Raw genomic sequence first — 43,159 nt, 5'->3', positions numbered from 1 at the left:
GCGGATCAAGGTCACCTCCCATTTGGCAACCTTGAATCACTTCGAAGCCGATATGGGAATCCTTAAACGTCAACAGACCCTAGGAAATAATCTCGAACCGGGTCACATCCACCAAGCCGCGATCGGTGATCTTGAGCGCGGGAATCACCGGCAGCGCCAGAAAGGCCAGTTGCAGGAACGGCTCTTCCAGCACCACGCCAAGGCTGCGCGCCGCCGCACGCAGGTCCATCAGGCTGTCGCGCACCACCTCGAACGGCTCCAGGCTCATCAGGCCCGCCACCGGAAGCGGCAGTTCCGCCAGTATCCTGCCGCCCGAAGCGACGACAAAACCGCCCTCGATCTCGGCCAGCCGGTTGGCCGCCAGCGCCATGTCGTCATAGCCGATCCCGACGCAGACGATGTTGTGATGGTCATGGCAGACCGTGGCCGAAATCGCCCCCGCCTGCATCCCGAAGCCGCGCACGAACCCGGTGGCGATATTCCCGTTGATCCCGTGGCGTTCGATCACCGCGATGCGCGCCAGATCGCGCGCGGGATCGGGCGGCTTGTCGCCATCCACCACTTCGATGGTCTCGTGCAGGTGATCTGTCAGGATCTGGCCGGGCCGGATGCCGATCACATCGGTCTCGGTCTTGTTGGCCCTTGCGCGGAAATCCTGCGCCGCGACCGTGGGCGCCTTGACCGATGCGCGCCCTACCGGCGCGATTGAACCCCGCGCCGAAAAAGCTGCATCGTCAACGACTTGCCCGCCACAGATCACGTGCTTGGCGTGGCACCCTTCCAGGCTGTCCACCGCAACGATATCGGCTCGCAGTCCCGGCGCGATCAGCCCGCGATCCTTCAACCCGAACGCCTCGGCTGCGGACAGGCTGGCGGCGCGATAGGCGGCCAGCGGTGGCGTGCCAAACCGGATCAGTTCGCGGATCATGTAATCCAGATGGCCATGCTCGGCGATATCCAGCGGATTGCGGTCATCGGTGCACAGGCACATGTAGGGCGCGGTGCGTTCCGTCAGCAGCGGTTGCAGCGCGTGCAGATCCTTGGAAACCGAGCCTTCGCGGATCAGCACCCGCATCCCCTTTTGCAGTTTTTCCTTTGCTTCACGGGCGCTTGTCGCCTCGTGCTCGGTCCGTATGCCCGCCGCGACATAGGCGTTCAGGTCGCGGCCAGACAGCAGCGGGCAATGCCCGTCGACATGCCCGCCCGCAAACAGCGCCAGCTTGGCCATCACATCAGGATCGCGCGACAACACACCGGGATAATTCATGAATTCCGCCAGACCCAGCCCCGAGGCGTGCCCCATCAACCCCGCCAGATCATCCGCCCCCAGCCGCGCACCCGCCGTTTCCATATGGCTGGACGGCACGCAGGAGGACAGTTGCACCTTGATATCCATCAGCGTCAGCGCGCTGGCGCGCTGGAAATAGCGGATGCCTTCGGCCCCGATGACATTGGCAATCTCGTGCGGATCGCAGATCGCCGTGGTCACCCCGCGCGGCAGCACACAGCGGTCGAATTCAAGTGGTGTCACCAGCGAGGATTCGATGTGCAAATGCGTGTCTATGAAACCCGGAACAAGAATTAACCCCGTTACATCAAGCGTTTCGCGGCCTTCGTAAAAGTCGCAAGTGCCCACGACGGTGTCGCCGCAGATAGCAACGTCGCCCTCCAGCAACTCGCCGGTGACCAGATCCAGTACGCGCCCGCCGCGCAACACCAGATCGGCAGGTTGCTCGGCGCGTGCCTGCGCGATGCGTCGTTCCAGATCGGCCATTTGCGCCCCCCTCTTTTTACTCAGACTAACGCTGCCATGCGCAAAAGAAAAAGGGGGTGCACCGCGTGCGCCCGAAGTTTCGTCGATCAGGCGGACTTGTTAACCGCTCGTCGCCACCTGTTGGGTGCACCCGAGCCGATCCTGGCTTGCGATATCGTGGGGATGGATCAACTGAAACCGCAGGTCAAATCAAACGGCGACGTATGCGGTAGCTCAACGCGTCGATCACCCCGACGGTAATCAGAATGAGAATGATGATGAACGCCACCTGCGGCCATGCGTTGATCAGGATTCGGTCCATCAGATAAAAGCCGATGCCGCCTGCCCCCACCACGCCCAGAATGGTGGCGGACCGGACGTTGGATTCGAAGAAATACAGCGTATTGGACAGAAACACCGGCAAGACCTGCGGCAGGATCGAAAAGCGCATCACCTGCAACCGTCCGGCGCCGGTCGCACGCACGCCCCGGCTTTGATCCGCATCGGCATTCTCGATCGCTTCGGCGTACAGCTTTGCCAGAACGCCGGTGTCGTTGACCGCAATCGCAAGAATGCCGGCAAAGGGTCCAAGACCGATGACCGAGACAAAGACGATCGCCCAGATCAGGCTGTCGAGGCCGCGCACCACGTCAAAGCTGCGCCGGGTGAAAAACCGCAGCGGACCAAGCGGCATGGTGTTCTTGGCCCCCAGAAACCCCAGCGGAACCGCCACGATCGATGCCACAAGCGTGCCGATAAAGGCCATCGCAACGGTTTCGGCAACCGCCTTTACGTAGGTCCAGGCCAGCCCGCCGCTGGTGGGCGGCATCATCATCGCCGCCACGCCCCCAAGCCGGGCAAGCCCGCGCGCAAGCCGCTCGAGGCTGAAGCCCAGCACCGACAGGCCCCAAAAGAACACCACGACCAGAACGGCACCTGCCGCGATACGCGCGTACCAGCGCCAGTCGCGGTCCACGAACGCGTCGGGACAGGCGGCGCGGGCGGCGGCGATCCGGGTCATGCCGCCGCTCGCAGGCTGGCGGCCCCGATCAGACGGTGGCGCAGGGTTTCCGACACCATGTCGATCAGCGCGACCGAAACGATCAGCATTATGGCGATTGCCGAGATGTCGGTGTAGGCAAAGCTCTTGATCGCGGTGTAGAGTTCCTGCCCGATGCCGCCCGCGCCGACGAATCCCAGCACCGACGCCGCACGGACGTTGATCTCGAATCGCAGCAGGCCATAGGACAGGAATGCCGGAGCCACCTGCGGCAGCGCGCCATAGCGCATCACCTGCGGCCATGTGGCCCCGGTGGCGCGGATGCCCCGGATCGGGTCGGGATCGGCGTTTTCCGCCACCTCGGAAAACAGTTTTCCCAGCGCGCCCATCGTGTGAAGCGCAATCGCCAGCACCCCCGCCAGCGGCCCGATCCCGAAGGAAAAGACGAACAGGACAGCGAATACCAGTTCCGGCACGGTGCGGGCAAATTCGAAAACGCGACGCATCACCCAGCAGGCCCATGGGGCCGGGGCCAGCGGTCTCGCGGCCACAAAGGCGCCAAGCACGGCCAACACCATACCGAACAAGGTGGCATAGATTGCGATCAGAAAGGTCACGCCCAGCTCGCGCAGCCAGCGACCCCCGCGCCGGTACCAATTGGCCAGATCGTCGACCAAAGTCTCCCATGCGAGATCGGGCACCATCCGGCCAAAGTAGTTGCCCAGCCGGTCAGAGCGGTCCCACAGCCGGGCGAGATCGACCTCGCCCAGGTTTGCCGAGATCAACGTGGCGACCACCATGGCAACAACGATCAGCCCCGTCTGGCCCAGACGCGCGCGACGGTGCGCGGCATAAGCCGCCTGCACTTGGTCGGCACCGATCACGCCGCGTCCTCGATCGCATCGGGATCGGCAGTGCCATAGATGCGCTCCAGCACCTGCGGGGTCAGCCCCTCGGTCGGGCCGTCATAGACCACGCGCCCGGCCGACATCGCCACCGAGCGTGGGCAATAAGCGCGCGCGAGCGCGACGGAATGAAGGTTTATCAGAACCGTGATGCCATGATCGCGGTTTATTCTGGCCAGCGCATCCATCACCGCCTCAGAGTTGCGCGGATCAAGGCTGGCAACAGGCTCATCGGCCAGCACGATGTACGGGTCCTGGACCATGGCGCGGGCAATCGCCACACGCTGCTGCTGCCCGCCGGACAATTCGTCCGCGCGTTTGAGCGCCTGCGCACCCATGTCGAGCGCAACCAGCGCCTCGATCGCTGCGGCCCGATCCTCGTCGGTGAAAAGGCCCAGCAACGATGGCAGCAGAGGACGCAGTGCCAGCCGCCCTGTCATCACGTTGGTCAGAACCGGCAGACGCGCCACCAGGTTGAAGCGTTGAAAGACCATCGCACAGCGCCGCCGCCAATCGCGTAGATCGCGCCCGCGCAGGGCCAGAACATCGCGCCCCTTGCAGGTCATCGTGCCGCCGTCGGGGTCGATCAACCTGTTGATCACTGTCAGAAGCGTGGATTTTCCCGCCCCTGACCGGCCGATCACCGCAATCATCTCGCCTTGCGCGATGTCCAGCGTCACACCATCCAGAGCGCGCGCTTCGCCGTATATCTTGGTTATCCCCTCCAGCCGCAGGAACGGGCCGGAGGGAACAGGATCGGGCAGGCTCACTTGGTTTCCATGCGGATCTTGATGAACGGGATGTAATCCTCATGCACGGCAACCGCAAAACCGCCAAACGCGTTTTCTGCGACCTTCTCGAAGGACGCCTTGTCGGCCCAGTGCATGTTGATGATGCATTCGCGCATCTTCTTCTTCATCGGCTCCGGCAGGCTTTTGGTGGCCACGAAGGGCGCATTCGGCACATTCGCCGATTCGTAGATGAACCGAAGGTCCGCCACGTCCAGCGTGCCATTGCCCGCCGCGCGCGTGTGATTGCCAGCCTCGGGCGAATAGTACCAGTTGGTCGTCGCGTCGATCGTGCCCTGAATGACCGAAACCAGACCATTGTCGTGGCTGCCGGTCTGGACCAGATTGCCAAAGAACACCGGCTCGTTGTTCGCATCGACCATGCCGTTTTCGCGGAAATACTGCATCGGCAGCACGTAGCCAGAGGTCGAGGTGGGCGAGGACCAGCCCAGCGTCTTGCCTTCGAGATCTTCCATGGTCTGATACGGGCTGTCGGCCTTGACCGCGATCACCCATTTATACCCCAGATCGCCGTTAACCGACACGTCCATGGCAATCGGCTCGACGTCGCCGCCGGAAATGTCCCAGCCCGTTGCATAACCCGCAGGACCGGACCAGCTGAGCTGCACATCGCCATTGGCCTGTGCCTCGATGATGGCAGAGTAGTCGGATGCAACGCGCACCTCCACCTCTTCGATGCCCATGCAGCCTTGCAGATAGGTGCCGAAATGCGACCAGCGCTCGGCTGCGGACTGGGCGTTCTCGCCGGTGCCGACGCCGAACACGATCGAGGGATGCGCCGCGCGCCAATCCTCTTCCATATAATCCTGGGCGAATGCCCCGATGGGAGAAAGAACCAGAGCGGTGCTGAGTAGAAATCGATACATGGGAAGACCTTTTCAATGTGACTGGTCGAGGTGCTAAACCGATTCGACAACAGAACCGTGACGACGCCGGAACGATTCGCGCAGCGCCGGATCCGCGATCATCCCGAGATCAGTGACAAAGCCTGTTCGTGCAGCGCAGGATCGCCCGCAGCCAGCACCTGTGGCCCGCTGTCCAGCCGCAGCGGGCGGCCCTGCCAATCGCTGACCCGGCCGCCTGCGCCTTCGATGATCGGCGCGAACGGGGCCCAGTCATGAACGGCCAGCGCAGTGTCCAGCGACACGTCGATCCGCCCCGAGGCCAGCAATCCGTAGGCCATGCAGGACGCGCCCCAGATCCGCCACGCCGTCGCCGCGCGCAAAGCATCCAGCGCAGGACGTTCGCGGACATCAAAGAAATCCGGGTTGCTGCACGACAGGATCGCCTGCGTCATGCCGGGGCATGTGCGTGTGCGGCAGGCAGTCGTGGTCCCACCGTGGTGCAATACCGTCTGCTGCCCGCGCGCTCCGACCCAGCGTTGCCCGGTCACATGCATGTCGATCAGCCCCATCACCGGCACGCCTCCCTGCGCCAAGGCAATCAGCGTCCCATGCATCGGCACCCCGGCCACGAAAGCCGCCGTTCCATCGATCGGGTCAAGCACCCAGACGTGATCCGCGCCAGGGGCCACATCCCGGCCCTCTTCACCAAGGATGCCATGTGCGGGAAACCGATCGGCGATCATCGCGCGCATCCTCGTCTCGATGGCACGGTCGGTGGCGGTCACGAAACTGCTGTCCGGTTTGGTTTCGGCCTCGGGCATGGGGGCCTGCATCATCATTGCGCGTGCGGTGTCGGCAAGATGCATTGCGAATTCAATCATCACCACGACTTTCCTGTCGGCACATAAGGTCGTGGGCGGATGGGTGCATCCGGCTTGTATCCTTGTCATGACAGGCCAGAGGCAAAGACCGGTGGCAGCCAGGTTTCTGCCATAGATGGTTGCGCGATGCCAAACAGGGCAAGCCCTTCCACGCATTGTGCGGCGGTTTCTGCCACCCGTATGTTGACCAGGATTGGCACTGGATCATTGGCGAGCACTCTCACCCCAGTCCAAAGCGCGAAACTCCTGATTGCAACTTGCGATCAAAGTGGGTGATGACCCTGGCAAGTCTCTGCGCGCAATAGACAAACCCAGTCTTCACATTCCAACACCAGAGCGATTTTCTCGACGTATTGCGAACATCGCCCGCGGGTTTCCTTGCCGATCCGACATCAGTTGTTCCGCTCCTTGGTCTCCTTCCTCCACGCACATCACAACGGGCACCGACGCCTTGCGCCCGATCCGCGCGCGATGTTTTTGGGCGCGTTGCGGTCAAACCTTGTGCAAAACAACGCGGCCACCAGAATTCCCCCTGCGCTGTCACACAACCGTTTCACTACCGTCACTAAACTTTTGGCTACCGCCCGTAGGAGGGCGGCGGATCAAGGGGGATGCTGCATGCTCGACGTTCAGTCGCTGACCAAACGCTTCGGAGACAAAAAGGCCGTGGATAGCGCCAGCTTTTCGGTGGAAAAGCCCGCGATGATCGGCATCATCGGCCGGTCGGGGGCAGGCAAGTCCACGCTGCTGCGCATGATGAACCGGCTCAGCGACGCGTCCGAAGGGTCGATCACCTTCGACGGGCAGGACGTGACCCATCTGCGCGGCAAGGACCGCCGGGCGTGGCAGTCGCGCTGCGCGATGATCTTTCAGCAGTTCAATCTGGTGCCGCGCATGGATGTGGTATCCAACGTGCTGCATGGCACGCTGAACCGCCGCAGCACGCTGGCGACGATGTTCAACCTGTATCCGGCCAGCGACATCCATCAGGCCATCAACATCCTTGACCGTCTTGGCATCGCCGAGCAGGCCCCCAAACGGGCCGAGGCCCTGTCGGGTGGTCAGCAGCAGCGCGTGGCAATCGCCCGCGCGCTGATGCAGGACCCCGACATCATCCTGGCGGATGAGCCCATCGCCAGCCTTGACCCGATGAATGCCCAGATCGTCATGGACGCCCTGCGCCGCATTCACGAGGAAGACGGGCGCATGGTGATCTGCAACCTGCACACGCTGGATACCGCGCGGCGGTATTGCGACCGGGTGATCGGCATGCGCGACGGGCGCATTGTGTTCGACGGCTCGCCCGAGCAGCTGACCACCGGCGTGGCGCGCGACATCTACGGCGCGGGGGCCGACTTCTCCGAGGCCGCGACCTCGACCGCCATCGAAACACTGGACAGGCAGTCAAACGCACAGCGCGTGCCCGCCTGAGTCAGTTTCCCCGCATCCTGCGGGGCGCACGACCCCTCATCACCAATGGAGAGACCGATGAAAACCATCCTCGCAGCAGTTCTGGCAACCACCGCACTGGTGGGCGCAGCCCAGGCACAGGAAATCACCGAATTCCGCATCGGCATTCTGGGCGGCGAAAACGCTCAGGACCGCATGACCAGCAACGAATGCTTCCGCGCCAAGACCGAGGAACTGCTGGGCGTGCCCACCAAGGTCTTTACCCCCGCCGACTATGACGGCGTGATCCAGGGCCTGCTGGGCGGCAGCATCGACATGGCGTGGCTGGGCGCATCGGCCTATGCCAAGGCCTATCTGACCGACCCCGAAGCGGTCGAGCCCGTGCTGGTCAAGGTCAACACCGATGGTTCCTACGGTTACCACTCGATCGGTTTTGCCCGCAAGGACAGCGGCATCGCCTCGCTGGAAGACATGCAGGGCAAGGTGTTCGCCTTTGGTGACCCGAACTCGACCTCGGGCTACCTGATCCCCTCCATCGAGATCCCGGCCGAAGTCGGTGGCACCATGGAATCGGGCGACTATTTTGGCGAGGTCAAGTTCGTCGGCGGCCACGAGCAGACCATCGTCGCCGTCAACAACGGTGACGTGGATGCAGGCGTGACCTGGGCCGACGGTATCGGCGAATGGGAAGACGGCTACAACTCGGGCGCGCTGCGCAAGGCCTCCGATGCTGGTCTGGTCGACATGAACCAACTGGTGGAAATCTGGCGCTCCAAGCCGATCCCCGAAGGCCCCATCGTTCTGCGCAAGGCCCTGCCCGAGCGTGTCAAGCTGGACATGGTCGCGCTGACCGCCTCGCTCAAGACCCAGGACCCCGATTGCGCCTACAACTTCATGGCCGGCGAGGCGCTGGGCGTCATGCCGATCAACCATGATGCGTATATCTCGATCATCGAAGCGCGCAAATCCAAGATGTAATCCTGCGCACCCGCGCAGCCGACCGGCCCCAGCGTCTGGGGCCGGTCCCGTTTTATGAAGCCGCCCACAAGAAAGCGACACCATGACCGACAGCACGCTGGGAGAGTCATTGGGGGTGCAGCGCACCGCCGAAATTCAGGATGCCTACTTGGCCATGGCGCGCACCAAGCGCATGTATGGCGGCATCATGCTGGTGATCTTTGTCGCGCTGATGGCCTCGGGGTTCATTCTGGCGGATGACCGAAATGCCGGCGGGTTCTGGGATGGCATCCTGAACGTATTCGACTTCCCCGGCGAGGTGCTGAAGGAAGCGGGTGAAAAGATCACCCTGCTGCCTGCCCTGATGGTCAAGTTCTTTCCCTCGCTGATCGAGACGATCAACATCGCCGCCGCCTCGACCCTGATCGGCGGGCTGATGGCGATTGTCCTGTCGCTGCTCTCGACCCGCGGGCTGGCGCGGTTTCCCGCGCTGATCGGCGTGTTTCGCCGGATGATGGACATCCTGCGCGCCATCCCTGAAATCGTCATCGCTCTTGTGCTGATCTTCATCCTTGGTGGCGGCCCGGTGCCCGCGATGATCGCCATCGCCCTGCACACCGCCGGTGCCCTGGGCAAACTGTTTTCCGAGGTGAACGAGAACGCCAGCCTGAAACCGCTGGAAGGGCTGGAAAGCACCGGCGCAAGCTGGACCCAGCGGATGATCCTGGGCGTGGTGCCGCAGGTGGCCCCCAACTGGCTGAGCTATGCGCTGATGCGGTTCGAGATCAACATCCGTGCCTCGGCCATCCTTGGCTTCGTCGGCTCGGGCGGGATCGGCTATGACCTGAAGAACGCCTTCAGCTGGGGTCAGGGCCGGTATGACGAGGTCGCGGCGATCTTTATCCTGCTGTTCCTGACCATCGTGTTCTTCGACCAGCTTTCCAGCCATTACCGCAACAAACTTGTCGGAAAGGCCTGACGCCATGACCGCGACCGCCGATACCATTCCCGCCGCCGACATGAAGCAGACCGCCACCGCGCTGATCGCGCGCAAGCGTCTGATCGCCTTTGCAGCACCTGCCGTGATCCTGGCCTATTTCGTCTACCTGTTCTTTGCCTTCGACATCCTTGGGCTGGTTGACCGCGCGCGGATGGACAATGCGCGCATCCTTGTCGCCGACAGCTACAGCTACAAGACCCACATCACCCACGACAACCGCAACGGCGGGTTGAACTTTGCCATCGAGGGCGAGGCCAAGGGCACCTATCCCGAAGGCATGAGGCCCGAGTTCGTCGAACCCATCGGCGAGGATGCGGTGCGCGTCACGTTGAAAAAGGGCGAAATGGCCGAGATCGACGGCCCGACCCTGCGCTATAGCCTGCCCGACTATGGCACGGTGACCGTCACCGTCGAAGGCCGCGACATCATTCTGGACACACCCGACGGCCAGGTGCCCGACTGGATCAGCGCCAGCAGCGCGCGCGTGGACATCACCGGCGAGGGCGGTCGCGCCGTCGTCACCCGTGCCCGGACCGAGGTGTTTCATTACTCCTTCGGGTGGGAGCTGTTCTGGTTCACCCTCGACAGCCCGTTCTATGGCAAGAGCTTTGGCGAACTGGCCGGGCTGGCCCTGTCCGGCGATCGGGTGATGCCCGACAAAAGCAACCTTGCCGCCATCGTGTCCGATGTCTGGAACAACCAGATGTGGCGGCACAAGGATGTTCTGTGGGCGATCTTTGAAACCATCCTGATGGCGTTTCTTGGCACCATGGGCGCGGCGATGATCGCCCTGCCGCTGGCCTTTCTGGCCGCGCAGAATTTTACCCGCTTCATGAGCGTGCGTTTCGCCGTGCGCCGGTTCTTCGACTTCGTGCGCGGGGTTGATGGCCTGATCTGGACCATCATCCTGAGCCGCGCCTTCGGCCCCGGCCCGCTGACCGGCGCGCTGGCGATCCTGATCACCGACACCGGCAGTTTCGGCAAGATGTTCAGCGAGGCGCTGGAAAACGTCGATGACAAGCAGATCGAGGGCGTCAGTTGCACTGGCGCGAAACCGATGCAGCGTTACCGTTTTGGCGTGATCCCGCAGGTGACGCCGGTGTTCCTGAGCCAGATCCTGTATTACCTCGAATCCAACACCCGCAGCGCCACGGTGATCGGGGCGATCACTGGCGGCGGCATCGGGTTGCTGCTGACCCAGGCGATCATCACCCAGAAGGACTGGGAAGAGGTGACCTATTACATCATGCTGGTGATCCTGATGGTCATCGCGATGGACTGGTTCTCGGGCTGGCTGCGGGGCAAGCTGATCGGACGCGGGCAGGCCCATTGATGGCCCGCCTGTCGGCCAATGCGCCCTTCGTGCATCCCGAGTGCGAGATCACCGACACAAGCTTTGGGGCCTATGTCGAGATCGGCCGGGGCAGCCGCGTCACCCATTCGGTGATCGGTGATTACAGCTACTGCGACCGCTATGCCGATATCGCCAATGCCGATGTGGGCAAGTTTGCCAATATCGCGGCCTTCACCCGGATCGGGGCGACCGATCACCCGCTGCACACGGCATCCTGCCACCACTTTCTTTATCGTTCTGACGACTATTGGGACGATGCTGACCGCGATCAGGCGTTTTTCGATCACCGCCGCAGCCGCCGTGCGGTGATCGGTCACGACACATGGATCGGCGCGGGCGCCATGGTGAAACCCGAGGTCACTCTGGGCCATGGCGCGGTGGTTGCGGCGGGGGCCGTGGTGACCCGCGATGTGCCCCCCTATACCATCGTGGCGGGCACGCCTGCGAAACCTTTGCGCGACCGACAGCCGCGCGAGGTGGCCGATCGCCTGATCGCGCTGGCCTGGTGGGATTGGGATCACACCCGCCTGCGCGCCGCCCTGCCCGATTTCCGCGCGCTGACCGCGCTGGAGTTCCTTGAAAAGTACGGCGGCTAGCCCTCGACCGTCAGCGTCACCCGGTCGCCGGCAAAACAGGTGCGGCCATATTCCACCGGCACGCCCCCTGCATCGACGTTGACGCCGGTGGTGCGCAGAAGCGGATCGCCCTCGCGCAGATGCAGGTGCAGCGCCTGCGTGGCATCCGCGCGCACCGCCGTCATCCGCGTGCCGGTCCGGGTGAAATCGGCCACGCCCACACGGGCCAGCGCGGCAGAGACCCCGGTTTCTTCGGTCAGCGCCACGTCGATGCCCGGCAGCCGGGTGATGGGAAAGACGCTCTCATATACCGCGATCGGCTGACCATCGGCCAGCGACAGCCCGTGACAGGCGCAGACCGGATCGCCGGGGGCGAGCTGCAGCGCCTGCGCCTCTCCCGCTGTGGCGGCGCGGGTTTCGATATGCAGGATGCGCTTTGCCGGCCGGCGCCCGGCGGCCTTGAGGTTCTCGTGAAACCGCACGCGGCTGCCGATGGGATAGTCGGTGGGCGTCGCTGCCACAAACGCCCCCGCCCCGCGCCGGGTGCGCACCAGACCTTCGTCGACCAGCGCGGCCAGCGCGTGGCGGACCGTGTGGCGGTTGACGCCGAAGCGTTCGGCCAGCGCCGCCTCGGTCGGCAGCTTGTCGCCCGGGGCATAGCGCCCTTCCGACATGTCACTGCGCAGCGCGTCGGCGATGGCCTGCCACAAAGGGGTCTTTTGGGCGCTCTTGATGGGGCTGTTACGCAAAGTTCACAATTCTCCTCTGGTCGGCTGGGGTGGCTTCTGCGATAATGTGTATAGTTGTATAGTATATCGCGGATTTGTCGAGATGAAAGATACCCCGGACACCAGCGAACGCAAAGCCTGGATGGGCCTGCTGGCCCGCGCCCCTGATCGGCGTGCGGCCACGCTGCTGGATGCTGCCCTGCCGCGCCCCGACTTCGACTGGCTGCGCGCGCCGGAACTGGGCAGCGTGATGGTGCGCGGTCGCATGGGCGCGACGGGCGGGCCGTTCAATCTGGGCGAAATGACGGTGACGCGCTGCGCCCTGCGTCTGACGGATGGCACGGTGGGCCATGCCTATGTGCAGGGCCGTCGCAAACCGGATGCCGAAGCCGCAGCGCTGATCGACGCGCTGATGCAGACCGACGCGGCGGATCATATCCGTGCGCAGGTGCTGGAGCCGCTGGAAGCCGAGGAACAGGCCCGCCGCACCGCCCGTGCGCAAAAGGCCGCCGCCACCAAGGTGGATTTCTTCACCATGGTCCGTGGAGAGGATTGAGAATGCAGACCGATACCCTGTCAGGCGGTTTCGCCGCCCCGGCCACCGATGCCGCCCACGCCTTTCGCGCGGTGATGGAGGCGATGGCCCGCCCCGGCAGCCGCCAGACCATCACCGGCGCGCAGCCGCCCGCGCCGATCTCGCCCGCCGCAGGTGCCGTGCTGCTGACGCTGTGCGATACCGATACGCCGCTGTATCTGGCCGGGGATGCCGATTGCGACGCCCTGCGCGGCTGGATCGCCTTTCACACCGGCGCGCCGCTGGTCGGGCCGGAGGACTGCACCTTTGCGTTGGGGACGTGGGACGCGCTGCTGCCGCTGTCGGCCTATCCGTTAGGCACGTCGGAATATCCCGACCGTTCCGCCACGCTGATCGTGGATCACCCGCAGTGGACGGGTCCCGATGCCACCCTGCGCGGGCCCGGCATCCGCGATACCGCCCAATTGCCCCTGCCCGACCTGTCCGCGTTTCAGACCAATGCCGCACAGTTCCCGCTGGGTCTGGATTTCATATTTACCTGCGGCGACCAGATCGCCGCCCTGCCACGCAGCACAAGGGTGTCCTGATGTATGTCGCAGTCAAAGGCGGCGAACGCGCCATTGAAAACGCCCATGCCTGGCTGGCCGAGGAACGCCGGGGCGACCGGGACGTGCCCGAACTGTCGGTGGCGCAGATCCGCGAGCAGATGGCGCTGGCAGTCAACCGGGTGATGGCCGAAGGCTCGCTGTACGATCCCGATCTGGCCGCGCTTGCGATCAAGCAGGCGCGCGGCGACCTGATCGAGGCGGTGTTCCTGATCCGCGCCTATCGCACCACCCTGCCCCGGTTCGGCGCGTCACGCCCGGTGGACACCGCCACGATGGCCTGCGACCGGCGCATCAGCGCCACCTTCAAGGACCTGCCGGGCGGGCAGATCCTTGGGCCGACCTTCGATTACACGCACCGTCTGCTGGATTTCAAACTGGCCGCCGATGGCGAGGCACCGGAGGCTCCCGCACGCGATGCCGACCCGGCCCCGGTGCCCCATGTCACCGGGTTTCTGAATCGCGAGGGCCTGATCGAAGAGGCCGCGCCCGATGACACACCCCCGCCCGACCTGACACGCGAGCCGCTGGAGATGCCCAGCCCACGCGCCTTGCGCCTGCAGGCGCTGACCCGCGCGGACGAGGGGTTCACCCTTGGCCTCGCCTATTCCACCCAGCGCGGCTACGCGCGCAACCACGCCTTTGTGGGCGAGCTGCGCATCGGTGCGGTGGCGGTTGAAATGGACATCCCCGAGCTGGGATTTGCCATCGAGATCGGCGAGATCACCCTGACCGAATGCGAAACCGTGAACCAGTTCACAGGCAGCAAGACCAAGCCGCCGCAGTTCACCCGTGGTTACGGGCTGGTCTTTGGCCAGACCGAGCGCAAGGCGATTTCCATGGCGCTGGTGGACCGCGCGATGCGCTGGGAAGAACTGGGCGAGGATGACGAGGGCGCGCCCGCGCAGGACGCGGAATTCGTGCTGTATCACGCCGACAACATCCAGGCGACCGGGTTTCTGGAACACATAAAACTGCCCCATTACGTGGACTTCCAGTCTGAACTTGAACTGGTGCGCAAACTGCGACGCACGGTTGAGACTGCACAGGAGGCGGCGGAATGACCGATTACAACTTCGCCTATCTGGACGAACAGACCAAGCGGATGATCCGCCGCGCAATCCTGAAAGGTCTGGCGATCCCCGGCTACCAGGTGCCCTTTGCCAGCCGCGAAATGCCCATGCCCTATGGCTGGGGCACCGGCGGGGTGCAGGTTTCGGCGGCGGTGCTGACACCGGCAGATGTGTTCAAGGTGATCGATCAGGGGGCGGATGACACCACGAATGCCGTGTCGATCCGGGCATTTTTCCAGCGCACGGCAGGGATTGCGACCACAACGTCAACCAGTGACGCAACCGTGATCCAGACCCGCCACCGCATCCCCGAGGCGGCACTGAGCGAGGGGCAGATCCTTGTCTATCAGGTGCCGATCCCCGAACCGCTGCGGTTTCTGGAGCCGCGCGAAAGCGAGACGCGCAAGATGCACAGCCTTGAAGAATACGGGCTGATGCATGTGAAGCTCTACGAGGACATCAGCCGCCACGGCCACATCGCGACATCATACGCCTATCCGGTCAAGGTCGAGGGGCGGTATGTCATGGACCCGTCGCCGATCCCCAGGTTCGATAATCCCAAACTCTCGGACTGCCCGGCGATCCAGCTGTTCGGTGCAGGGCGCGAGCAGCGGATCTATGCGCTGCCACCTTACAGCAGGGTGGTCAGCCTGGATTTCGAGGATCACCCGTTCGAGGCCTCCAAGGCCGATCACCCCTGTGGTCTGTGCGGTGCTGTCGACAGCTATCTCGACGAGGTGATCGTGGATGATGCGGGCGGGCGGATGTTCGTCTGTTCCGACACCGATTACTGCGAGGGTCGGCAGGCGTCGGGCCATCACGGCGCGCTTTGGGCGGCGGACGACGCCTCCCCACCCCAACCCTCTCCCACAAGGAGGGAGGGAGCCGTGCCGGCCGATGGGTCACCTGCCCGCCCGCAGACGGAGGACGTCCAATGACCGACACGCCCCTTTTGTCCGTGCGCGGACTGACCAGGCATTATGGCGCACATATCGGGTGTGCCGATGTATCGTTCGACCTGTTCCCCGGCGAGGTCATGGGCATCGTCGGAGAAAGCGGATCGGGCAAGTCCACGCTGCTGGGCTGCATGGCGGGGCATCTGCGCCCCGATGCCGGTCAGGTGATCTTTGACACCCGCACGGACGGCCCGCGCGACACGGTGACGATGAGCGAACCCGCCCGCCGCATGCTGGGCCGCACCGACTGGGCCTTCGTGCATCAGCACGCCCGCGACGGGCTGCGCATGGGGGTCAGCGCGGGTGGCAATGTGGGCGAGCGGCTGATGGCCGTAGGCGCGCGGCACTATGGCGACATCCGCGCCAGCGCCACCGACTGGCTAGGCCGGGTCGAGATAGATCAGGGCCGCATCGACGATCGCCCCACCACCTTTTCCGGCGGGATGCAGCAGCGCCTGCAGATCGCGCGCAACCTGGTGACCGGGCCGAGGCTGGTGTTCATGGATGAACCCACCGGCGGTCTGGACGTATCGGTGCAGGCGCGTCTGCTGGACCTGCTGCGCGGGCTGGTGCGCGACATGGGCCTGTCGGCGGTGATCGTCACGCATGATCTGGCGGTCGTGCGGCTGCTGGCGGACCGGCTGATGGTAATGAAATCGGGCCATGTGGTGGAACAGGGCCTGACCGATCAGGTGCTGGACGATCCGCAACATGGTTACACCCAGTTGCTGGTGTCCAGCGTGTTGCAGGTTTGAGACGTCACAGTGGGGGCCAGCCCCCACACCCCCGGAGTTTACCTGGCAAGATGAAGATGATGATCGAGATCGATAACCTGTCCAAGACCTTTACCCTGCACAATCAGGGCGGCGCTGTGATCCGCGTGATGCAGGGCGCGCATCTGAGCGTCGCGCCGGGTGAATGCGTGGCGCTGGTGGGCGCGTCGGGCTCGGGCAAATCCACGCTGATGCGGATGATCTATGGCAATTACGTCGCCGCCAGCGGGGCGATCCGCGTCGGCGGGCTGGACGTGGCGCGCGCGCAACCGCGCGAGATCATCCGGCTGCGGCGCGAAACCCTGGGCTATGTCAGCCAGTTCCTGCGCGTGGTGCCGCGCGTGCCGACGCTGGATGTGGTGGCCGAGCCGTTGCGCGCCCTGGGTGTGAATGCCGACACGTCCCGCGCCCGCGCCGCCGAGATGCTGGCACGGCTGAACATTCCGCAACCGCTGTGGGATCTGTCGCCCACCACCTTCTCGGGCGGCGAGCAGCAGCGGGTGAACATCGCGCGCGGATTTGTGCGGGACTATCCCGCGCTGTTGCTGGACGAACCCACCGCCAGCCTGGATGCGGCCAACCGCGAGGTGGTGATGGGCCTGATCGAGGCGGCCAAGGCGCGCGGGGCGGCCATCGTGGGCATCTTTCACGACGAGGCGGCGCGCGCCCGGGTCTGCGACCGCGAGATCGACGTGACCCGCTTTACCCCGGACCGCGCGGCATGAGCGCGGGGCGTCTGATCGCCGTGGTCGGCCCATCGGGCGTGGGCAAGGACAGCGTGATGGCCGGGATCGCCGCCGCCGCACCCGCGCTGGTGCCCGTCCGCCGGGTGATCACCCGGGCCGGCGATGCCGGGGGCGAGGTGTTCGACGCCGTGACCGAGGACCAGTTTGCCGATATGGTGCGACAGGGCGCGTTCTGCCTGCACTGGGGCGCGCATGGGCTGTGCTATGGCATTCCCGCGCAGGTTCTGGCGGATGTTCAGGGCGGGGTCACGCGCATGGCCAACCTGTCGCGCGGCGTGCTGGAGCAGGCGGCGGTGCTGTTTCCGGCAATGACCGTGCTGCACATCACCGCCAGCCCGCAGGTTCTGGCGCAGCGCCTGTCGGGACGGGGCCGCGAAAGCGCCGAACAGGTGGCCGCGCGGCTGGCGCGCAGCGTGCAACCCTTGCCGCAGGGGCTGGAGGTGATCACATTGCGCAATGACGGTGCGCTGACCGACACCGTGGCGCAGGCGCTGTCGGCGCTTCAGCCGGAAAGGGCATAGTTTTGAATCAGTTCGAACCTGCCATCCGCCCGTTCGCCCACCAGCGCCACCGCGTCCATCACGAAGGGCGGGGGCAAGGGTGGCAGGTGCGCCTGCGCGGTCGCCAACCAGTGATCCGCCTGCCCCTTCGGCAAGGGACCGGTCAGGGTCAGGTGAAAGCGGAACTGCTCCATCACGTAAGGGTAGCCCCAGCGTGTCAGCAGCGCGTCCTGTTCAGGGCTGAGGCCGGATTTGCGGCGGCGAGCCAGCTCGTCCAGCGTGGCCGGGGCGCGGAACCTGTCCAGCCCTTCGACACACGCCGCGGCCACCCGCGCGATGCCTGCGGTATCACCCACCGGGACCAGAGCCAGAAACCCGCCCAGCCGCGTCAGTTCAAGACCGTCGGCCTGCGCGGGCGCGATCGTGGCGGCCAGATCGGCGGCGGCCTGTTCCAGCGCCGCCTGATCCTGACCGTCAGCCAGCCGGAACGGCGGTTTCAGCGTCCCGTGAAACCCGTATTTCGCGGGTGTTGCGGTGATGCTCTCCAGATCAGGCACCTCGGGCTGCGGCACGGGCTGCGCGGCCTGCACATCCCAGCCCAGCCATGCGGCCCCGAAACCGGCCAGCGCCGCCTGCCCCGGCAGGAAATAAATTGCAAAGCGAGTGAATGACATGACCCCTCCGACCCTTTCCGCCCCGGTATCCGACGCGCGTGACGCCGTGATGTCAGATGCGATCTGCCTTGCCAATGCCCGGCTGGTGCTGCCCGATCACGTGCTGACCGGCGCGGTGACCATCGAGGGCGGAGTGATCACGGCGATAGACGAGGGCGATCAGGTGCCGCGCGGCGCGCTGGATTGCCGGGGCGATCACGTGATCCCCGGTCTGGTCGAGCTGCACACCGACAACCTGGAACGTCATATCGAGCCGCGCCCCGATGTGGACTGGCCGCATCTGGCGGCCCTGCTGGCGCATGACGGAGAACTGGCCTCGACCGGGATCACCACGGTGTTCGATGCGCTGCGGGTCGGGTCGATCCATGGCGGGCAGGCGCGCTATTCCCCCTATGCGCGGCGGCTGGCGGATGAGCTTTTGGGGTTGCGCGCGCAAGGCGCGTTGAAAATCAGCCATTTCCTGCATCTGCGGGCCGAGATTTGTTCCGAAACCCTGCTGGACGAGATGGCCGATTTCGGCCCGCAGGACCGTGTCGGCATCGTCAGCCTGATGGATCACACGCCGGGTCAGCGGCAGTTTCGCGATGTGTCCAAGCTCAAGACCTATGTGGCGAAAAAGCGCGGGCTGAACGATGCCGAGTTCGATGCGCATGTGGCGCAACTGGTCGGCTTGCAGGCGCAATACGGCGCTGCACATGAGGCCGGAGCCGTCGCCAATGCCGCGCATTACGGCGCGGTCCTGGCCAGCCATGACGACACGACGGCGGAACAGGTGGCGGTATCGCACACGCATGGTGTTCGCTTTGCCGAATTCCCCACCACGATCGAGGCCGCGCAGGCCTGCCGCGATCACGGGATCGCGGTGATGATGGGTGCGCCCAACATCATCCGGGGCGGCTCGCATTCGGGAAATGTGGCGGCGCTGGATCTGGCGGAACAGGGCCTGCTGGACATCGTGTCCTCGGACTACGTGCCTTCCGCGCTGCTGTTGTCGGCGTTCCGGCTGGCCGAGGTCTGGCACGATCTGCCGCGTGCTGTGGCAACGGTGACGGCCAATCCCGCCCGGGTCTCGGGGCTGGCGGATCGCGGGGCGCTGGCAGTGGGGTTGCGTGGCGATGTGATCCGGGTGGGCGCGTTGGGCGACACGCCGGTGGTGCGCGGGGTCTGGTCGCGCGGGGCCCGGGTGGGTTAACGCCCCTGGATGCCGATGGAAAAGCTGCGCCGCGCACCGCTGGGCGGTTGCGGAAAGGGCGCGGCGTTCTGGACCAGCCGCAGCGCGGCCTGATCCAGAGCGGACGAGCCTGAACTGCGTGCCAGCGACACCGCCTGCAAGCCGCCGTTGGCGGCCACGGTAAAGGCCACAACCGCCTGCCCGCGCGCATTCACCCTCGGCTTGCCCGCGCGCGACAGCTTGCGCATGACCTGCCCGGGATAGTTGCTGACCGCGGCATTGCCCGCCGCGTTTGTAGTGCCGCCAGTGCCCTTGCTGTGGGCCTTGGCGGTCTCGGTGCCCGCCGCGTCGCCTGCGCGCATGTTGCGGTCGGCATTGCCCTGCGCGGCCTGTCGCTGCGGCTTGGGCTGTGCCTTGGGCCGTGGTTTGGGGTGCGCGTCGCGGGCTGCCTGTTCGACCTCTGGCGTGCGCGGCTTGGGTCGCAGGGATGTGGTGACAGCGCCCTGTTCGCGCGCGGGTTCGGCGGTCAGACGCTGGGGCGACGGGCTGGGTGCGGTCTGCGGTTCCAGCGCGGCCAGTCTTTCCGGCTCTGCAACAGCGGAGGGTTCAACTGGCACATTCTCTGGTCGCTCCATGGGGGCGGTTTCCGCGATCATGGGGGTGTTCCGAGCCGGGTCCGTCTCCTTTACAGGGGCGCGTGGTGCGGCCTCATCCGCCGGTCGTGTTGCGTGCTGCGGCTGCACCGGTCTTGTCGGCCTTGCCTCGGCGCGCGGTGCGTCCTTTGGCGGGGTGACGGCGGCCAGCGTCTCGACCGGCTTGGCCTGCTCGGCCAGATCGGCGGGCCGGGCTTGCAGGCTGCCCACCGCCATGTCGGCAAAGCCGGTGCCAAGCTGCACCTCGGCGGCCCCGGCCCCGCCCTCAACCTCGATCGGGTCCGGCAGGGTCAGCACCATGGCGACGGCTCCATGGGCGGCCAGCGCCCCGACGCCGGCCAGAAGTTTCACGAAACGGCTTGAGACGGTCATTCCACCCCCCTTTCGGTGACGATCACCACCTTTTCCACCCCCGCCAGACGCAGCGCGCGGCCAAGCGCCACCAGATCGGCGGCGGGCAGATCGCGGTCGGGCAGGATGCGCAGGCGCGCGCGAGCCTCTTCGGGTTGCCCGGCCACGAACCCCTCGGGCGATGCCACATCCGCACCGCGCCAGGACAGCCGACCGTCGGCATGGATCACCAGCGCATCGGGCGGCGGCGCGCCCTCCAGATCGGCGGTGCGCACGAGGCGCAGATCATCGTCAAGCGGACGCGCCGGCGTGCCTGCCACCAGAAAGAAGATCAGCATCAGGAACACGATGTTGATCAACGCGATGGTATTCGCGCGCGGTTGCTTGTGCGGGCGCGCCCTCATGTCGCCCCCAGAACCGTGATGCGCAGGCCGGACTGCGCCCGCAGCGTCACCAGCAGGTCGGTCAGGCGCTGCGCCGTCACCGCCCCGCGCAGCGCCACGATCACGGCCGCATCGGGTTGGTCGGCGGTGATGGTCTCGACCAGCGTCTCCAGCGTCGCCGCCGTGCCGTTCACCTGCAAGCTGTCAGGCCCCAGCGACAGGAACACCGGGCGAGCATCGCCCTGCCCCGCACCGGATCCGGCAGCGGCCAGATCGACCTCGGCAAAGCGGGTGAAGGTCGAGGAAAGCATGAAGAACAGCAGCAACAGAAAGATCACGTCGATGAGCGATGTCATCGACAAACGCCGCCGCCGTTTCCGCAATGCCCTAGCCATGGGCCACCTGCCCAAACGCGTCCTGCGTCAGCCCGTTGCGCCCGATCGGGGCAAGAACGGTGCGCAGCGCCTGTTCGGTCAGCACGCGCTCGGCCTCCATCCGGGCTTCGAACCAGCTCAGGATCAGGGCGGTGGGCATAGCCACGGCCAGCCCCACGGCGGTGGTCAGCAGCGCGACCCAGATGCCACCGGCCAGGATCGACGGATCGACCTGCGCGCCTGCACCCTGGAGCGCCTGAAACGCCGAGATCATGCCCAGCACCGTGCCGAACAGGCCCAGCAACGGGGCCACCTGAGCCACGCTGTCGAGCAGCCGAAAGCCCGATTCCAGCCGGGCAAACCGCGTCTCGGCCTCGGCCTGCAGGCGCGCGGCATCGGTCTGCCCGTCGACGGCCATGGCGATCACCGGGCGCAGATAGCTGCGCGATTGCGCCAGTGCTACGCGCGCGCCCGTGCGGTCGCCCGCATCCCAGGCGGTGACAGCCTGTTGCAACGCGCGGTGCCGCCCCACCCCGGCGGCGGTGAACTGCCACAGCTTGTAGAGCACCACAGCCAGAACCAGCACCGACAGTGCGGCCAGTATGGCCACCACAGGCCCGCCCAGATCGACGATTTCGCGCAGGCTGTTCAGCAAATGGTCGATCATCCCGTAACCTCGGTCGTCTCGACCCGGCTGCGCAGGGTCAGCCCGGCCTCGCAGGCAGCGGCATCCGCCCCGGCGCATGTTTCGGCCCCGTTGAACAGGACGCGCGACAGTGCGGCACAGTCCAGCCCCGGCACCACGAACTGCCGCACGCGGGGGCGGCCGGTGGGCAGCGCGCCGAAATCGAACAGGGTCAGGCGATCGACCCGGCCTGATGCGTCGAACAGCACGGCCTGAAACACCGCCTGCGTGATGTCCTGACTGTGCGTATTCTCGATCAGAAAGCTCATCTGGCAGGCCCCGTCATCTGTGGCGTCCAGCGCGTTCAACTCGATGCTCATGCCCGCGCTGTCTGCGCGCGCGGCCCCGGCCCCAAGGGCCAGCACCGCGCATACTGCCAGACCCGGAAACAGACGCACGCCGGTCATGCTGCCTCACTTGCCGCGATGGTCTGGATCGCGGTGAACCCTTCGAAACGCGGCGCGCCCTGATGCAGCTTTGTGGTTTGGCCAGCGCGCGCATGGGCCTCGCGGAACTGGGCGCTCGTGGTCCAGGCGCGAAACTGCGCCTCGGTCTTCCATACCGTGTGCGAGGCGTAAAGGATCGTGCCGTCGCTTTCGGCCCCTTTCAGCATGTGGAACGACACAAAGCCGTCCATCTTTTGCAGGTGGCTTTCGCGGTTCAGCCAGACCTCTTCAAACGCGGGTGCGTTCTCGGACGGGACGGTAAAGCGGTTCATTGCAAGATACATCGGGTGTGTCCTTTCTCAGGCTGTTGCCGCATGCGGCAGGATAAAGGGGATGTCGGTGGGCGGCGGGGCCGAAACCCGCAGGTCGCAGCCATAGGCGCGCGACAGGGTGGCATCGGTCATCACCTCGGCCACGGTGCCAAAGGCGATGCGCTGCCCACCGGCCAGCACGGCCACGCGGTTGGCATAAAGGGCGGTCAGGTTCAGGTCGTGCATCACGGCGATCACCCCGCCCCCGGCGCGGGCGAAATCGCGGGCGATCTGCATCACCTGCAACTGGTGCGCGATGTCCAGCGACGACACCGGCTCGTCCAGCAGCAGCCAGCGCGGCTGACCATCGACCACCGGCTGCCAGACCTGCGCCAGCACGCGGGCCAGCATGACGCGCTGCGCCTCGCCGCCCGACAGCTCGTCAAAGGTGCGATCGGCATAAGAAGCCAGCCCGACACGGGCCAGCGCCTGCATCGGCACCTGCGTATCGGCCCCGCTGATGCCGTCCTGAAGGCCCAGCCGCACGACCTCGGCCACGGTAAAGGGAAAGGCCACGCGCGACGATTGCGGAAGAACGGCGCGCTGCGCGGCCAGCTGCCACGGCTTTTGCCCGGCCACGTCGCTCCCGTTCAGCGTTACCGTTCCCCTGAAGGGCAACGTGCCGGTGATCGCGCCCAGCAGGGTGGACTTGCCCGACCCATTGGGGCCGACGATCGCCGTCACCTCGCCCGCCTGCGCGGTCAGATCGACGCCGCGCAGGGCGCGGTGCGGGCCATAGCTGACCTCGATGTTCATTGCTGTCAGTGTCATAGCTCGACCAGCCCCCGGCGGCGCAGCAGGATCCACAGGAACACCGGCGCGCCCAGAACGGCGGTCACGATGCCGATGGGCAGTTCGGCAGGCGCGATCACCACGCGCGCGATCACGTCGGCCAGCACCAGCAGGCTGGCCCCCAGCAGGGCTGCGTTCAGCAGCAGTGTGCGGTGATCCGGCCCTGAGGCCAGCCGCAGCAAATGCGGCACCACGATGCCGATGAAGCCGATACCGCCCGACACGGCCACGGCGGCCCCGGTGGCGCCCGCAACCGACAGGATGGCGATGTTCTTGGTGCGCTGCACGTCGATGCCGATATGGGTGGCCGTCGCCTCGCCCAGGGCCAGCGCGTTCAGTCCACGCCCCAGCATCAGCGCAGCCCCGATCGCCAGCGCGATCAGCGGACCGGCGGCCATCACCTTGGCCCAGCTTGCGCCGGCCAGCGATCCAAGCCCCCAGAAGGTCAGGTCGCGCAACTGCTGGTCATCGGCGATATAGACCAGAATGCCCGAGAGCGCGCCTGCAAGGGCCCCCAGCGCGATGCCCGCCAGCAACATGGTCGCCACCGAGGTGCGCCCGCCACGGGTGGACACGCGATACAGCAGGATGGTCGAGCCCCAACCGCCCAGGAATGCGGCGAAGGGCACCAGTTGATTGCCGGTCAGGTCGAACACCCAGGCAGGCAGCAGCGCGCCCAGAACGATGGCCAGGATCGCACCCAGCCCCGCACCGGCGCCGACACCCACGATGCCGGGATCGGCCAGCGGGTTGCGGAACAGCCCCTGCATCGCCGCCCCCGACACCGCCAGCGCCGCACCGACCAGAACACCCATCGCCAGACGCGGCAGGCGGATGTCGAACAGCACCACACGCTCGGCCAGGGTCAGCGCCTCGCCCGACACCAGCTTGCCCAGCAGCGCGGTCAGCCGCACATCGGTCGCGCCGATCTGCAGGCTGAGCAGCGCGCACAGGGTCAGAAACCCCGCCAGTCCCCAGCCCAGCGACCGGGCGCGGGCCGCCCGGTCACGCGGCGCGTGTGCGATATCTGTTGCGATGGTCATCGCTTAGGCCCCGTCGCCATAAAGCGCGCGGCTCAGGTCCTCGACCGCCTGCGCGGTGCGCGGACCGAACCCCAGCAGCAGCAGCCCGTCCATGCGCAGCACCGAGCGCGCCTCGGCGGCGGGGGTCAGGCGGATCGCGGGCATGGCGAACAGCTCGTCATCGGCCACCGCGTGATCGCCCTCGTGGTCCATCATCAGGATCACATCGGGCGCGGCGGTGCCCACGGCCTCGTCGCCGATCTGCTTGTAGCCCTGGAATTCGGTCACCGCGTTGACGCCCCCGGCCAGACGGATGACCGCATCGGCCCCGGTGCCCGTGCCGCTGGCCATGATCCGCCCGCCCTGGGTGGACAGCACGAACATCACGCGCATCGGTTGATCCGCGCGGGCGCTGGCACGGTCGCTTGCGGCCTGCATGTCGGCCATGACCTTCGATGCCAGCGTGGCGGCCCGGTCTGGCACGTTCAGCGCATCACCGATCACGGCGATCTTGTCGGCAATGGCCTGCGCGGTGAAACCGGCGGGCACTTCGGCAAAGGCCACATCGGCGTTGCGGATCACGTCCAGCGCCTCGGGCGGGCCTGCGCCCTCTTCGGCCAGGATCAGACCAGGGCCGACCGACAGCACGCCCTCGGGGGACAAGGCCCGGACATAGCCCACATCGGGCAGATCCTGCACTTCGGGCGGATAGCTGGAGGTCGTATCGCGCGCCAGCAGGCGGTGGCCCTGATCCAGCGCGACGATGATTTCGGTCACCGATCCGCCCAGCGACAGCACGTCGGCATCCTTGCCGCCCACCTGCTGCGCGCTGACCGCATAGCCCATCACCGCCAGCAACGCGGCCAGCCACAGTGAGCCGAAGAGGGCAAACCCGTTGCGCCTGAGGTTCAGCACTCTCATTCCGCCGCCTCCATCACGCTGCCCAGACCGGCCACGATACCGGCCCATTCGGGGCGCTGGTCTCGGCCTTCCTTGCCGACGCCGAAGATCTGAAAGATCAGCCCGCCCTCGGCATCGAACGCCTCGACCGACACGGCCGGGCCGCGCTGGGTGGGTTTCTCCACCGCCCAGATCTCGGCCACCTTGTCGCGCCGCAGATGCAGGTTGAACCCGGGGTCCATCACGTTCTGCCACGGGCCCATCGGCGTCAGTGTATGCACGGGGCCGGTGTGGATCTGGATGCAGCCGCGATTGCCGACAAAGATCATCACCTCGATCCCCGCTTCCTGCACCGCCTGCAGGGCGGCATCGGCCGCCGACGGATCAAGCTGCCGCACAAAGGGCGCGCCCGCGATCCGGTAAGCGCCAAGGCGGTTCATCCTGAGCTTGGAACACAGGCGCAGGAACTGATGCGTGTCGGTCAGCTTCGCCCATTCGGCGCGAAGCACGTCCAGCTTGTCGGGGCGTGATTTCGCGCCCTCGGCCGGTTTGCGCGGTTCGATGTCCTGCACCTGCGCCTGATTCTCAAGCGCCAGATCGGCAACCGCCGCGCGCCACGCATCGACGTCCGAGCCGTCGCGCAGGTGAATTTTATGCACCGCGTCGCCCGCTGCATCGAAAACCTGCAACGAGCGACGCAGGCCCTGCTCGGTCTCGACCTCGACCGCATAGGCATGTACCCAGTGCGACGGAAAGATGCGCAGATCGATATCTTCGGTCAGGGTCATCGCGGCGTGATCGCCGGAATGGTAATTGCCGTAAGCGCCCACCTTTTCATGCACGCAGGCATCGACGCGGGTCAGGGCCATCACCTCGCCCAGTGTCTCGGCGGCCGGGATAAGCCGGTCGGGATGGGCGGCGATGCGCGTGACACCCGCGCCGACTCGGGCGGCGACAAGCTGTGCCTCGGTCACGCCGATCTTGTCGGCAAGGTCGCGGGCGCGCAGTTTGGGATGCTCGCCTGCCGCCGCGCGTATCTGCGCAGGGCTGAGGGAAGTCGGGTCGGACATGGGCCACCTTTGGTCTGAATTGCGATCCGGTGGCTGCGTCCCCAAGGGAAGAGGGCGTGGCTGTGTGAATTAACTTGACTGTTTTAGTCTGATTAGTTTAGCGGTGCAACCCGTCGCGATCAGAAAAAATCGCACAAGCCAAGAAATGCCGCGCCAGCCTGTCGCAAGCCCCGGCCAAATGACACCAAGGAAGGCGCGAAATGCTTATCACCACACTGCGCGGGACGACCGCGCTGATCTGCCTGTCGTTGGCCCTGCCCGCGATGGCGCAGGACCAAACCCGCCATGACGGGCCGAGGTATCTGGGCACCCTGGTTCTGACCGGGGGCAAGCGCGATCTGACCTTTGGCACCGCCCTGCCCCGCACCGTCGTCGATGACGAAGAAATCGCCGACCGGCAGGCCAGCACCGTCGCGCAGCTGATCGATTCGGTGCCCGGCGTCACGCTGGTCAACGGCACCACGCCGCAAGGCTCGGGTATCAACATCCGGGGCTTCGGCGCGAATACGACCTTTGGCAGCGATCAGAAGATCGCGATCCAGATCGACGGGGCCAGCGTCGGCTCGGAAGAACTGTACCGCATCGGCACGCAGCTTTTCACCGATCCGCTGCTGTACAAGAACGTCGAGGTTCTGCGCGGCACCATCGGCAGCTTTGCCTATGGCTCGGGAGTCGTGGGCGGTGTGGTCACGCTGGAAACCAAGGACGCCAGCGATTTCACCAATGGCGCGTTGGGCTTTGCGGGGTCGCAGACGCTGGAATTCGGAACCAACGGCAACAGCATCGCCAGTTCGACCACGCTGGCCTATCAGCCCACGGACCGGGCCGAGTTCCTGCTGAACTACACCCTGCGCGATCAGGACAACCTGACAGCAGGAGACGGCACGGAGATCGGCAACAGCGCCTTCAACACGCCGTCATGGCTGGCCAAGGCGCGGTTCACCTTTGGCGAGAACGGCGATCACAGCCTGACCTTCAGCCATTCGCAGACCGTGGCCGATGACAAGGACGTGCCTTACGACCAGTTCGTGACCGACGGCGGGTTTTTCGGCAATGTCGACCGCCGGACCGACACGGCGCAGACGGCGCTCGACTACCGCTACAACCCCGCCAGCGACCTGATCGACCTGCGGGCCAACCTGTCCTATGCGGATCAATCCATCGAGTCGGCTTATGTGCCGGGGTCGTCGCCGCTGGAAGGCACGCCGTCGTTTGGCGGCATCGTCGCGCTGGCCAATGCCGATCAGCAGTACGAGACGACCAAGCTGACCGTGACCAACCGTGCGCTGTTCTCGACCGGGGTGGTGGGGCACGACATGCTGGCGGGCCTCGAACTCAGCCGCCGGGACCGGCTGGACGCACCCAGCGCACCAGGCGGGCGCGACAACCGCGTGGCGCTGTTCGTGATCGACGAGATGAGCATCGGCAACGTCACGCTGACCCCTGCCTTGCGCTACGAGAAATCGCGGATCGAAAGCAGCACGGGGCTTGGCACATTCGACAAGGACGCGCTGATGGGTGGTGTCGCGCTGGCCTATGATTTCGGCAACGGCCTGTCGGTCTTTGGCTCGGCGGCCTATACCGAAGGCCTGCCGATCATCGACGACCTGGGATCGGATGCCACATCGCTGCGTCGGATCGCCATGACCGAAAAATCCCGCACATTCGAGATTGGCGCGGAATATGCCTCGGTCGATGTCTTCTCGCAAGGCGACACCCTGTCGATCCGCGGCAACGCCTATGTCACCGACCTGTGGGACATCACCAGCTACACCGTGGCCGGATCGACCGCCGCGGATCTGGAGCGGGTCGAGACCAAGGGGTTCGAGCTGGAAGCCTCCTACGGTCTGGCCAGCGGGGTCTATGTGGACGTGGCGGGCCATATCGGCACCGGGTCCGAGATCAACCCGGCTGGGACGGCCACGCCGGGGACGGTCTGGCGCAACACGCCCGCCGACCGGCTGCAACTGACCGTCGGCAAGAAATGGGACGAAAAGTGGGATCTGAGCTGGGAAATGGTCCATAGCGACGACCGTCGCGATGCCGCCGGGGCGGCGTTGGAGGATGTGACGGTGCACAACCTGCGCGCCACCTATCGCCCCGATCAGGGCTGGATGCGCGGGGCCGAACTGCGCGTCGGGCTCGAGAACCTGCTGGACGAAGAGTATGTCGGCCACCTGTCGTCCTCGACCCGCAAGGCACCGGGCCGGACGGTCAAACTGACCCTGTCCAAGACGTTCTGAGCATGCCCCCGGTGGCGCAGGCTGCCGGGGGATCACACCATGAGGTAAGCACCGCTTTCGATCAGACGCTGTTCATAGCGTGCGATATTGCCCTGCGCGGTGTCCGACCGGGCAACCATCGCCGCCACCAGCGCCTCGGCCAGCGCAAAGGCCGCCAGCATGCTGGGCAGGGGTTGCGGGCCGTCCATCTCCGGACACAGCAGGATATCGGCCCCCCGTGCGATGGGCGAGGCCGGGCCGTCGGTGATCGCCACCGTTTGCGCGCCCCGGCTGCGGGCCAGATCATGCGCGGCGATGGTTTCAACCGAGTAATGCGCGAATGTCATCGACACGACCACATCCTGCGGTCCGGTCGCCGCGATCCGGTCGCGGATGTCGCCCGGTGCCCCGGCCCGCCCGCCAAAATTCTCGAACGCCATGCGCGCGGTGTAGCCAAGATAATCGGCCACCGGAAAGCAACTGCGCACACCGATCACATGCACCTGCCGGGCTGTCAGCATCATGTCGGCCGCCGCTACGATTCCCTGCTGCGCGGCGGGCGTGAACACCGAATCCAGGTTGCGGTGCCCTGCCCGCCGGATTGCAGACAGGACGCTGTCATGTGGCGTGTCATAGAGCGCCCCTGCCCGCGTGCTGTAGCTGTCGGCCCGATTCCGCAACATATCCTGAACGGCGCGGCGGCAGGGATCGTACCCGGAAAACCCCAGCGCCTGCGCCAACCGCACCACCGTATTCGCATTGGCCCCCGACCGCGTGGCCAGATTGCGCACCGAGTTGAAGGCGATCTCTTCGGGGTGCTCCAGCAGCCATTGCGCCAGCCCGGCAACCCGCGGGGCCGATCCTGCCGCGATCCGGCGCAGCCGGGCGCGCAGCGCGTCGATGGTGGTGATGGTTTCGGTCAACGCGGCCCCCAGGTACCAGTGATACATTTGTATTGCCGACTTGACGATATGCAACGTTTTGTTTCAACTGTAGGTATCGACTTTCACCGTTCATGTGAAAAGGGAGCAAAACATGACCAAACCAATCCTCGGCGCGCTTGTCGCCGCCGCCACCGCATTCGGGGCCACCGGTGCCATGGCGCAGGATCAGAACTTCATTTCCATCGGGACCGGCGGTGTGACGGGTGTGTACTACCCGACCGGAGGCGCGATCTGCCGGCTGGTGAACCGCGGCCGCTCCGAACACGGCATCCGCTGCGGCGTGGAATCCACCGGCGGCTCGGTCTTCAACATCAACGCCATCCGTGGCGGCGAACTGGAATTCGGCGTGGCGCAATCGGACTGGCAGTACCATGCCTTCAACGGCACCTCGCGGTTCGAGGAACAGGGCGCCTTTGAAGGGCTGCGCGCGATCTTTTCGGTGCACCCCGAACCCTTTACCGTGGTCGCGCGCGCCGATGCGGGCATCTCGTCCTTCGAGGACCTGAAGGGCAAGCGCGTCAACGTGGGCAACCCCGGCTCGGGACAGCGCGGCACGATGGAAGTTCTGATGAACGAAATGGGCTGGACCATGGGCGACTTTGCCGTCGCCAGCGAGTTGCAGGCCGCCGAACAGTCGCAGGCCCTGTGCGACAACAACATCGACGCGATGATCTATACCGTGGGTCACCCCTCGGGCTCGATCCAGGAGGCAACGACCGCCTGCGACAGCGTGCTGGTGAACGTCGCCAACGACGCCACCGAAAAGCTGGTCGAGGACAACCCGTTCTACCGGGTGGCCACGATCCCCGGCGGCATGTATCGCGGCAATGACGAGGACACGCAGACCTTTGGCGTCGGCGCAACATTCGTCAGCTCGACCGACGTGTCCGAGGATGTGGTCTACGAGGTGGTCAAGGCCGTGTTCGAAAACCTTGACCAGTTCCGCAGCCTGCACCCGGCCTTTGCCAACCTTGACGCCGAGGAAATGGCCAACGACGGCCTGTCGGCCCCGCTGCACGCCGGTGCCGAGCGGTATTTCCGCGAGGCCGGCCTGATCGAGTAAGGCATATCGCCCTTGCATAACAATCACCCGGGCGTGGCCTTCGCGCCCGGGTCGTTCGACAGAAGGTTGCAAAGGGGCGATACGCCATGACGGACGACCAGCAGCGCCAGGGGCGCCAATTCAGCGACGACGAGCTTCAGGATCTGGTCGCCAGCGCAGACAGCGGTGCCCGCGCCCCGACCAATCGTGCGGTCTTTCTGCTGATCGCCGGGCTGGCGTTGAGCTGGTCGCTGTTCCAGCTCTGGATCGCACAGCCGCAACTGTGGTTCGCCGAGTATGTCCCGGCGCTGAACTCGTCGCAGACCCGGCCCCTGCATCTGACCTTCGCCATCGTTCTGGCCTTTCTGGCCTATCCGGCGCTGAAATCCTCGCCACGCAGCTATGTGCCGCTCACCGATTGGGCGCTGATGGCCGTTGGCGGGTTTTGCACATTCTATATCTTCTGGTTCTCTGACCATCTGGCGCTGACCGCGCGCTCGGGCCTGCCGACGCAAACGCAGGTCTGGATCGGGGCCATCGGCCTTTTGATCCTGCTCGAGGCCAGCCGCCGCGCGCTTGGCCCGGCGCTGACAATCGTGGGCTCGCTGTTCCTGCTTTATGCCTATATGGGCCAGGGCTGGCTGATCCCCGAACTGATCGAGCATGAGGGGCTGAGCTTTCGCGCGCTGATCAACGCGCAATGGCTGGACACCGCGGGCGTGTTCGGCATTCCGCTGGGCGTGTCCACCGCCTTTGTATTCCTGTTCGTGCTGTTCGGCTCGCTGCTCGACAAGGCGGGGGCCGGCAATTATTTCATCAAGCTGGCCTTTGCCGGGCTTGGCCATCTGCGCGGCGGGCCGGCCAAGGCCGCCGTGGTCGGCAGTGCGATGACCGGACTGATCTCGGGCTCGTCCATCGCCAACGTGGTGACCACCGGCACCTTTACCATTCCGCTGATGAAGCGGGTCGGATTCACCAGCGAGCAGGCGGGCTCGGTCGAGGTGGCGTCCTCCGTGAACGGCCAGATCATGCCGCCGGTGATGGGCGCTGCTGCCTTCCTGATGGTGGAATTCATCGGCATTTCCTATGTCGAGGTGATCAAGCACGCCTTTGTTCCGGCTGCGATCTCGTATATCGCGCTGGTCTACATCGTGCATCTCGAGGCGCTGAAAAAGGACATGCCGGCCCTGGGCGAGGCGAAATCCTTTGGCGGGATGCTGCTGAAGTTCTTTATCGGTTTTGCCGTCGCGGGGGCCGTCTTTACCGCGCTGATCTACCTTGTTGGCGCGCTGCGGGCCACGGTGCCGGGGCTGACCGGTCCGATCATGATGACGGCGCTGCTGGGCCTTTACCTGTTCCTGATCTCGGTGGCGGCCCGCCGCCCTGATCTTGAGGTCGACGACCCCAATGATCCCGAAATCAAGCTGCCCACTGTGGCCGAGGTCTATGCCACCGGCCTGCATTACATCCTGCCCATCGTGGTGCTGGTCTGGTTCCTGATGGTCGAGCGTCAAAGCCCGGCGAAATCGGCCTTTTATGCCACCTCGCTGATGCTGGCGATCATCATCACGCAACGCCCGCTCAAGGCGCTGATGCGCGGTCAGGCCGATCAGTTGATGACCGAGTTCAAGGCCGGGTTCAGCGACCTGATCGACGGGCTGATCGCGGGTGCGCGCAACATGATCGGCATTGGCGTGGCCACGGCGGCGGCGGGCATCATCGTCGCCACCGTGACCAAGACCCCGATCGGCACCGAGCTGGCCGGTCTGGTCGAGCAACTGTCGGGTGGCATCCTGTTCATCATGCTGGTGCTGGTGGGGCTGTTTTCGCTGATCCTTGGCATGGGCCTGCCGACCACGGCCAATTACATCGTGGTCTCATCGCTGATGGCCTCGGTCGTGGTGTCGCTGGGCGCGCAGGAGGGGCTGATCGTGCCGCTGATCGCGGCGCATCTGTTTGTGTTCTATTTCGGCATCATGGCCGATGTGACCCCGCCGGTGGGTCTGGCCAGCTTTGCAGCCGCCGCCGTGTCGGGGGGCGACCCGATCAAGACCGGCTTTACCGCGTTTTTCTACAGCCTGCGCACCGTCGCCCTGCCCTTTTTGTTCATCTACAACCCGACGCTGATCCTCTATGGCGTCGATCTGGGCACCACGGCGGGCATCCTGCAGGCGATATTCGTCTTTGTCATCGCCACCTTCGCGATGCTGCTGTTTGCGGCTGCCACACAAGGGTATTTTCTGGCCCGGTCGCGCATCTACGAAAGTGCCGCGCTGCTGCTGGTGGCCTTTACCCTGTTCGTGCCGAACATCTGGCTTAACATGGTGCAGGACCCGTTCGAACGGGTGGACCCGGCGCAGTTCGAGCAGGTGCTGGGCGAACTGGACGAAGGCGCGCGTCTGCGTCTTTTGATCGAGGGGCCGGATTTCAACACCGGCGCCATGACCCAGACGACGCTGGTGATGGATGTCGAGGGCGCATCGCCGCAAGAGCGCATCCAGAATTCCGGCCTGCTCTTGCTGCCTGAAGGCGACACCGTGCGGATGGAAGAGCCGATGTTCGGCACCGATGCCTCGGAAAAGCTGTCGAGCTTTGATTTCTACGCCGACACGCCGGTCACGCTGGCCACGGTTCAGGTGCCGCGTGACAGATTGCCGGCGCAGGTGTTCTATATCCCTGCCCTGCTGCTGCTGGGGCTGGTGATCCTGCTGCAACGCCGTCGCCAGACCAAACCGGCCTTCTGAAAGGAGCGCGCAGATGTACAAGACCGTCCTGCTGCCCATCGACCTGTCCGCGCCCAAAAGCTGGGAAAAGGCGCTGCCGACCGCTTTGTATCTTGGCGGTGATGACATCGTCCTGCACGTCATGACCGTGCTGCCCGATTTCGGCATGTCCGTGGTGGGCAGCTATTTTGACAAGGGGTTCGAGAAAAAGGCCCTGCACGAGATTGGCGAAAAGCTGTCAACCTGGGTCAACGCGCATGTGCCCGGATCGGTGGAAGTGCACCCGCATGTCATGCATGGCCGCATCTATGACCAGATCATCCTGGCGGCCGACAAGTTGGCGGTGGATGCCATCGTCGTGGCGTCACATACACCCGAGATTGCCGATTACCTGCTGGGGCCCAACGCCGCGCGCGTGGTGCGTCACGCGCAGCAATCCGTTTTCGTCGTTCGTGGAGATTAGGACAGGATGACCCATGTTTTCGGCCGCTCCGGCGCGGCCCTGCCCAAGGCTGTGCGCGGCGAGGGATGCTACATCACCGATGCCGAGGGGCGCGTTTACCTCGACGGCTCGGGCGGTGCTGCGGTCTCCTGCCTTGGCCATTCGGACGCCGATGTACGCGCGGCGATCCAGGCGCAGCTGGAGCAGATCGCCTTTGCCCATACCGGGTTCTTCACCTCGGATCCGGCCGAGGCGCTGGCCGATCTGCTGATCCAGAACGCGCCCGAGGGGATCGAAAAGGTCTATCTGCTGTCGGGCGGATCCGAGGCGGTCGAGGCCGCGATCAAGCTGGCGCGGCAGTATTTCCTTGAAACCGGACAGGCCGGCCGCCACCGGGTGATCGCGCGGCGGCAAAGCTATCACGGCAACACGCTGGGCGCGCTGGCGGCGGGCGGCAACGCCTGGCGGCGCGAGAAATATGCGCCTTTGCTGGTGGAAACCAGCCATATCGCCCCCTGTTTCGAATACCGCTTCCGACAGGAGGGCGAGAGCGCCGAGGACTATGGCCAACGCGCCGCCAACGAATTGCAGGCCGAGATCGAAAGGCTGGGTCCCGAAACCGTCATGGCCTTCATCGCCGAACCCGTGGTCGGGGCTACGGCGGGCGCGGTGCCTGCGGTAAAAGGCTATTTCAAACGCATCCGCGAGATCTGCGACCACTACGGCATCCTGCTGATCCTGGATGAGGTAATGTGCGGCATGGGGCGCACCGGCACCTTGTTTGCCTGCGAGCAGGATGGGGTGGCTCCAGACATCGTGACCATCGCCAAGGGGTTGGGCGCTGGGTATATGCCCATCGGCGCGATGCTGTGTTCAGGCGCGATTTACGACGCCATCGCCCAAGGGTCGGGCAGTTTCCAGCACGGGCACACCTATCATGGCCATCCGCTGGCCGCGGCGGCGGGGCACGCGGTGCTGACCGCCATCCTGGGCCGCGATCTGCTGCCACAGGTGCGCGCGCGTGGAGCGGCCTTGCAGGATGCACTGACCGCGCGACTGGGTCAGCACCCGCATGTTGGGGACATTCGCGGGCGCGGGTTGTTCCGGGGTGTCGAACTTGTGGCGGACCGCGCGACCAAGGACACCTTTGATCCCGGCCGCAATGTTCACGCGCGGGTGAAACAGGCCGCCATGGACAATGGGCTGATCTGCTATCCTGCGGGCGGCACGATTGACGGCAAGCGCGGCGATCACATCCTGCTGGCCCCGCCCTACATCATTTCCGAGGCGCAGATAGATGAGCTGACCGACAAGCTGGCACGCGCCATCGACACTGGCCTCGCGGCCTGAAACATCCCGCCCCGGCAGCAACCGGGACGGGGCAAGGCATCACTTTTTCACATTGGTCCAGATCTGGTCATAGACCTCTTGCGTGGCCTGATCGCAGACCTCGATGAACACCGGGGTGCCGGCATCGGCGGGCGGGTTCGTCTCGGGCTGGGTGGCCAGCGTCGGATCCAGATACTCTTCGACGCCCGACACGCCGGCGTTGTAGCGCGCATAGTTGGTGACGGCGGCGATGTTTTCAGGCTCCAGCAGGAAATCCATGAATTTCAGCGCGTTGTCGCGGTTTGGCGCGTCCTTCAGCAGCACGACATTGTCCATCCAGACGATATAGCCCTGCTTGGGAAAGGCGTATTCGGTATTGGCCCCTTCCTCGCGCGCCTTGGCGGCGAACCCGTCATAGATCTGACCCACGGCAGCGGACCCCGATACCAGAACCTCCTTGGCGGTGTCCGAGTTGAAGCTGGCCCAATGCGGTTTGGCCCCCAGCAGCATGTCGTTCAGCGCCTTGAGCTGATCGCGGTCGGTGCTGCATTGCGGGATGCCCATGTGCAGCGCGGCCATGGCCAGAACCTCGCCCTGGCTGTCCAGCATGTTGATCCTGCCTGACAGCTCAGCGGGCGGGTTGAACAGGATGTCGGTGCTGTCGATCGGCCCGTCAAACACGTCACGATTGACCGCGAACGAGGTCGAGCCCCACTGATACGGGATCGAATGGGTGCGGCCCGGATCGAAGGACGGATCGGCCCAGTCGGGGGAAATATTGCCCTTGTTGGCCAGTTCGCCCTCGGCGATCGTGTCCAGCAGCCCCTCGCCCGCCATGATCTTGACCATGTAATCGCCCGGCACGGCCACGTCGTAGGTGCCGATGGCCCCGGCCTTGAGCGAGGCCAGCAGCGCCTCGTTGCTGTCATAGGTGTCCATGACAACCTCGACGTCGTATTCCTCGCTGAACTTGTCCAGCAACTCCTGCGGGATGTATTCGAACCAGTGATAGACGACCAGCTTGCCCTCGGCCATGGCGCCCGTGGCCAGCAGCAGCGTCGCCGCGGTTGTTGTCAGCAGTTTGTTCATTCTCTTGTTTCCTCTCTGTTGTGGTTACTTTGTCGTGTCGCGGCGGCCGATGATCCAGGACAGGGCGACCATCACCACCGACAGCGCCAGCAGCATGGACGATATTGCCATGATGTTGGGCTTGATGCCCTGTTTCACCGCGCCGAAGATCGCCGTGGGCAGGGTTTCAACCCCCGCACCCTTGACGAAATTGGTGATGATGAAATCGTCCAGCGAGACGATGAAGGCCAGGATGAACCCCGAGGCGATGCCCGGCGCCATCAGCGGCAGCAGGATGTGCCGGAACGCCTGCGCGCGCGTCGCGTACAGATCCTGCGCCGCCTGTTCATAGCTGGCCCCGATCCCCTGCATCCGGGCCGAGATCGGCAGATAGGCAAAGGGGATGCAGAACGCGATATGGGCCAGCAGGATGGTCATGATCCCGCGTTCGAACCCGATGGCGTTAAAGAAAATCAGCGTGGCCACCGCTGTCACGATTTCCGGCACCATCAACGGCAAGGAGATCAGACCCAGCGACGGCACGCGCAGTTTGAACCGCCCGCCCCGGATGATAGCCGTCGCCGACAGGGTGGCAATCGTGGTGGCCACCGTCGCCGCGACCAGCGCGATCACGAACGAGTTCTGCGCCGCCTGCTTGAACTTGCCGCTTTCGGGGCCGGTAAAGACATCGACATACCAGCGCAGGCTGAAGCCTTCCCAGTTGGTGATGGATTGCGAGGAATTGAAGCTGTAGATCGTGACCACCAGCAGCGGCGCATAGAGCACGAACAGGCACAGCAGGGTGATCGCGCGAAAGCCCGGATAGATACGCAGGTTGTAGTGTCGCGTTGCCATGCCCCTACCCCGCCGCCCGTGATTGCTGCCGTGCCAGGATCAGCAGGATCACCAGCACCAGCGACAAAAGGATCATCGCCGCCGCCGCACCGAATGGCCAGTTGCCCGCATTGCCCTTGAACTGCTCCTCGATCAGCGACCCGATCATGTATGTCTTGGCCCCGCCCAGCAGGTCGGGCGCCAGGAACGACCCCAATGAGGGCACGAACACAAGGATGCAGCCCGCGATGATCCCCGGTTTGACAGCGGGCAAAAGCACGTGCCACAGGATCTTCCAGCGCGGCGCATACAGATCCGCCGCCGCCTCGGACAGCGAGAAATTGTAGCGCTCGACCGCCGCATAGATCGGCAGCACCATGAACGGCAGGTAGGAATAGAACAGCCCCAACTGCACCGCCAAGTTGGTGTTGATGATCGCCAGCGGTTCCGAGATCACGCCCATCCCCAGCAGAAACTCGTTCATCGGCCCGTTGTCGCGCAGGATGAACCGCATCGACACGGTGCGGATCAGCAGGTTCACCCAATAGGGGATGGTCACCAGAAACACCCACATGGCGCGCTGGTTGGCGGGGCGCGTGGCGATGAAATAGGCGGTGGGAAAGCCGATCATCAGGCTGAGGATCGTCGCCGCCCCCGCCTGCCAGATCGAGCGCCAGAAGATCTGGATATAGGTCCATTCGATGGCACAGGGTTCATCCCCGAACAGGCCACGATCGCAGAAGAACTGGTCATAGGCGGCAAGGCTGAATTCCCATATCACGCCGCCGCGAAACTCCTTGGTCAGGAAGGAATAGACCAGCATCAGGCTGACCGGGGCCAGCACGAGGATGGTCAGTGTCGCCCATGCCGGCAGCAGCAGCCAGCCGCGCGCGGGCGCGTAGGTGTCGCTGGTGCTGCCCGCGCCGGATGTCGCCCCGCCTGCCATCAGTCGATCAGAAGACGCCCGGCGCCTTCCTCCATATGCACGGCCACATGTGCCCCCGGCTCGAATATCCCCTGCGCACCGCGCGCGGAATTCGACGTGCGCACGGTCAGCGACAGATCACCGGGCAGATCGACCACGGTGCTGATATCGGTGCCGACAAAGATGTTCTCGCGCACCTGCCCCGCCATGCCACTGGACGTGTCGGCGGTCAGGTACAGCCGCTCGGGCCGGATCGAGGCATGCACCTGCGCGCCCGGTTCCACCCCCGGCACGGCGTCGCAGGTCATCGCGTGTCCGCCGGTCATCCGGCACAGGGCCTTGTCGCCCTCGACCCGGTCCACCGTCACGGACAGCAGGTTGGTATCGCCAATGAAGTCGGCAACGAACATGTTGCGCGGGCTTTCATAGATCTCGCGCGCGCTGCCCAGCTGCTGCAACTCGCCCGAGGACATCACCGCGATGCGGTCGGACATGGTCAGCGCCTCTTCCTGATCGTGGGTCACGAAGATGAAGGTGATGCCGGTTTCGCGTTGCAGGTGCTTCAACTCGATCTGCATGGTCTTGCGCAGTTTCAGGTCCAGCGCGGACAGCGGTTCATCCAGCAGCAGCACCTTGGGCTGCGGGGCCAGCGCACGGGCCAGCGCCACGCGCTGCTGCTGCCCCCCCGACAGTTGCGCGGGCTTGCGCTGCGCGAATTGCGACAGTTGCACCATCTCCAGAACCTCGCCCGCGCGGGTGCGAGCCTGCGCCCGCGACCGACCCAGCATTTCAAGGCCAAAGCCCACGTTGTCGATCACCGTCTTGTGCGGAAACAGGGCGTAATCCTGAAACACCGTGTTGATCGGGCGCTTGTGCGGCGGCAGCGCCGCGATGGCATCGCCGTAAAGCAGGATGGCGCCTTCGGTCACGTCCTCGAACCCGGCGATCATGCGCAAAAGCGTGGTCTTGCCGCAGCCCGATGGCCCCAGCAGCGTGAAGAATTCGTTATCCGCGATGGTCAGCGAAATGCGTTTCAACGCGGTGAAATCGCCATAGCGTTTGACCGCGTCGCGCACGTCGATGGCGGCTGGTGGTTCGCTGGCCAAAGGAGTGTCCCCATCCGTTAACATGTTGTCCGAGCATAGAAAGCAGGTCGGATTTTTCGAAGAACTGTGTGCCTCAGCCGCTGTTAGCCGCAGGCTAAGGCAGACCCCAGAGGCAAGATGCGACAGGGGTGCGTTTTTCACGATGCCTTGCCCAAATTTCAGGCGCGCTGCGCAAAATCAGGGCGATGCAAAGATCGCTCAGCACAGGCTGTCCACCACTCGTGCCAGCATCCGGTCGCATTGCGCCAGTTGATCGTGGGTGATGAACTCGTCCGGCTTGTGCCCCTGCCCGGTCATGGACCCCGGCCCGCAGACCACCGCCGGGATGCCAAGGGCGTCGAAAAACCCGGCCTCGGTGCCGAATCCCACCTTGGTTATGCCCGTCTGACCGGCCAGGTCCTGCGCCCATGCCACCACGGGCGCATCCGGCGCGGTGGCAAGACCGGGATAGGCGGTCAGCGGCTCGACCTCAATTTGCCCCGCATCGCCAAAGGGGGCCGCGGCCCGCCCGGCCGCCGCCATGATACGCGCCAGCAGGTCATCGGGGCTGTCACCGGCCAGATGGCGGAACTCCAGCGCCATGTCCGCCCGGTCGGGCACGATGTTCAGCGCGGTGCCCCCGGTCAGACGCCCCACATGCACCGTGCTGTAGGGCACATCATAGGCCGCATCCTGCGCGCCATGCGCGGCCAGCCAATCCTGAAGCCCGCGCACCTCAGTGATGAAACCGGCAGCCAGATGCAGCGCATTGGTGAACTGCGGGGCCTGCGCGGAATGCCCCGCCTGCCCGTGACACACAGCGCGCAGCGCCTGCTTGCCCTTGTGCCCGATCGCCACCCGCATCTGCGTCGGTTCCCCCACGATACAGGCGCGCGGGCGGCCAATCGCGGCCTCAAGCCCGCCGATCATATGCGCGATGCCAAGGCATCCCACCTCTTCATCATAGGAGATCGCCAGCTTCAGCGGCTCGCGCAGCGGGGCCTGCGCCGCAACTTCGCATGCGGCCAGCATGGCGGCCAGAAACCCCTTCATATCCGTGGTGCCCCGGCCGTAGAGGCGGTCATCTTCCACGGTCAGGGCAAAGGGCGCGCGAGTCCATGCCTGCCCCGCCACCGGCACCACATCGGTATGCGCCGACAGCAGCGCGCCCGCGCCCTCGGGGCCGATACGGGCGAACAGCCCGGCCTTGTCGCCGGTCGGATCGGCCACGCGGGTCACAGCAAATCCCAGCCCCTGCAGAAATTCCTGCACATAGCCAATCAGGGGCAAGTTGCTGCGGTCGCTGACCGTGTCAAAGGCGACCAGCCTTTCAAGTATCTCGATCGTGCGGGTCATGCGCCCAGCGTTCCCAGCACCGAAAGCACCTGATCGGGGTCGGTTTCGGGGTTCACGATGCACAGGCGAAACACCATCTCGCCGCGCCAGCGTGTGGGCAGGCACAGCAGCGCGCCGGACCGGCGGTGCGCTTCGGCCCATGCCACCATCTGCGCCTCGTCCATGCCCACAGGCCGGAACAGGATCACCGTCAGTTGCGGGCCAAGGATCAGCTCCAGCCCCGGCAGGGCGTCAATGCCGGCCGCGATTTGGTCTGCCACCGACCGCGTGCGGGCAATCGCGGCGGCATAGGCGCGCGTGCCATGCACCGCCAATGAGAACCAAAGCGGCAGGCCCCGCGCCCGCCGCGTCAGGTGCAGCGCGTAATCCGACGGGTTCCAGTGCGTCTTGTCCACCGTGTCCAGATACACCGCCTGCTGACCATGCGCCGCAGCCCCATGCCCCGCATCACGGTAGACCAGCGCGCAGCTGTCATAGGGCGCGAACAGCCATTTGTGCGGGTCCACGATCAGGCTGTGCGCGCGCTCGATCCCGTCGAACAGCGTGCGCTGCCCCGGATCGGCCAACGCCGCCCCGCCATAGGCCCCGTCCAGATGCAGCCACAGCGCATGCGCCTCGGCCAGATCGGCCAGCCCGGCGATATCATCCACGGCCCCGCAATTGGTGGCCCCGGCATTGGCAACGATGGCAAAGACCGCAGGCGTCAGAGAGGCGGCGGCCGTGTCGCCATCCATCCGCCCCGTGTCATCGGCGGGCACCACGATCACATCCACATCCATCACCCGCGCCACCGCCATGATGCTGCTGTGCGCCTCGCTTGAACACAGGATCGCCCATCGGTCAGGCCGTGGCCCCTGCCCCGACCGCCATTCGCGCGCCGCATGCAGCGCCGACAGGTTGCCCAGCGTGCCGCCCGCGACGAACACGCCGCCCGCCTGCGCGGGCCAGCCCGCCAGATCGGCCAGCCAGCGCAACGCCTGATTTTCCGCGTGGATCGCCCCTGCGCCCCCGTCCCAGTTGCCGGCAAAGATACCCGCCGCGCCAAGGGCGGCATCAAAGCTCAGCGCAGCGCGGCTGGGGGCCGAGGCGACGAAGGACAGGCTTGTGGGATGCCCGAAGGGCCGGGTCGAGGGCACGATGGTGTCGGTGAACAGCCTGAACGCCTGCGCCGGGTCCATCCCGCCTTCGGTGATCGATCCGCCAAGCGCAGGCTCCAGCGCGGCAAAGCTCTGCGCGCCATGCTTGGGGTCCGGGCCATCGGCGATGCGCGCGCCGGTCCAGTCCAGCATCCTTCGCGTGGCAGCCTGCGGAAATGGAAACAGCGGGTCGGTCATTGTGCGGCCAGCCCCGTGATCTCGCGCCGGAACGGCAGGTCATCGCCGATGTCGGCCATGTCCAGTTCGCGCGCATAGCGGTGCCCGGCATAGGTGGCCCAGGCAATCGGCCCCGGAGCCTCGGCATCCCCGATGATGCGCACCGATCTGATGCCCGCATCCGCCCAGTCCGCCTGCCGCGCCAGCAGGTCGTCGTAAACCCCGGTGTTCGATGCTTTAGAGGCAACAATCACCACCGCATCGCAGCCGATCTCGCGCAGCCTGTCGGTATAGGTGCAGTTCGACACCACATGCCCCTTGCCGATTTCCACCACCCCCCGGTTCAGCACGATATCCACCCCCATCCCCACCAGCCTGCGATGGATGGTGTGCTGCTCCAGCGTGTTCACCGTCCAGTCCGACAGATAGGCCGAGGGCGTGACGATGCTGACCTCGCAGCCCGCCTGCACCAGCAGTTCGGCCATCACGCCGCCCATGTAGTAGTGATCGTCGTCATAGATCACCACGCGCCCGCGCGGCACCTGCCCCGCCATGATGTCATCGGGGGTGAACAGCGGCGTCGCCGGATCGATCGGTATCGGCACCACATGCTGACGGCTGACGCCATCGCGCCGCCACCTGGCCCCGGTGGCGATGCAGATGTTCTCGAACCCGAACTCAAGGATACCTTCGGCATCCAGCGCGCTGTCGAAATAGACCTCCACGTTGGGACGCTGGCTGATCTGGTACTGGCGGTAATCCACCACGCGGCCCCAGGCCGACAGGCCCGGCAGCTTGCGCTCGCCCACCAGCCGCCCGCCCAGCTCGGTTCCCGCCTCGGCCAGCGCCACGTCATAGCCGCGCAGACCCAGCGCGCGCGCGGCCTCCAGCCCCGCTGGCCCGGCCCCAACCACCAGCACCGAGGCGCTGTCGCCCTTGGTGTTCATCTGTTCGGGGTGCCAGCCCTTGCGCCACTCCTCCATGAAGGTGGGGTTCTGGGTGCAGCGGCTCAGGCTCATGGTCATGTCGCCGGTGATGCAGATGTTGCAGCCGATGCATTCGCGGATATCCTCGATCCGGCCTTCCTCGATCTTCTTTGGCAGGAACGGATCGGCGATCGAGGGTCGCGCACAGCCGATGGCATCCAGCGTGCCGCTGCGGATCATCCGCGCCATCACGTCGGGGCTGGTGAAGCGGCCAACGCCCACCACGGGCCGGTCGGTCAGCTCGCGGATACCGCGCACAAGCTGCTCCTGCGCGGCTTCGTCCTTGAACCGCGACGGGCCGGAACATTCTTCCCACGTGCCATGGGCCAGGTCCCACATATCGGGCAGGTTGCGGTTCATCTCGATGAAATCGCGCAGCTCGGCGTTGGAAAAGCCAAGCTCGCCAATCGTCTCGTCCAGTGACACGCGCATGGTGATGCCCATGGTGTCGCCCACCGCATCGCGGATATCGGCCACCACCTCGCGCGCGAATCTTGCGCGGTTTTCCAGACTGCCGCCGTATTCATCATCGCGCTGGTTGGTGGCGCGACTTAGAAAATGCTGAAAGATTCCAAACCCGTGCGCGCCATACAGGCAGATCAGGTCGAACCCCGCCGTTTGCGAGCGTTTCGCAGCATTGACGAACCAGCGCC

The 43,159-nt window shown here is 65.3% G+C and carries 44 protein-coding genes (1 of these 44 cut by a window edge); 18 read left to right on the top strand and 26 right to left on the bottom strand.

From position 1 onward, the window contains the following. Positions 1-79: 79 nt before the first annotated feature. From ade to ACFTOW_RS01310, 6 genes are all read right to left on the bottom strand, one after another. A complete protein-coding gene (gene ade, locus ACFTOW_RS01335) occupies positions 80-1,774 on the bottom strand; it encodes an adenine deaminase (protein ID WP_379912293.1) in 1,695 nt (564 codons plus the stop codon). Positions 1,775-1,958: 184 nt separating this feature from the next. Then, a complete protein-coding gene (gene phnE / locus ACFTOW_RS01330) occupies positions 1,959-2,774 on the bottom strand; it encodes a phosphonate ABC transporter, permease protein PhnE (RefSeq protein WP_379912290.1) in 816 nt (271 codons plus the stop codon). Next, positions 2,771-3,637: a phosphonate ABC transporter, permease protein PhnE gene (phnE, locus tag ACFTOW_RS01325; protein WP_379912288.1), complete on the bottom strand. Its 867-nt coding sequence runs from the start codon at positions 3,635-3,637 to the stop codon at positions 2,771-2,773. Before phnE (ACFTOW_RS01325) ends, phnE (ACFTOW_RS01330) begins: the two co-directional genes overlap by 4 nt. Further along, positions 3,634-4,428 (bottom strand): phosphonate ABC transporter ATP-binding protein, encoded by a 795-nt coding sequence (gene phnC / locus ACFTOW_RS01320; RefSeq protein WP_379912286.1) that lies wholly within the window; start codon positions 4,426-4,428, stop codon positions 3,634-3,636. Before phnC (ACFTOW_RS01320) ends, phnE (ACFTOW_RS01325) begins: the two co-directional genes overlap by 4 nt. Further along, on the bottom strand, positions 4,425-5,333 hold the full coding sequence (gene phnD, locus ACFTOW_RS01315) for a phosphate/phosphite/phosphonate ABC transporter substrate-binding protein (RefSeq protein WP_379912284.1): 909 nt from the start codon (positions 5,331-5,333) through the stop codon (positions 4,425-4,427). Before phnD (ACFTOW_RS01315) ends, phnC (ACFTOW_RS01320) begins: the two co-directional genes overlap by 4 nt. A gap of 98 nt (positions 5,334-5,431) precedes the next feature. Next, a complete protein-coding gene (locus ACFTOW_RS01310) occupies positions 5,432-6,193 on the bottom strand; it encodes an inositol monophosphatase family protein (protein ID WP_379912282.1) in 762 nt (253 codons plus the stop codon). A gap of 618 nt (positions 6,194-6,811) precedes the next feature. Here ACFTOW_RS01310 and phnC (ACFTOW_RS01305) point away from each other — a divergent pair. The 5 genes from phnC (ACFTOW_RS01305) to ACFTOW_RS01285 all read left to right on the top strand — a co-directional run bounded on the left by phnC (ACFTOW_RS01305) (position 6,812) and on the right by ACFTOW_RS01285 (position 11,510). Beyond that, positions 6,812-7,624, top strand: coding sequence for a phosphonate ABC transporter ATP-binding protein (phnC, locus tag ACFTOW_RS01305; protein WP_379912280.1), 813 nt, complete (start codon positions 6,812-6,814; stop codon positions 7,622-7,624). A 57-nt stretch (positions 7,625-7,681) separates the two neighbouring features. Continuing rightward, positions 7,682-8,581 (top strand): phosphonate ABC transporter substrate-binding protein, encoded by a 900-nt coding sequence (gene phnD / locus ACFTOW_RS01300; protein WP_379912278.1) that lies wholly within the window; start codon positions 7,682-7,684, stop codon positions 8,579-8,581. A gap of 82 nt (positions 8,582-8,663) precedes the next feature. Beyond that, positions 8,664-9,539 (top strand): phosphonate ABC transporter, permease protein PhnE, encoded by an 876-nt coding sequence (phnE, locus tag ACFTOW_RS01295; RefSeq protein ID WP_379912276.1) that lies wholly within the window; start codon positions 8,664-8,666, stop codon positions 9,537-9,539. 4 nt (positions 9,540-9,543) lie between these two features. After that, positions 9,544-10,893 (top strand): phosphonate ABC transporter, permease protein PhnE, encoded by a 1,350-nt coding sequence (phnE, locus tag ACFTOW_RS01290; protein WP_379912274.1) that lies wholly within the window; start codon positions 9,544-9,546, stop codon positions 10,891-10,893. Then, positions 10,893-11,510: an LbetaH domain-containing protein gene (locus ACFTOW_RS01285; RefSeq protein WP_379912272.1), complete on the top strand. Its 618-nt coding sequence runs from the start codon at positions 10,893-10,895 to the stop codon at positions 11,508-11,510. Before phnE (ACFTOW_RS01290) ends, ACFTOW_RS01285 begins: the two co-directional genes overlap by 1 nt. Here the strand turns inward: ACFTOW_RS01285 and phnF are convergent. Then, on the bottom strand, positions 11,507-12,199 hold the full coding sequence (gene phnF / locus ACFTOW_RS01280) for a phosphonate metabolism transcriptional regulator PhnF (protein WP_379912270.1): 693 nt from the start codon (positions 12,197-12,199) through the stop codon (positions 11,507-11,509). The genes ACFTOW_RS01285 and phnF overlap by 4 nt on opposite strands. A 121-nt stretch (positions 12,200-12,320) precedes the next feature. Between phnF and phnG the strand changes: the two genes are divergently transcribed. Genes phnG through phnN form a run of 7 tightly spaced genes read left to right on the top strand, consistent with a single transcriptional unit; the run spans position 12,321 to position 17,426 of the window. Continuing rightward, positions 12,321-12,773: a phosphonate C-P lyase system protein PhnG gene (phnG, locus tag ACFTOW_RS01275; RefSeq protein WP_379912268.1), complete on the top strand. Its 453-nt coding sequence runs from the start codon at positions 12,321-12,323 to the stop codon at positions 12,771-12,773. A gap of 2 nt (positions 12,774-12,775) precedes the next feature. Next, on the top strand, positions 12,776-13,339 hold the full coding sequence (gene phnH, locus ACFTOW_RS01270; RefSeq protein WP_379912266.1) for a phosphonate C-P lyase system protein PhnH: 564 nt from the start codon (positions 12,776-12,778) through the stop codon (positions 13,337-13,339). Then, a complete protein-coding gene (locus ACFTOW_RS01265; protein ID WP_379912264.1) occupies positions 13,339-14,421 on the top strand; it encodes a carbon-phosphorus lyase complex subunit in 1,083 nt (360 codons plus the stop codon). The genes phnH and ACFTOW_RS01265 overlap by 1 nt, the downstream gene beginning before the upstream one ends. Next, positions 14,418-15,368: an alpha-D-ribose 1-methylphosphonate 5-phosphate C-P-lyase PhnJ gene (locus ACFTOW_RS01260; RefSeq protein WP_379912262.1), complete on the top strand. Its 951-nt coding sequence runs from the start codon at positions 14,418-14,420 to the stop codon at positions 15,366-15,368. Before ACFTOW_RS01265 ends, ACFTOW_RS01260 begins: the two co-directional genes overlap by 4 nt. Continuing rightward, positions 15,365-16,141: a phosphonate C-P lyase system protein PhnK gene (gene phnK / locus ACFTOW_RS01255; RefSeq protein WP_379912260.1), complete on the top strand. Its 777-nt coding sequence runs from the start codon at positions 15,365-15,367 to the stop codon at positions 16,139-16,141. The genes ACFTOW_RS01260 and phnK overlap by 4 nt, the downstream gene beginning before the upstream one ends. A gap of 59 nt (positions 16,142-16,200) precedes the next feature. After that, positions 16,201-16,884 (top strand): phosphonate C-P lyase system protein PhnL, encoded by a 684-nt coding sequence (gene phnL / locus ACFTOW_RS01250; protein WP_379912258.1) that lies wholly within the window; start codon positions 16,201-16,203, stop codon positions 16,882-16,884. Beyond that, positions 16,881-17,426 carry a phosphonate metabolism protein/1,5-bisphosphokinase (PRPP-forming) PhnN gene (gene phnN / locus ACFTOW_RS01245; RefSeq protein ID WP_379912256.1) on the top strand — a complete coding sequence of 182 codons (546 nt, stop codon included), beginning with the start codon at positions 16,881-16,883 and terminating at the stop codon, positions 17,424-17,426. The genes phnL and phnN overlap by 4 nt, the downstream gene beginning before the upstream one ends. Here phnN and ACFTOW_RS01240 read toward each other — a convergent pair. Next, positions 17,408-18,079: a DUF1045 domain-containing protein gene (locus ACFTOW_RS01240; protein WP_379912254.1), complete on the bottom strand. Its 672-nt coding sequence runs from the start codon at positions 18,077-18,079 to the stop codon at positions 17,408-17,410. The two genes, phnN and ACFTOW_RS01240, sit on opposite strands and share 19 nt — an antisense overlap. Before the next feature lie 49 nt (positions 18,080-18,128). On the opposite strand from ACFTOW_RS01240, the gene ACFTOW_RS01235 reads away from it, so the two are divergent. After that, positions 18,129-19,271 (top strand): alpha-D-ribose 1-methylphosphonate 5-triphosphate diphosphatase, encoded by a 1,143-nt coding sequence (locus ACFTOW_RS01235; protein WP_379912299.1) that lies wholly within the window; start codon positions 18,129-18,131, stop codon positions 19,269-19,271. Here ACFTOW_RS01235 and ACFTOW_RS01230 read toward each other — a convergent pair. Genes ACFTOW_RS01230 through ACFTOW_RS01185 form a run of 10 tightly spaced genes read right to left on the bottom strand, consistent with a single transcriptional unit; the run spans position 19,268 to position 26,237 of the window. After that, positions 19,268-20,275, bottom strand: coding sequence for an energy transducer TonB (locus ACFTOW_RS01230; RefSeq protein WP_379912252.1), 1,008 nt, complete (start codon positions 20,273-20,275; stop codon positions 19,268-19,270). The genes ACFTOW_RS01235 and ACFTOW_RS01230 overlap by 4 nt on opposite strands. Next, complete coding sequence (locus ACFTOW_RS01225) at positions 20,272-20,658, bottom strand: ExbD/TolR family protein (protein WP_379912250.1); 387 nt, start codon at positions 20,656-20,658, stop codon at positions 20,272-20,274. The genes ACFTOW_RS01230 and ACFTOW_RS01225 overlap by 4 nt, the downstream gene beginning before the upstream one ends. Further along, complete coding sequence (locus tag ACFTOW_RS01220; protein ID WP_379912248.1) at positions 20,655-21,032, bottom strand: biopolymer transporter ExbD; 378 nt, start codon at positions 21,030-21,032, stop codon at positions 20,655-20,657. Before ACFTOW_RS01220 ends, ACFTOW_RS01225 begins: the two co-directional genes overlap by 4 nt. Further along, positions 21,025-21,678, bottom strand: coding sequence for a MotA/TolQ/ExbB proton channel family protein (locus ACFTOW_RS01215; RefSeq protein ID WP_379912246.1), 654 nt, complete (start codon positions 21,676-21,678; stop codon positions 21,025-21,027). Before ACFTOW_RS01215 ends, ACFTOW_RS01220 begins: the two co-directional genes overlap by 8 nt. After that, positions 21,675-22,103, bottom strand: coding sequence for a hypothetical protein (locus ACFTOW_RS01210; RefSeq protein ID WP_379912244.1), 429 nt, complete (start codon positions 22,101-22,103; stop codon positions 21,675-21,677). The genes ACFTOW_RS01215 and ACFTOW_RS01210 overlap by 4 nt, the downstream gene beginning before the upstream one ends. Further along, positions 22,100-22,426, bottom strand: a complete 327-nt coding sequence (gene hmuQ, locus ACFTOW_RS01205; protein ID WP_379912242.1) for an antibiotic biosynthesis monooxygenase family protein — start codon at positions 22,424-22,426, stop codon at positions 22,100-22,102. Before hmuQ ends, ACFTOW_RS01210 begins: the two co-directional genes overlap by 4 nt. A gap of 15 nt (positions 22,427-22,441) precedes the next feature. Beyond that, on the bottom strand, positions 22,442-23,224 hold the full coding sequence (locus tag ACFTOW_RS01200; RefSeq protein ID WP_379912240.1) for a heme ABC transporter ATP-binding protein: 783 nt from the start codon (positions 23,222-23,224) through the stop codon (positions 22,442-22,444). Further along, positions 23,221-24,288 carry a FecCD family ABC transporter permease gene (locus ACFTOW_RS01195; RefSeq protein ID WP_379912238.1) on the bottom strand — a complete coding sequence of 356 codons (1,068 nt, stop codon included), beginning with the start codon at positions 24,286-24,288 and terminating at the stop codon, positions 23,221-23,223. Before ACFTOW_RS01195 ends, ACFTOW_RS01200 begins: the two co-directional genes overlap by 4 nt. Positions 24,289-24,291: 3 nt before the next feature. Next, the gene (locus ACFTOW_RS01190) at positions 24,292-25,188 is read right to left on the bottom strand and encodes a heme/hemin ABC transporter substrate-binding protein (RefSeq protein ID WP_379912236.1); all 897 of its coding nucleotides are present in this window, start codon (positions 25,186-25,188) and stop codon (positions 24,292-24,294) included. After that, a complete protein-coding gene (locus ACFTOW_RS01185; protein WP_379912234.1) occupies positions 25,185-26,237 on the bottom strand; it encodes a hemin-degrading factor in 1,053 nt (350 codons plus the stop codon). The genes ACFTOW_RS01190 and ACFTOW_RS01185 overlap by 4 nt, the downstream gene beginning before the upstream one ends. A 200-nt stretch (positions 26,238-26,437) precedes the next feature. Here ACFTOW_RS01185 and ACFTOW_RS01180 point away from each other — a divergent pair, with 200 nt between their 5' ends. After that, on the top strand, positions 26,438-28,480 hold the full coding sequence (locus ACFTOW_RS01180; RefSeq protein WP_379912232.1) for a TonB-dependent receptor domain-containing protein: 2,043 nt from the start codon (positions 26,438-26,440) through the stop codon (positions 28,478-28,480). A 32-nt stretch (positions 28,481-28,512) separates the two neighbouring features. Here ACFTOW_RS01180 and ACFTOW_RS01175 read toward each other — a convergent pair whose 3' ends face one another. Then, positions 28,513-29,409, bottom strand: coding sequence for a MurR/RpiR family transcriptional regulator (locus ACFTOW_RS01175; RefSeq protein WP_379912230.1), 897 nt, complete (start codon positions 29,407-29,409; stop codon positions 28,513-28,515). A gap of 85 nt (positions 29,410-29,494) precedes the next feature. Between ACFTOW_RS01175 and ACFTOW_RS01170 the strand changes: the two genes are divergently transcribed. The 4 genes from ACFTOW_RS01170 (at position 29,495) to ACFTOW_RS01155 (ending at position 34,960) form a co-directional block, all read left to right on the top strand. Then, complete coding sequence (locus ACFTOW_RS01170) at positions 29,495-30,466, top strand: TAXI family TRAP transporter solute-binding subunit (protein WP_379912228.1); 972 nt, start codon at positions 29,495-29,497, stop codon at positions 30,464-30,466. A gap of 86 nt (positions 30,467-30,552) precedes the next feature. After that, on the top strand, positions 30,553-33,189 hold the full coding sequence (locus tag ACFTOW_RS01165; RefSeq protein ID WP_379912226.1) for a TRAP transporter permease: 2,637 nt from the start codon (positions 30,553-30,555) through the stop codon (positions 33,187-33,189). A 13-nt stretch (positions 33,190-33,202) separates the two neighbouring features. Beyond that, entirely contained in the window at positions 33,203-33,631 is a 429-nt protein-coding gene (locus ACFTOW_RS01160) for a universal stress protein (RefSeq protein ID WP_379912224.1), read from the top strand. A 6-nt stretch (positions 33,632-33,637) separates the two neighbouring features. Beyond that, entirely contained in the window at positions 33,638-34,960 is a 1,323-nt protein-coding gene (locus ACFTOW_RS01155) for an aspartate aminotransferase family protein (protein WP_379912222.1), read from the top strand. 39 nt (positions 34,961-34,999) lie between these two features. Here ACFTOW_RS01155 and ACFTOW_RS01150 read toward each other — a convergent pair whose 3' ends face one another. From ACFTOW_RS01150 to ACFTOW_RS01120, 7 genes are all read right to left on the bottom strand, one after another. Then, the gene (locus tag ACFTOW_RS01150; protein ID WP_379912219.1) at positions 35,000-36,028 is read right to left on the bottom strand and encodes an extracellular solute-binding protein; all 1,029 of its coding nucleotides are present in this window, start codon (positions 36,026-36,028) and stop codon (positions 35,000-35,002) included. Between the two features lie 24 nt (positions 36,029-36,052). Beyond that, complete coding sequence (locus ACFTOW_RS01145) at positions 36,053-36,862, bottom strand: ABC transporter permease (RefSeq protein WP_379912217.1); 810 nt, start codon at positions 36,860-36,862, stop codon at positions 36,053-36,055. Between the two features lie 4 nt (positions 36,863-36,866). Beyond that, a complete protein-coding gene (locus ACFTOW_RS01140) occupies positions 36,867-37,787 on the bottom strand; it encodes an ABC transporter permease (RefSeq protein WP_379912215.1) in 921 nt (306 codons plus the stop codon). After that, a complete protein-coding gene (locus ACFTOW_RS01135) occupies positions 37,787-38,896 on the bottom strand; it encodes an ABC transporter ATP-binding protein (protein ID WP_379912213.1) in 1,110 nt (369 codons plus the stop codon). Before ACFTOW_RS01135 ends, ACFTOW_RS01140 begins: the two co-directional genes overlap by 1 nt. A gap of 174 nt (positions 38,897-39,070) precedes the next feature. Then, positions 39,071-40,207, bottom strand: a complete 1,137-nt coding sequence (argE, locus tag ACFTOW_RS01130) for an acetylornithine deacetylase (protein ID WP_379912211.1) — start codon at positions 40,205-40,207, stop codon at positions 39,071-39,073. After that, the gene (locus ACFTOW_RS01125) at positions 40,204-41,541 is read right to left on the bottom strand and encodes a pyridoxal phosphate-dependent decarboxylase family protein (RefSeq protein ID WP_379912209.1); all 1,338 of its coding nucleotides are present in this window, start codon (positions 41,539-41,541) and stop codon (positions 40,204-40,206) included. Before ACFTOW_RS01125 ends, argE begins: the two co-directional genes overlap by 4 nt. After that, positions 41,538-43,159 carry the 3' portion of an oxidoreductase gene (locus tag ACFTOW_RS01120; RefSeq protein WP_379912207.1) on the bottom strand. The gene runs 448 nt beyond the window's last position, so the window shows 1,622 of its 2,070 coding nt (coding positions 449-2,070); its start codon lies off the right edge, out of view; the stop codon is at positions 41,538-41,540. The genes ACFTOW_RS01125 and ACFTOW_RS01120 overlap by 4 nt, the downstream gene beginning before the upstream one ends.

It is taken from the genome of Lacimonas salitolerans (assembly GCF_042677865.1).
Classification (GTDB): domain Bacteria; phylum Pseudomonadota; class Alphaproteobacteria; order Rhodobacterales; family Rhodobacteraceae; genus Lutimaribacter; species Lutimaribacter salitolerans.
This window is presented reverse-complemented; position numbering and strand designations above follow the sequence as displayed.

What these genes read in the sequence shown, in the direction of transcription:
- ade (WP_379912293.1), bottom strand. Translation starts at nt 1,774, where the DNA reads ATGGCCGATCTGGAACGACGCATCGCGCAGGCACGCGCCGAGCAACCT.
- phnE (WP_379912290.1), bottom strand. Translation starts at nt 2,774, where the DNA reads ATGACCCGGATCGCCGCCGCCCGCGCCGCCTGTCCCGACGCGTTCGTG.
- phnD (WP_379912284.1), bottom strand. Translation starts at nt 5,333, where the DNA reads ATGTATCGATTTCTACTCAGCACCGCTCTGGTTCTTTCTCCCATCGGG.
- ACFTOW_RS01310 (WP_379912282.1), bottom strand. Translation starts at nt 6,193, where the DNA reads ATGATTGAATTCGCAATGCATCTTGCCGACACCGCACGCGCAATGATG.
- phnC (WP_379912280.1), top strand. Translation starts at nt 6,812, where the DNA reads ATGCTCGACGTTCAGTCGCTGACCAAACGCTTCGGAGACAAAAAGGCC.
- phnD (WP_379912278.1), top strand. Translation starts at nt 7,682, where the DNA reads ATGAAAACCATCCTCGCAGCAGTTCTGGCAACCACCGCACTGGTGGGC.
- phnE (WP_379912276.1), top strand. Translation starts at nt 8,664, where the DNA reads ATGACCGACAGCACGCTGGGAGAGTCATTGGGGGTGCAGCGCACCGCC.
- phnE (WP_379912274.1), top strand. Translation starts at nt 9,544, where the DNA reads ATGACCGCGACCGCCGATACCATTCCCGCCGCCGACATGAAGCAGACC.
- ACFTOW_RS01285 (WP_379912272.1), top strand. Translation starts at nt 10,893, where the DNA reads ATGGCCCGCCTGTCGGCCAATGCGCCCTTCGTGCATCCCGAGTGCGAG.
- phnG (WP_379912268.1), top strand. Translation starts at nt 12,321, where the DNA reads ATGAAAGATACCCCGGACACCAGCGAACGCAAAGCCTGGATGGGCCTG.
- phnH (WP_379912266.1), top strand. Translation starts at nt 12,776, where the DNA reads ATGCAGACCGATACCCTGTCAGGCGGTTTCGCCGCCCCGGCCACCGAT.
- ACFTOW_RS01265 (WP_379912264.1), top strand. Translation starts at nt 13,339, where the DNA reads ATGTATGTCGCAGTCAAAGGCGGCGAACGCGCCATTGAAAACGCCCAT.
- ACFTOW_RS01260 (WP_379912262.1), top strand. Translation starts at nt 14,418, where the DNA reads ATGACCGATTACAACTTCGCCTATCTGGACGAACAGACCAAGCGGATG.
- phnK (WP_379912260.1), top strand. Translation starts at nt 15,365, where the DNA reads ATGACCGACACGCCCCTTTTGTCCGTGCGCGGACTGACCAGGCATTAT.
- phnL (WP_379912258.1), top strand. Translation starts at nt 16,201, where the DNA reads ATGATCGAGATCGATAACCTGTCCAAGACCTTTACCCTGCACAATCAG.
- phnN (WP_379912256.1), top strand. Translation starts at nt 16,881, where the DNA reads ATGAGCGCGGGGCGTCTGATCGCCGTGGTCGGCCCATCGGGCGTGGGC.
- ACFTOW_RS01240 (WP_379912254.1), bottom strand. Translation starts at nt 18,079, where the DNA reads ATGTCATTCACTCGCTTTGCAATTTATTTCCTGCCGGGGCAGGCGGCG.
- ACFTOW_RS01235 (WP_379912299.1), top strand. Translation starts at nt 18,129, where the DNA reads ATGTCAGATGCGATCTGCCTTGCCAATGCCCGGCTGGTGCTGCCCGAT.
- ACFTOW_RS01230 (WP_379912252.1), bottom strand. Translation starts at nt 20,275, where the DNA reads ATGACCGTCTCAAGCCGTTTCGTGAAACTTCTGGCCGGCGTCGGGGCG.
- ACFTOW_RS01225 (WP_379912250.1), bottom strand. Translation starts at nt 20,658, where the DNA reads ATGAGGGCGCGCCCGCACAAGCAACCGCGCGCGAATACCATCGCGTTG.
- ACFTOW_RS01220 (WP_379912248.1), bottom strand. Translation starts at nt 21,032, where the DNA reads ATGGCTAGGGCATTGCGGAAACGGCGGCGGCGTTTGTCGATGACATCG.
- ACFTOW_RS01215 (WP_379912246.1), bottom strand. Translation starts at nt 21,678, where the DNA reads ATGATCGACCATTTGCTGAACAGCCTGCGCGAAATCGTCGATCTGGGC.
- ACFTOW_RS01210 (WP_379912244.1), bottom strand. Translation starts at nt 22,103, where the DNA reads ATGACCGGCGTGCGTCTGTTTCCGGGTCTGGCAGTATGCGCGGTGCTG.
- hmuQ (WP_379912242.1), bottom strand. Translation starts at nt 22,426, where the DNA reads ATGTATCTTGCAATGAACCGCTTTACCGTCCCGTCCGAGAACGCACCC.
- ACFTOW_RS01200 (WP_379912240.1), bottom strand. Translation starts at nt 23,224, where the DNA reads ATGACACTGACAGCAATGAACATCGAGGTCAGCTATGGCCCGCACCGC.
- ACFTOW_RS01195 (WP_379912238.1), bottom strand. Translation starts at nt 24,288, where the DNA reads ATGACCATCGCAACAGATATCGCACACGCGCCGCGTGACCGGGCGGCC.
- ACFTOW_RS01190 (WP_379912236.1), bottom strand. Translation starts at nt 25,188, where the DNA reads ATGAGAGTGCTGAACCTCAGGCGCAACGGGTTTGCCCTCTTCGGCTCA.
- ACFTOW_RS01185 (WP_379912234.1), bottom strand. Translation starts at nt 26,237, where the DNA reads ATGTCCGACCCGACTTCCCTCAGCCCTGCGCAGATACGCGCGGCGGCA.
- ACFTOW_RS01180 (WP_379912232.1), top strand. Translation starts at nt 26,438, where the DNA reads ATGCTTATCACCACACTGCGCGGGACGACCGCGCTGATCTGCCTGTCG.
- ACFTOW_RS01175 (WP_379912230.1), bottom strand. Translation starts at nt 29,409, where the DNA reads ATGTATCACTGGTACCTGGGGGCCGCGTTGACCGAAACCATCACCACC.
- ACFTOW_RS01170 (WP_379912228.1), top strand. Translation starts at nt 29,495, where the DNA reads ATGACCAAACCAATCCTCGGCGCGCTTGTCGCCGCCGCCACCGCATTC.
- ACFTOW_RS01165 (WP_379912226.1), top strand. Translation starts at nt 30,553, where the DNA reads ATGACGGACGACCAGCAGCGCCAGGGGCGCCAATTCAGCGACGACGAG.
- ACFTOW_RS01160 (WP_379912224.1), top strand. Translation starts at nt 33,203, where the DNA reads ATGTACAAGACCGTCCTGCTGCCCATCGACCTGTCCGCGCCCAAAAGC.
- ACFTOW_RS01155 (WP_379912222.1), top strand. Translation starts at nt 33,638, where the DNA reads ATGACCCATGTTTTCGGCCGCTCCGGCGCGGCCCTGCCCAAGGCTGTG.
- ACFTOW_RS01150 (WP_379912219.1), bottom strand. Translation starts at nt 36,028, where the DNA reads ATGAACAAACTGCTGACAACAACCGCGGCGACGCTGCTGCTGGCCACG.
- ACFTOW_RS01145 (WP_379912217.1), bottom strand. Translation starts at nt 36,862, where the DNA reads ATGGCAACGCGACACTACAACCTGCGTATCTATCCGGGCTTTCGCGCG.
- ACFTOW_RS01140 (WP_379912215.1), bottom strand. Translation starts at nt 37,787, where the DNA reads ATGGCAGGCGGGGCGACATCCGGCGCGGGCAGCACCAGCGACACCTAC.
- ACFTOW_RS01135 (WP_379912213.1), bottom strand. Translation starts at nt 38,896, where the DNA reads ATGTTAACGGATGGGGACACTCCTTTGGCCAGCGAACCACCAGCCGCC.
- argE (WP_379912211.1), bottom strand. Translation starts at nt 40,207, where the DNA reads ATGACCCGCACGATCGAGATACTTGAAAGGCTGGTCGCCTTTGACACG.
- ACFTOW_RS01125 (WP_379912209.1), bottom strand. Translation starts at nt 41,541, where the DNA reads ATGACCGACCCGCTGTTTCCATTTCCGCAGGCTGCCACGCGAAGGATG.